The following is a 57,031-nucleotide window of genomic DNA, read 5'->3' as shown; positions in this document are numbered from 1 at the left end:
CCCCCCCCCCCCCCCCCCCCCCCCCCCCCCCCCCCCCCCCCCCCCCCCCCCCCCCCCCCCCCCCCCCCCCCCCCCCCCCCCCCCCCCCCCCCCCCTTCCGCATGATCTCGCCCGAACCCCGAACCCCGAACCCCGGGAGCCGGTAGGCCGGGCCCCTCAGGCCTGCCGTCGTACGGCGATGACCGCCGCACCGAGGACGCACGCGCCGGCGGCGGTGAGGTAGGCGAGGTGGTAGCCGGCGAGCTGGTCCGTGCCGGTCGCGGCGACCAGGACCATCACCGCGACGCCCGCACTGGCGCCGATCTGCTGCGCCACGACGTTCACCGCCCCGGCGACGGCGTGCTGCCGCGCCGGGACTCCGGTGAGCCCGGCGGACGTCATCGAGGGGAAGTTCAGCCCCTGGCCGATGCCGCTGAGCACCAGGCCGGGCAGCACGTACTGCACGTAGCCGCCGTCGTGCGGTGTGCCCAGCCACAGTGCGGCACCCCCGCCGATCAGGACGAGGCCGACCGCCATCAGCGTGCGCGGGGTGAACCGGGCCAGCAGGCGTCCGGTGGCGAAGTTGGCGGTGAGGAACACGGCCAGGGACATCGGCACCAGCGCGAGACCGGACTCGAAGGGGGAGTAGTCCAGCATCCCCTGGAGGTACAGCGGCGCGAAGAACAGCAGCCCGACCGATCCCATGTACTGGAGGAAGGCCGCCAGGCTCGCGGCCCGGACCGACCTGATCCGGAAGAGGGCGAGCGGAAGCACCGGGTCGGCGGTGCGGTGCTCGCGCACGAGGAACAGCGCCAGGAAGGCCACCGCGGCGCCGAGGACGATCCACGCCGTCGCGCCGTCGCTGCTCACGCCGACGACGAGCAGGGTGAGTCCGAGCGTGCCCGTGATCGCGCCGGGCAGGTCCAGTCGGCCGCTGTGCCCGGCGCCACCGGGCAGTCCGGCGCGGGTCGCGGCCAGCACGGCGAGCCCCAGCAGCACCGAGAACCACAGCACCGAACGCCAGCCGAAGAACTGGGTCAGTACGCCGCCCAGCAGCACCCCGCCGCTGAAGCTCGCGGCGCCGACCGCCGCGTACACGCTGAAGGCCCGGTTGCGCGCCGGACCGGCCGGAAACGTCTCGGTGAGCAGGGCCAGCGCGGCCGGCCCGGACAGGGCGGCGCCGATGCCCTGGGCGGCGCGCGCGCCCAGCAGCACCGCGGTGTCCGGGGCCAGCGCCCCGACCAGCGCGGACACGGTGAACAGGGCGACCCCGATCTCGAACACCCGCCGCCGGCCGAGGACGTCGGCCAGTCGGCCGCCCACCAGCAGGAAGCCGGCGAACGTGACGGCGTAGGCGGTCATGACCCACTGGAGCGTGGTCTCGTCCAGGTCGAAGCGCGCTCCGACCGACGGCAGGGCGGCGTTGAGGACTCCGAGACCGCTCACGTCCAGGGCGAGCGCCCCGGCCAGTACGCCGAGTGCCAGTCCCGGCCGGAGCGCCGGCTTGACCGCGGTGTCGGTGCTGTCGGTGGTATCGGTGGCGTCGGTCATGCGGGCCTGCCGTCGACGTCGCGGCCGGTGGGACCGGCTAAGGAACGGTCGGCATCGACTGACGCCGCATCAAGATTCTCAACTGCCATGGGGGTCAGCTTGCATGGGTCACTCAGCCGCTGTCTACCCCAATCGCGTGCCGGTGGAGCGCGCCTTTCGCGGGGTCGTGCGCCTGTCCCGGCCGGGGCGCGGTGACGCGGGGGCGCTGCTGAGTCGAGGCGCCATTTCGGACCGCCGACAGCTCCAACTCGAACCGGACACTTGGAGATCAAATCTCGCCACTGCCTCAACCGGCCCTCGAATGGCGCTTGTCTCACCATTAACAAACTGGCACTCTGCTGTCCGCCGGTCGGATTAGCACTGACGATCCATTTTGCCTCAATCAGCATACTCGTCGCGCTTGACCAAATGGACCTTGGAGCCCATCGACAGTAGCCGTGCAGGTGAAGAATCCGCGTACGTGATCCTGTCGTCGATGCACTCGCGGACCGATGTGACCCAGAGATGCCCGTGATTTCTCCCGCGGTGAGAGCGAGCTGCGCCGCCAGCCGAAACAGCGGTATACGAACGGTAGTTCTCACTCGCTGTGAACGCGGAGGTCGGAAACGCCGACCCCATCCGCACGCCAACCGTCGGCCCCACCCAGGAACGTGATGCGGCGAAGGGGACCCTCCGCGTCATGAGCCGCCCCCGTGTCCGGCTGCCCGGGTGCGGACCGAACCCCCCCGACCGGTCGGCCGTGAAGCTCCACCCGTCCATTCCATCCGCCCTGTTGAGGGAGTCGCCGTGCCCCGAGAGCGCGCAGCGCGAGACATTTCCGCCGTAACGGATTTCCTGCTTTCCCGTGTTGTCGAGCTGTTGGACGTGTCCGCGAGCGCGGTGGACCGCTCGGCGCCGCTGCACCGGTACGGACTGGACTCGCTGAGATCGGTGACGCTCGCGGCCTCGCTGTCCGAGTTCCTCGGCTGGCAGGTCCCGGCCACCTGGATGTGGCAGTACCCGACCGTCGACGGGCTGGCGCGTGCGCTCGTCGACGGTCCGCGTGCCGCGGAGCCCGCCCCGAGTGCCGATCGCCGCCGCCTGCCCTCGCACGAGCCCGTCGCGATCGTGGGCATCGGCTGCCGGTTCCCCGGCGGGCCGGACCCGTCGTCGTTCTGGCAGCTGCTGGTCGAGGGCGGCGACGCCGTCGGGCCGGTACCGGCCGCGCGACGCGAGCTGCTGAACGACAGGGTGCGCTGGGGCGGATTCATCGACGGCATCGACCGGTTCGATCCGCTGTTCTTCGGTATCTCGCCCCGCGAAGCCGTCCAGATGGACCCGCAGCAGCGCCTGATCCTGGAACTGTCCTGGGAGGCGCTGGAGGACGCGGGCATCGCGCCCCACAGCCTGGTCGACAGCGACACCGGCGTGTTCATGGCCTCCTGTTGGGGCGACTACGCCGCCCTGGCGCACTACCGCGGCCCCGACAGCCAGATCACCCCGCACACCGCGACAGGCATGCACGACGGCATCATCGCCAACCGGGTCTCCTACGTCCTCGGCCTCCAGGGCCCGAGCATGGCCATCGACGCCGCCTGCGCCGGATCGCTGGTCTCGGTGCACGTGGGGTGCCAGTCGATCTGGCTGGGCGAGAGCGACCTGGTGCTGGCCGGCGGCGTGAACCTGAGCTTCGTCTCCGACTACTACACCGCCATGGACGCGATGGGCGCGCTCGCCCCGGACGGCCGCTGCAAGTCCTTCGACGCCCGCGCCAACGGCTACGTCCGCGGCGAGGGCGCCGGCGTCGTCGTGCTCGCCCCGCTGAGCGTGGCACTGGAACGCGACCTGCCGGTGTACTGCCTGATCAAGGGCAGCTCCTCCAACAACGACGGTCTGAGCAACGGCATGACGGCGCCGAACCCCCAGGCGCAGGAGAAGATGCTCCGCACCGCGTACCAGCGGGCGGGCATCGCCCCGCACCTCGTGGACTACATCGAGTGCCACGGCTCCGCGACGCCCCTCGGCGACCCGATCGAGGCCAACGCGATCGGCGCGGTGCTGGGCGGCGGCCGTACGGAGCCGCTGCGGCTCGGGTCCGTCAAGTCCAACGTCGGGCACCTGGAGGCGGCCGCCGGCATCGTCGGCCTGGTCAAACTCGCGATGTCGATGCGCAACGGTGTGCTGCCGCCGAGCCTGCACTACAGCGCGCCGAACCCGCAGATCATGTTCGACGAGTACAACCTCACCGTCCAGGACCGGCTGACGCCGTGGCCGCGACGCTCCGACGCCCGCCGGGGCGGCGTCAGCTCGTTCGGGTTCGGCGGCGCGATCTGTCACGTCGCCGTCGAGGAACTGCCGCGCCCCGAGAGCTCGCTGCTCCTGCTGGCCGCGGACTCCCGGGAGGCGCTGGCCGAGCGGGCCCGGGCGCTGCGCGACGAGAGCGACCTGCGCGAGCTCTGCCGCCGGACGCCCGGCGACGGCCCGTTCCGGCTCGCGGCCACCGCCCGCGACATGCCCGAACTCCGCTCCCAGCTGGACGCCTTCGGCAGCGGGGCGACGGCCGCCGGGCTGAGCGTCGGGGAACGGACCGGACGCAGGCCGCGGGTGGCCTTCCTGTTCTCGGGCAACGGCTCGCAGTGGGTGGGCATGGGCCGGCAACTGCTCGCCGGAATGCCCGTGTTCCGCCGGTCCATGATGAAGTCCGACCGGCGGATGCGGGAACTGCTGGGCTTCTCGCTCGTCGAGCAGCTGATGTCCCCGGACGGCCGCATCGACGACATGGACGTCTTCCAGCCGCTGCTGTTCTCCCTCCAGGTCGCGCTGGCCGAAGCCTGGCGCTCGCTGGGGGTGGAGCCGGACGTCGTCGTGGGGCAGAGCGTCGGCGAGTTCGCCGCCTCCCACATCGCCGGCGTGCTCGACTTCGACGACGCCTCCCGCCTGGCCGCCCACCACGGCCGGCTCCTCCAGCAGCTCGCCGTGGGGCGCGGCGAGGGCATCGTGGTGATGACCGCCGCCGACGAGGTCGGGCCGTACCTGACCGGCCGGCTCACCGTCTCCGGCCACAACGGCCTGAACTCCACCCTGGTCACCGGCACACCGCAGGAGATCGACGACCTCGTCCAGCGGCTGACCGCGGCGGGCGTCACCAACCACCGGGTCCGGATGGGCCACGCCCCGCACTCCCCGCTGGTCGACCACGTCCTCGCCCCGCTGAAGGTCGAACTCGACGGCATCAGGCCCCGGACCACCCGCATCCCGATGATCTCGACGGTCACCGGCGAACGCGTCGACGGTGCCGAGCTCGGGCCGGACTACTGGGCGGACAACCTGCGCCGGGAGATCCGGGTGGTCGACGCCCTGACGAAGCTGCGCGACCACGACGTCGACGCGGTGATCGAGATCAGCCCGCACCCCGTCCTGCTCAAGTCGGTGTCGGAGATCCTGACGGCGACCACCCTGCCCTCGCTGCGCCGCGGCGCCGACGAGGCCTCGACCCTGCTCGGCTCGCTCGGCGCCCTGTACACCGCCGGCCTCCCCGTCGCGGCCCACCCCTTCCTCGCGGGCGACCGCGGGCGGCACGTCACGCCCGGCCGGAGCGACGCCGCCGCCGACGAGCAGGTGCACCTCGTCCCCGTCACCGCACGTACGGCCGGCGCGCTGGCCGACACCTGCCGCGAGCTGTCCAACCACGTCGAACGCGACGCGGGCCTGCGGGTCTCCGACCTCGCCTACACGCTCGCCGCCAGGCGCACCCACCACAACCACCGGATCGCCCTGTTCGCCCGCAACCGGCAGGACGTCCTGGACGGCCTCGCCAGGGTCGCCGCCGGCCAGCCGCACCCCGACGTCGTCACGGGCACGGTCTCCGGCAGCGTCGACCGGCGGGTCGCGCTGGTGTTCTCCGGCGGCGGCACCCAGTGGGTCGGCATGGGCCGCGAACTCCTGCGCTCGCACGCCGGCTTCCGCACCTGGATGAACGCCTGCGACGCCGCCGTGCGCGCGGCCGGCGGCTGCTCGGTGCTCGACCGGCTCGCCGCCCCGGCCGACGAGGCCGGGTACGAGGAGATGGACTTCCAGCAGCCGGTGCTGTTCGCCCTCCAGGTCTCGCTGGCGAAGGTCTGGCTCGGACTCGGCATCCAGCCGACCGCCGTCGTCGGGCACAGCCTGGGCGAGGTCGCGGCCGCCTGCGTGGCCGGCGCGCTGTCGCTGGAGGACGCCGCCCGCGTGGTGGTCGCCCGGTCGCACCTGCTGGAGCGCAAGGCCGCCGCGGGTGCCATGATCTCGGTCGACCTGCCGGAGGCGGAGCTGCTGCCGCGGCTGGCCCCCTACGCCGCGCACGCGGCCGTCGCCGTGGTCAACAGCCCCACCAGCGCGGCGGTCTCCGGCTCGCCCGAAGCCGTCGACGCCCTGGAAGCCGACCTCAAGCGGGACGGGATCTCGACCCGGCGGATCCGGGTCGAACGGCCGGTGCACAGCCCCGGCATGGACCCGCTGCTCCAGCCGCTGCGCGCGGGCATCGACGGCATCACCCCGCTGACGCCCGGCATCGACTTCCACTCCACGGCACTGGCCGACACGGTGAACCCGGTCGCCGACGTCGACTACTGGGTGCACAACCTGCGCAACCAGGTCCGGTTCGCCGAGACGATCGGCGCGCTGGTCGACCAGGGCGTCGGCACCTTCATCGAGATCGGCCCGCACGAGACGCTGCGCGGCGCGGTCGAGGAGATCGCGCTGACCCGTGGCGCCCAGGTGCACGCGATCAACTCCCTGCGGCGCGACGAGAGCGACCTCCGCTGCCTGCTGGGTGCCGCCGCGTCGTTGTACGTCAGGGGCCTGCCGCTGACCTTCGACCCGCTGTTCGCCGACGACGTCGAGGTCGTGGAGACGCCGCTCGTCCAGTGGCAGAAGGACCGCTACTGGATCGACACCGAGCCCCGCCCCGCCCACGCGCCGGCCCCGGCCGTCGAAGCCGCGTCCGCGCCCGTGGCCCGTGTGGTGGAGGAGGAGCAGCCGACGGAGATCCGGCCGGTGGCGGAGGTCGTCCTCGCCGAGCTCGCCGACGCGCTGGGCGTGCCGGTGAGCAGGTTCGACGTGAACGCCAGCATGCTCGACTTCGGCCTCGACTCGATGCTGGCGATCCGCCTCGTCAACAGGCTGCAGTCGCTGTTCGGGCACCGGGTGTCGCCGGTGGTGTTCCTGGACGGCCGGTCCATCTCCGAGGTCGTCGGCCACTTCGTCGAGCTCACCGCCGGACCGGCCGCGCCCGCGACGGCACCGCCCGTACCGTCGGCCGCCCCCGCCCCCGCCCCCGCCTCGGCCCCCGAGGCCGAGCCGGACCGGACGTACCTCGACGAGCTGTCCGAACTGGACGCCGAGGAGCTGGTGGACGAACTGGACGCGCGCGGACTGCTGGAGGCCACCGACGCACCGGCCCTGGACCAGTTGCGCGCCGACGGCCTCGGCCTCGCACTGGCACCGGCCTCGCACGGCCAGGCCTCGCTGTGGTTCATGCAGATGGTCGCGCCGGACGCCGTGCCCTACAACTTCATGGTGACCGCCCGGATCCGGACCGCCGTCGACGAGAAGGCCCTGGACCGCGCCGTACGGGCCGTGATGGAGCGCCACCCCGCCCTGCGCACCCTCTTCGTGGAGGCGGGCGGCAGCCCGTACCAGGTCATCCTGGACGAACCGGTGTACGAGTTCGTCGTGGCGGACGGCACCGACCTGGACGACGAACAGGCCCGCGAGGAACTGGCCCGCTACGGGCACGAGCCGCTCGACCTGGACAACGGGCCGCTGGTGCGGATCGTCCTCCTGACGCGCGGTCCGGCGGACCACTACCTGCTGGTGCTCGTCCACCACATCGCGTCGGACGCGGCGTCGGCCGACGTCATGATCCGCGAACTCCAGGAGTTCTACGAGGGCGCCGACCCCGCCGACAGCGCGCCGGTCGCCCCGTACACGGAGTTCGTCGCGTGGGAGCGGCAGTGGCTGGCCGGCCCGGCGGCCGGCGCGGCCCTGGACTGGTGGTCGCAGAAGCTGGCCGACCCGCCCGCCCACCTCGACCTGTCCACCAAGGAGCGGCCGCCGGGCGTCACCTACGAGGGCCGCGACCTCGCCTTCCGCTGGAGCGCCGAAGAGACCCGCCTGCTGCGGGAGTTCGCGGTGCGCGAAGGCGTGTCGATCAGCACCGTCGTGCTGGCCGGGTTCTTCGCCACGCTCAACCGCGCGGTCGGCACCGAGGACGCCGTACTGGCCACCGCCATCGCCCAACGCGCCGAACCCGGCTGGGAATCCGCCATCGGCTACTACCTCAACACCGTGCTGGTGCGGGCGAACCCCGCCGGTGACCGCAGCTTCCGCGAGCTGCTGCGCGAGGTCCACGCCTTCTCGCTCGGCCTCCTGGAGCACATGAACTACCCCCTCGACCTGCTGGCCTCCCAGCTGCGGCCGCCGAGGGCCGAGGGCCGCTCCCCGTGGTTCGACGTGGTCGTCAACTGGCTCTCCTCGGACGCGTTCCCCCGGTCCGTCAAGCTCTTCCACGGCATCGGCGACACCATCACGCCCGACGGCGCGCTGCCGCTCGAACCGCTTCAGGTGCGCAGGCACCTCGCCAAGTTCGACCTCGAGATCTCGATGGCCGACATCGACGGCGAGGTGGCCGGCCACGTCCAGTTCAAACCGAGCTACCTGGAAAGGCAGACCGTGACGGCACTGCTCGCGCTGTACCGCACCGTGCTCTTCGACGCGATCGCCCAACCCGACCGGGCCATCGGCGACTTCGCGCCGACCGGCCTCCCCGAGGAGACGGACCGGTGACCGAAACCCTGCACTCCGCGTTCGTCGAGCAGGCCCTCAAGAACCCCGACGCGACCGCCGTCTACTCCGACGCCGGCGTCCTGACCTACGGCGAACTGAACGAGCGCTCCCGGGAGTTGGCCGAACGGCTGGTCGCCGACGGCGCGGGCCCCGGCGTCCCGGTCGGCATCTGCGTCGAGCGCACCCCCGACCTGCTCGTCGGCATCCTGGCGGCCCTGCGCGCCGGATCCTGCTACCTGCCGCTGGACCCGAACTACCCCGCCGACCGGCTGACCTTCATGGTCCAGGACAGCGGGACCCGTCTGCTGCTCACCACCCCCGCGTCCCGGGCCAGTTGCCCGCCCGGCCCGACCGTGGTCGTGCTCGGGGAGAACGTCACGACCGAGCCCGGCGCGAAGCCCGTCGCGGTCGTGCCCGGCGACACCGCGTACGTCATCTACACCTCGGGCTCCACCGGCAGGCCCAAGGGCGTGGCCGTCCGGCACGGCGGCTGCGTGGCGATGCTCGCCGAGATGGACCGGGTCCTCGACGGCTGCGACCTGAGCGGAGTCTCGGCGGCGAGCTCGGTCTGCTTCGACCTGTCCGTGATGGAGATCTTCAACGCGCTGTGCCGCGGCGGCGCCGTCGTGCTCGTCGAGAGCGCCGTGCACCTGCCGGAGAGCCGGTACGCCGACCGGATCACCCACCTGAACGTCGTCCCCTCGGTCATGAACAGCCTGCTCGACGCCGGAGCCCTGCCGCCGAACGTGCGCACGGTCGTGTTCGGCGGCGAGGCCCTGCGCCGCAAGCTGGTGGACCGCACCTACCGGGAGACCGGCGCCGACCGGGTGTTCAACGCCTACGGCCCCACCGAGGGGACGGTCTTCTGCTCGTTCGGGCCGGTGCCCGAGGACGGGACCGACGAACCGACGATCGGCCCGCCGACGACCAGCGACCGGGTCTACGTGCTCGACGAGCAGCTGAAGCCGCTCCCGGCCGGTGAGCCCGGCGAGCTCTACCTCGGCGGCGCCGGCCTCGCGCACGGCTACGTCAACCGGCCGCGCACCACGGCCGAACGCTTCGTGCCGGACCCGTTCCGCAACGGCGAGCGGATGTACCGCACCGGGGACGTCGTCAAGTTCACCGACGGCGGCGAACTCCGCTTCCTCGGCCGCACCGACCACCAGGTCAAGCTGCGCGGCTACCGCATCGAGCTGGAGGAGGTCGAGGCCCGGCTGACCGGCTGCCCCGAAGTCCGGGAGGCCGCCGCCGTCGTCCGGGGCAACCGGCTCGTCGGCTACGTCGTGCCCGCCGGCGACGACGCGCCGCAAGGCGGCCCCCGGCTGGACGCCGCGCTCCAGAGCGCCGTCACCGGCAGGCTCGCCGTCGAACTGCCCGACTACATGGTGCCCGCGACGCTCGTGGTCCTGGCCGTCCTTCCGCTGGGGCCGGGCGGGAAGCTCGACCGCAACGCGCTGCCCGAGCCGCCGGCCGCCGACAGCGGCGGGCCCCTGACGGCCGCCGGCACGCCGACCGAGGTGGCCCTGTCGGAGATCTGGGGCCAGCTGCTCGACCTCGAACCGTCGAGCATCGACGTGCAGTCCGCCTTCTACGACCTCGGCGGGGACTCCCTGCTGCTCATCCGCCTCGCCCGGCTGATGACCCGGCGCTTCGACCGCCGCGTCCGGGTGCCCGACCTCTTCAGCTTCCGCGACATCTCCTCCCTCGCCCGCTGGCTCGACGACGAGAGCGGCGCCACCCCCGAGGCGGTCCAGTCCGCCCGTGCGCGCGCCAACACCCGTCGGGCCGCGCTGCGCGGCCGCGGCGGCGCCACCGGCCGCTGAGCCGCCGACGTCTGCGTACAGCGGCCGCTGAGTCACCCTCACTCGAAACGAAGCAGGAGCCTCCCCATGACCGACAACCCCGAGCAGGACTACGACCCGGGCGACGTGGCCGTCATCGGCATGTCCCTGCGGGCGCCCGGAGCCCGCACCAAGGAGCAGTTCTGGGACAACCTCGTCCACGGCCGGGAGTCCGTGTCGTTCCTGGCCAAGGACGACATCCACGTCGACGAGACCCTGATCCACAGCCCGTTCTACGTGCGGGCCTGCGGCGTGCTCGACACGTACGACAAGTTCGACCCGTCGGTGTTCGGCATCAGCGACCGGATGGCGGCCGCGATGACCCCGGAGAACCGGCTGTTCCTGGAGAGCGCCTGGGAGACGCTGGAGGACGGCGGCTACGACCCGGACCGGCTCAGGGCCGAGATCGGCATGTACGGCGCCAACAACCCGCAGACCGCCGCGCTCTACAGCTCCCCGCCGGACCGGGTGTCGGTCGGCCCCGAGGCGATCGAGGCCAGCCTGGCGTGGTCGCCGGACACCATGACCTCCAACGCGCTGTACTACATGGGGCTCATCGGTGAGGCCGTCACCGTCGCCGCCGTCTGCGCGGGCTTCCACTACGCGGTCCACCTGGCCTGTCAGTCGTTGCTGCTCGGCCAGACCGACCTGGCGATCGCCGGCGGCGCGATGGTCCGCCTGCCGCACCCGCGCGGCCACCTGTGGGAGGAGAACCGCATCCTGTCGAAGGACGGCCACTGCCGCCCGTTCGACGCCAACGGCACCGGCACCGCGCTGTCCAGCGGGGTCGTCACCGTGCTGCTGAAGCCGCTGGGCCACGCCGTCGCCGACCGCGACCACATCTACGCCGTGGTCAAGGGCTCGGCCGTCAACAACAACGGCGTCAGCGCGATGGCGTACGGCCTGGCCCAGCCCGAGCGGCTGAGCGCCTGCATCGCCAACGCCATGGAGGTCGGCGGCGTCACCCCGGACACGGTGTCCATGTACGAGGCCAACGGCCTCGGCCTGCCGATGACCGACGAGCTCGAAGTGCACGCGGCGACCATGGCGTTCGGGAAGCAGACCGCGACCACCTCGATCGGCGGGGTCAAGGGCAACGTCGGCCACGGCGGCGTGGTCTCGGGCGGCTTCGGCGCGATCAAGGCCGCGCTGGCGCTGCACCACAAGACGCTCCCGGCGACGATCAACCTGACCGAGGTCAACCAGGACCTCGACTTCCCCAGCACCCCCTTCGTGCCGCAGATCGAAGGGGCGCACTGGGAGCCGGAGGCCGGCATCCGCCGCGCGGGCATCACCTCGATCGGTGGCGGCGGCTACAACGCGCACCTGCTGCTGGAGGAGGCCCCGACGGCCGCCGGACGCGCCCCCGAGGACGAGGGCCGGCCGCGGCTGGCCACCCTGTCCGCCCTGGACGACGACGCGCTGGCCCGCCAGCGCGCGCGGCTCAAGGACCGGCTGGAGGCCGACCCCGACCTGCGCCTGGACGACGTCTGCTTCAGCCTCAACCTCGGCCGCAAGGTGATGGCCCGCCGGTGGGCGGCCGTGGTCCGCAGCCGCGCGGAGCTGATCGCGGCGCTGTCCGACGACGCCGTCCGCGGCCCCGCCACCACGACCGCCGCCGCCCCGCAGGCGGACCCGGGCTCCTTCTCCCGCTTCTCCCGCAACGACAACGGGATCGTGCCGTCAGGCCAGGACGCGCGGGCGCTGTCCGAGCTGGCCGCCGCCTGGGTGACCGGCCAGCAGGTGGACTTCGAAGCCCTGCACCTGGGGGAGGCCAGTCGCCGCGTGCCGCTGCCCACCTACCCGTTCCAGCCGCGCCGGTTCTGGCGCACGGACTGGTGACCATGAGCACGCCGGCACTGGACACCGTGGACCTGGGCGACCCGGCCACCTTCGCGGACCACGACCTCGACGGGTTCTGGCGCACCCTGCGGAACACCGCCCCGATGCACTGGAACCCGCCCGTCGACGGCCGCCGGGGGTTCTGGGTGCTCTCCCGCCACGACGACATCATGGCTACCTACCGGGACAACGCGAACTTCACGTCCGAGCGCGGCAACGTGCTCGTCACGCTCCTGGAGGGCGGCGACGCCGGGGCCGGCCGGATGCTGGCCGTCACCGACGGGCCCCGGCACCACGAACTGCGCAAGATCCTCCAGCGGGTGCTCTCGCCGAGGGTGCTCGACGAGGTCGCGCGGACGGTCCGGGTCAACACCCGGCAGTGGATCCGCGAGGCCGTCGAGTCCGGCGGCTGCGAGTTCGCGGAGGAGATCGCCGGCCGGATCCCGATGACCACGATCTCGAACCTGCTCGGCGTGCCCGAGCAGGACCGGGACTACCTGCTCGCCCTGACCAAGACCGCGCTGTCGGCCGAGGACGAGGACGTCGACGAGGTCGACTCCGAGATGGCCCGCAACGAGATCCTGATGTACTTCCTGGACGTCGTCGAGGAGCGGCGCGAGTCCCCGGGCGACGACGTGATCAGCATGCTGATCGGCAGCTCCATCGACGGTGTGCCGCTGTCCGACGAGGACGTCGTGCTCAACTGCTACAGCCTGATCATCGGCGGCGACGAGACCAGCCGGCTGACGATGATCGACTGCGTCCACACGCTCGCCGCCAGGCCCGAGCAGTGGCGGCGGTTCAAGCACGGCGAGGTCGCGGTCGAGACCGCCGTGGACGAGGTGCTGCGCTGGGCCTCTCCCACGATGCACTTCGGGCGCAGCGCCGTACGGGAGACCGAACTGCACGGCGTACGGCTGCGCCCGGGCGACATCGTCACGCTCTGGCACGCCTCCGGCAACCGGGACGAACGGGTCTTCGCGCGGCCCGGGGTGTTCGACCTCGGCCGCACCCCCAACAAGCACCTGGCCTTCGGCTACGGCCCGCACTTCTGCGTCGGCTCGTACCTGGCCAAGGTGGAGATCGCCGAACTGCTCACGGCCCTGCGGGACTTCACCACCGGGTTCGAGCAGACCGAGGAGGCGCTGCGGATCCGGTCCAACTTCCTGACCGGGTTCTCCACGATGCCGGTGCGGTTCGAGCCCGACCACCGCGGACTGAAAGAGGTCGACTGATCCGGATGAACATCTACATGTCAGGACAAGGGGGATTCGCGGTCGCGGTCGCGGAAGCCCTGTCGGACGACGGGCACAAGATCGTCGGCGCAGCCGCCCCCCGGCTGCGCAAGGGGAAGTCCGACGAGGGCGACGCGATGTGCTGGGACCGCCTGCGCTCCTGGGCGTACCACAAGGACGTCCCGTGGACGGACTCGGCCGAACTGCGCGCGCGGCACATCCCGGACGGGGTGGACATCATCGTCGCCGCGCACTCGCACGCCTTCCTCGGCCGCCAGACCCGCGCCCGGGCCGCCGTCGCCACCATCGGGTACCACCCCAGCCTGCTGCCGCTGCACCGCGGCCGGGACGCCATCCGGTGGACGATCCGCGACGGCGACAAGGTGACGGGCGGAAGCGTCTACCACCTCACCGAGCGCACGGACGCGGGCCCGCTCGCCGCCCAGGAGCACCTGTTCGTGCCTCCGGGCTCGACCGCGCAGAGCCTGTGGCGCGACCACCTGGCGCCGCTCGGCGTGCGACTGCTCCTGAAGGTGGTCGCCGACCTCACCGCGGACCGGCGGATCGAGGTTCCGCAGGACGAGAAGCTGGCCACCTGGGAGCCCGCGATGGGCGCGCCACCGCTGTTCAAGCCCGAACTCATCGCGCTGCCCGGAACGGTGCAGGTCGACAGCAGCAAGTGGGCCCTGCACGAAGGGTGACGGCCAAGTGGCCTCTGGAACCGGTGCCCCGCACACCACACGTGTGCGGGGCACCGGGCCGGTGGGTGAACCCGGCACCGGACTGGACGCCGAGTCCGTCGTCGGAACTCGACAGCGTGAACGTGTACACCAGGGACGGCGATTCCGAGCGCCCCCCGCGTACCTCTGCACCTTCACCGCGAAGGAGTCCCGACCATGCGGAAGTTCATCATCGACCTGGCCGAACGCACCGTCGCCACCTACGCCGTGGCGTTCCTCGGCCTGCTGCTGGCGGACGGATTCGACCTGACGTCGATCGGCGCGTTCAAGGCGGCGGCCGTGGCGGCACTGCCGGCCGCGCTGGCCGTGGTCAAGGGAGTGGCCGCGACCTTCGTCGGCGACCCGAACTCGGCCGCCCTGCTGGCCCGCCCCCACGACTGACCGGCCCGGCCCGGGTGCGCCAAGCCGGGAACTCCCCCTGGCGAACGGCCGCGGCAAAGGCGCCCCATACGGCGGCGGGGAAGGCGACAAAGCCTGCCCGCTCCAGGTGCTGGACGTCCTCGCCGCCGAGCGTGACGGTCATGAAATGCGGACTGGGCTGCTCGCTTCCCTGCACGGTCAACGACAGCATCCGCCGCTTGCGCGGGCGCTGGATCCGGGAGGCCACCGCTACCTCCACCGGGGACGGGACTTGAGCGTCACCGTGGTCATGCGACCACTGTCGGCGCGACGCTCTGCGCGAGACCACCGGTAAACTGACGCCCGATGCCGACAACCCGCCATACTTCACCGCTGCCCGCCGATGCAGACGAGGAGATCCTGAAAGGCGGTGCCTGGCTGCCGCACGGCTTTCAGCTCGATCCACACAGCCACGTCCACGGTCAGCTGGTCTACGCCGCCGCCGGCGCCTTGGTCACGGCGACGGAGCGCGGCACGTGGGTCGCCCCGGCGGACCGGATCACCTGGACGCCTCCGCGCTTTGCCCACTCGCACCGCTTCTACGGGCAGACCGACGTACGGCTGGTGTCCGTCCCACTCGACTTGTGCGCCGTGCTCATCGATCACCCCAGCGTCTTCGCGGTAAGCCCGTTGCTGCGCGAGGCCCTTCTGGCGCTCACCGACGAGCCAGAACGGCGGCCTGGCGCCCACCGGCGCCTGCTCGCCGTGATCGTGGACGAGTTGGCCGACGCCGCCGAGACCTCCCTCCACCTTCCCGAAGCGAGCGACGACCGGCTGCGCGCCGCCACCGACCTGCTGCGCGCGGACCCCGCCCGGCCTTGCACCCTGGCCGAGCTCGGCCAGGCGGTGGGAGCCAGCGAGCGCACGCTCAGCCGCCTGTTCCACGCCGAGCTGAGCATGAGCTTCCACCGCTGGCGGACCACGCTGCGCATCCACCACGCCTTGGCGCACCTGACCGACGGGATGACGGTGACGGAGACCACGGTCGCGTGCGGATGGTCCAATCCGTCCACCTTCATCGACGCCTTCACCGAAGTCGTCGGCCAGACCCCCGGCCGCTATCAGGCCGGCCTGCGCTTCCACGCGCGCTAGCCCCCACCCGGGCGGTTCGCGCTGGTCAGGTGCACAGCGCGCGACGCCAGAGCCAGCTTGGCGGGTTTCCGGTATCGGGTGTCGACTTACCAGTGGTTCGCGGCCCGCCGGGTCTTCCATAGTGGACAGCGAGCGAGCGCCGGCCCTCCGACCTCACGGCCGCCGCCGCGACGTACGCGCTCGGCGCGTACCGACCACTGCACGGATCATGAAGGGCTCGCACGCATGACTGAGACACACGACGACACGGCCGTCGTCATCATCGGGGCCGGCGTCGCCGGTCTGACTCTCGGCAACTTCCTGCTGCGCAACGGCGTCGACTGCGTCGTGCTGGAGAAGCACCCTCGCGCCTACGTCGAGAAGCGCCAGCGCGCCGGAACGATCGACACCTTCGGCGTGCGCCTCCTCCGCGAATGGGGCCTGGAGGAGGTCCTCGCAGGCGACCCCATCCCGTACAGCGAGGGCGGCTTCTACATCGACGGCCACGCGATGCCGATCGACGTGGACGAGGACAACAACGAGAGCCTGTACTGCCCGCAGCAGGTCCTGGTGCGCAACCTCACCGAGGTCTTCCTCCGCGAGGGCGGTGACCTGCGCTACGAAGCCGCAGACGTCACCCTGGAAAACCTCACCCAGGGCCACCCCGTGGTGCGCTACCGGGACGCCGACGGTGCGGCGCGAGCCGTCGACTGCGACTTCATCGCCGGCTGCGACGGCTTCCACGGCGTCTCCCGCCGCTCCATCCCCGCCTCCGCGCTGACCGAGTACTCCCACGAGTACGGCTACTCCTGGCTCAGCGTCCTGGCCGCCACCGAGACCAAGCCCTCGGGCATGGCGATCCACGAACTGGGACTGGCCGGGATGATCCCCCGCGGCCCCGAAGCCAGCCGGATCTACTTGCAGTGCGCGGTCGACGACACCCCCGAGCAGTGGCCGGACGAGCGGATCTGGAGCGAGCTGGAGGCCCGCTTCGGCACGCCGCCCTCGCGCGGGCAGATCCTGTCCAAGCAGATCGTTCCGCTGCGCAGTGTGGTGTTCGACCCGATGAGCTACGGCAGCCTCTACCTCCTGGGCGACGCCGCGCACATCGTGCCGCCGATGAGCGCCAAGGGCATCCACCTCGCTCTGCACGACACCGAGGTCTTCGCCCGCGCAGTGATCCGCCACGCCAAGGAGGGCGACTCCGGCCTCCTCGACAGCTACTCGCAGACCTGCCTGCCACACATCTGGAACTACCAGGCGTTCGCCACGTGGATCACCGACACCATGCACAACGCGGGCTTCACCGGCTACGAGGGCGAGTTCAAGAAGCAGATCGCCCGCGCCGAGCTCCAGCGCCAGTTCGCCTCCGAGTTGGCAAACAAACTGTTCAGCGAGCTGACCGCCGGCACCAACTAGGGCGTGAAGGTCCGGGTCGGGGCGCGGGGGAGGAGCCGCGCGCCCGCGACACGCAGGGAACGCTACGTCGACGAACGGGCCCTTCCCGATAATGCAGGGGCCGCGCCCCCGGGCCGCGCACGTCCCCGTTCCCAGGAAGGCGCACGACCATGGAAGGCTCCTCCTCGACCGCGCTGGCCGACATCGCGACCATCCTGCTGATCGGACTCGCCCTGTCGCCGCTGCGCACCCGCCTGCGCCAACCGGTGGTGGTCGGCGAGATCGCGGTCGGGGTGATCCTGGGGCCGAGCGTCCTCGGGCTGCTGCCGGGCGACCTCCCGCACGTCCTCTTCCCGCCCCAGGTCCGTGAGCACCTCTCGGTGATCGCCCAACTGGGCATCGCGCTCTTCATGTTCGCCGTCGGCTGGGAACTCGACCTGAAGCAGCTGAACGGGCGGGTCCGCACCGTGGTGGCGGTCACTGCGGCGTCCGTCGCCGTGCCCTTCGCCCTCGCGGTCGCCCTGGCCGCCGTCCTCGCGGCCAGGTGGCCCCGCCTCATCGGTACGGAGACGTCCCCCGTGCTGCTGGCCGTGTTCCTGGGCATCGCGCTGTCCGCCAGCGCGCTGTCGGTGCTCGCGCGCATCGTGGGGGAGAACCAGCTGCAGGCGACCCGCACCGGGGCCATGGCCACGGCCTGCGGGGCGCTCACCGAGATCACCGCCTGGTGCGGCGTCGCCTGCATCGCCTCCGTGGCCCGGAGTGGCGGCTCGGACCACGTCCTCCTCTCGCTCGCCGAACTCGCCTGCTACGCGGCGGCGATGGCCTTCGTGATCCGCCCGCTGCTGCGGCGCCTGCTGCGCCGGCCGGTCCGCGCCGACGGACATCCCCTGCTCGTCCTGCTGACCCTCGGCAGCGGGATCCTGCTGTCCGCGTGGACCACCTCGTGGCTCGGCATGCACGCCGTGATCGGCGCCTTCGCCTTCGGACTGGCCATGCCGCGCGACGCCGCCGAGGAACTGCGGCACGCCGTCGAGGCGCCGATGCGCCACGCGGGGGCGCTGCTGGTGCCGGTCTTCTTCGCGCTCACCGGGCTGTCCGTGGACATCGGCGGGCTGGGTTCCGGAAGCCTGGTCGCGGTGGTGGTGTTCCTGGTCGTCACGTGGGGCGGCAAGTTCGCCGGCGCCAGACTGGGTGCCCGGCTGATCGGCGTGCCGCGCGGTGAGGCCACGACCGTGGCGGTCCTGCTCAACACCAAGGGCCTCGGCGAGGTCCTCATCCTGACGCTGGGCCGTGACCTCGGCATCATCGGCGACCGGCTGTTCACCGTTCTCCTCGTCACCGCCTTCGCCGCGACCCTGCCCGTCAACCCGCTCGTGCGGCGCCTCATCCGCGCTCCTGACGCCCGTCCCGGGACCGGGCCGGTCGCTCTGCCCCGTCAACAGCAGGACGCCGCCGCGAGATCGGGCATCGAGGAGGCCAGCGGCGCGTGACGCACCGTGAGACCGGAGCACCGGCGGGGTGGAGACTTCCTGCGCCTGTCTGACCGGCATCACCGCTGAGATGACCTCCGGTGTCTCAATGAAGTCTCATTATTAGCTGTTGCCTGGCGGCCGTTCTCGTGTCTCCGGCTGCGTCGGCAGGTGGCGGTAGACCGTCGCCCGGGAGACTCCGAGTGCCGCCGCGATCTGCTCCGCGGTGCGGCCGGCCGCGTGCAGGCGCCGGGCGGTGTCGACCATCGCCGGGCTCATCGCGCTCGGTCGGCCGCGCCGCTCACCGCCGACGCGCCCGGGGCCGGCGGCGGGCGGTTCGGGGCCGTCCAGCAGCCGGTGCACCCCGGCCAGGACGCAGGCGCGCAGGTCCTCGGGCGGGGCGTCGGCGAGCAGGATCACCGGGTCGGAGAGCATGGCGATCGTCTGGGCGGCGCGCACCCGGGCGACGAAGTCCGGGTGGGGCCCCGCCACCAGGACGTTCGCGCGCATCATCCCGTCGCGGAAGCGCGTGAAGCCCGGGCCCGAGAGGCCCGGCGCCGCGTCGTACAGGCTCATCCGCAGCAGGTCGCGGTGGCGCAGCCAGACGTCGAGCAGCCCCTCGATCGCCGCCCAGCGGACTGCGGCCGGATCCGGCGGGCCGGTGGGCGCCAGCGCGGCGTCCAGGTCGTCCAGCATCGGTTCGATCAGCGCGCCGAGGATGTCCGCCTTGCTGGGGAAGTGGTACAGCACCGCGGCCTTCGTCACGTCCACCCGCTCGGCGATCCCGCGTACCGAGGTGGCGTGGTAGCCGTGCGCGGCGAACTCCTCCAGGGCCACCGCAAGGATCCGTGCCCGGGTGTCGGGGTTCTCGGCAGTCATACGGGGAGCCTAGTCGCTGCCCCTTGCCTGACCAGCGGTCAGGGCGTAGCGTCGAATTACTGACCGATGGTCAGTCCGGGAGCGCCGACGCGACCGCTGACCGGCGACGGCTGCCGCGAGTCGGCCTGACCGCGATCAGGCGATGACACGCGATCAGGCGATGACAGAAGGAGCGTCCATGAACGCCTCGACCAAGACGGCCGATCGCACCGTGCTGATCTCCGGGGCCGGCATCGCCGGACCGACGCTCGCCCACTGGCTGGCCCGCCACGGCTTCCAGCCGACCGTGGTCGAGCGGGCTGCGGCCGTGCGCTCCAGCGGCAGCCCGGTCGATGTCGCCGGTCGCGCGATGGAGGTCGCCGAGCGGATGGGGATCAGGGACCGCCTCCGTGCGGCCGCCACCCAGGTGACCGGTGTGGGCTTCTACAACGGCGCGGGCCGCCGGGTGGGCAGGATCGACCTGCGGGGCCTGTCGGGCGCGGCCCGGGCCGACACGGTCGAGCTGCCGCGCGGCGATCTCGCCGCGATCGTCCACGAAGCGAGCCGGGACGACGCCGAGTTCGTGTTCGGCGACTCGATCGCGAGCCTGAGCCAGGACGAGGCGGGTGTCGACGTCACCTTCGAGTACGGCCGCCCCCGCCGCTTCGCCCTGGTGGTCGGCGCCGACGGCCTGCACTCCGCCGTCCGCCGGCTGGCCTTCGGCCCGGAGTCCGGGTTCGTCCGCCACCTGGGGATGTACGTGGCCACCATGCCGTTGGCCGGGGCGGCGGGCGACCTGCGGGAAGTGGCGATCCACAACGCGCCGGGCCGTGCTCTCTGCGTGCATCCCGGATGCGGCAGGCCGTTGGCCGCGTTCATGGTCCGGTCCGCCGCCGTGCCGGACTTCGACCACCGCGACACCGAGCAGCACCGGCGACTGCTGACCGCCGCGTTCGCCGGGATGGGCTGGCGCGCGCCCGAGGTGCTGGCGCAGGTGCGCGAGAGCGAGGAACTGTACTTCGACGCGGTGAGCCAGGTCCGGCTGCCGCAGTGGTCGCGGGGCCGGGTCACGCTGCTCGGCGACGCCGCGTCCTGCGTGTCGCTCTTCGGCGGCGGCTCCAGCCTGGCCATGGCGGGCGCCTACAGCCTGGCCGATGCCCTGGCCGCCGATCCCGCCGACCACCGCGCGGCCCTGGCCCGCTACGAGGCCGCGCACCGGGGGCTGGTGGACCAGGCCCGGCAGTCCGTACGAGCGGCCTTCGCGCTGCTCGTCCCGGCCGGCCGCGGCGGCATCCTGGCCAGGAACCTGGCCACTCGGCTGTCGCCGGTCGTGCTCGCGACAGCCCGGGCCGGGAGTGTGCTCAAGTCCCGTGCCACACGCGGGGATTACTCATGACTGGGCCCGATCTTCCTTCGTTCGGCCGGCTGCGCGCAGGCGGCATCGTACGAGTGGACATCGCAGGCCGCCTGGCCGTCGTCGACCACTTCGAGGACGCCGTCACCACCATGGCGGCAGCCGGTGTGAACCGTTCGTGGGGGACCGGCCGTATCCACCGGTGAGGTGGCGACCGGGCGATGTCGCCCAGTCAGCTCGTGCCTGGTGCGGCCGTGTTGGCGGGGGCGGCGGTGTCACGGCGCGGAACCGTGCGGCACCGCGCGTCATGTCCCGGAAAGCTCGTCACCGGCCCTCGCTGCCCATCGATTTCGGAGAAACTCCTTTGCGCAACAGCAGGTTCACCTCGGTCCTCCTGGCCGGCGTCACGACGCTGGCGGCCCTCGCCGTCGGCGTCGGCCCGGCGGTCGCCGCCCCGTCCGAGCCGGTCGACGTGCCGTCCGACCCGGCCGCCGTCACCGCCTTCCCGGACGCCTTCCCGGGCGCCTTCCCGGGCGACCAGGACGTCGAGGTCTTCGCCGAGGACGGCGCCATCAGCCGGACCAAGGTCCCTTCGGCGTCCCCCTTCGTCGCCGAGCAGTCCATGAGCGTGGACGCCGCCGGGGCCGCTGCCGGGGACGGCGCCGTCACGAAGGTCGTCAACAACGGGAGCACGGACAGCAAGCTGGACGTGGTCATGATCGGCGACGGCTACACGGCCTCGGAGCAGGACAAGTTCCGCAAGGACGCCGCGGCGAAGTGGAAGGACATCAGCGCCGTCGAGCCCTACGCCACCTACCGCAAGCTGTTCAACGTGTGGGCCGTGGGCGCGGTCTCCGCACAGTCGGGGGTCTCCGGGGACCCGAAGCAGAACACCGTCCGCAAGACCGCCCTCGGCTCGCACTTCTGGTGCAACTCCATCGAGCGGCTGCTGTGCGTGGACGTCAAGGCCGTCGATGCCTACGCCGCGAAGGCCCCGCAGGCCGACCTCGTGATCGTCGTCGCCAACACCGCCAAGTACGGCGGCGCCGGCTACGGCAGCACCCAGTCGCCGCTCGGGTACGAGGGCATCGCCACCGTGGCGGGCGGCAACGGCGCGTCCGGGCAGATAGCGGTGCACGAGACCGGCCACTCGCTGGGCAAGCTCGCGGACGAGTACTGGGCCGACGGGGCGGGGCCCTACCAGGGCGCGGAGCCCGGGCAGCCCAACATCACCACCCTGAGCGCCGACCGGATGCGCCAGGACAAGACCAAGTGGTACCGCTGGCTCGGCAAGACCTCGCCCGACGGCGGCAAGGTCGGTGCCTACCAGGGCGCCAGCAACTACCCGTCCGGCCTCAACCGGCCGACCGACAACTCGGTGATGCGCTCGCTCGGCCGTGAGTTCAACCTCCCCGGCCGCGAGGCGATGATCGCCGGCTTCTACCGGCGCGCCTCCACCCTCTCCAGCGCCACGCCCGTCACCACCCGGCTGACCGCGACCGACCGCCTCACCGTCGACCTCCCGGTCTCCGGCACCAAGCTGCGGTGGTACCTCGACGGCAAGGAGGTGACGGCCCTGCGCGACCGCAAGACGATCGCCGTCTCCGACCTCGGCCCCACCGGCCCTAAGCCCGCCGCCCACGAGCTCAAGGCCGTCGCGAACGACCCCACCTCGGCCGTCATCGACCCGGCCCTGACCTCGGCGCTGACCCGCAGCCTGGTCTGGAGCGTCACCCGCTGACCACGGGGCGTGGCCCGTCGTGCCCGGCCCGTCGTGTCCGGCCCCTCCTGCCCGGCCGGGACGGGAGGGGCCGCGCCCACGGCGGAAGCCGCACCGGCCGGAGGTCGCCCCGGCCGGGCCCGCACCGGCAGGGGCCCGCGAGGCCCGGCCGGTGCTCGGCCCGGCCTTCATGCCGACGGCGATCTACCATGGCTGGGAAGGCTTCGTCTCCAAGCCCGCGCCACAGCGGCGGGGAGGTCGGCATGGCGTTCGACACGACGGGGTTCGAGCAGGCGGACAGCGGCCGGTACCTGCCGATCTCTGAGCACGGCCTGATCGGCGACCTCCGGACGACCGCCCTGGTCGGCACGAACGGCACCATCGACTGGTACTGCTGTCCGCGCTTCGACGCGCCCAGCGTGTTCGGGGCCATCCTCGACGCGGACCGGGGCGGATCGTTCGAGCTGGCCGCGGACGTCCCGACCCGCACCCGGCAGTTCTACTTCCCCGACACGAACGTGCTGATCACGCGCTTCTTCGCCGCGGACGGCGTGGCGGAGATCCAGGACTTCATGCCCGTGGCCGACGAGTCGCCCGAGGTCGCCCGGCACCGGCTGATCCGCCGGCTGGTCTGCGTCCGGGGAATCCTCCCGTTCCGGGCGCGGATCGCCCCGCGCTTCGGCTACGGCGCCGAGGCGCACACCGTGTCCCTCGAAGGCCACGTCGCGGTCTTCCGCTCCCCGTCGCTCACCCTCGCGCTGACCGCCACCGCGCCGCTGGAGACCGACGGACTGGACGTGTGGTCGCACTTCAAGCTCCTGGAGGGCGACTCCGTCGTGTTCGCCCTCGACCAGATCGGCGACGACGTCCCGGCCCGGTCGTGTCCGCGCGCCGAGGCGGAGGAGCAGTTCGAGGCGACCGTCCGGTTCTGGCGCCACTGGCTGGCCGGGTCGCGCTACCAGGGGCGGTGGCGGGAGATGGTCCACCGCTCCGCCCTGCTGCTCAAGCTGCTCACCTACGCGCCGACCGGCGCGATCGTCGCCGCACCCACCACCAGCCTGCCCGAGCAGGTCGGCGGCGAGCGCAACTGGGACTACCGGTACATGTGGGTCCGCGACGCCGCCTTCTGCGTCTACGCCATGCTGCGCCTCGGGTTCACCTCGGAGGCCGAGGCGTTCATGGGCTTCCTCTTCGAGCGCATGCGCGACACCGCCGCGAACGGCCCGTTGCAGATCATGTACGGCATCGACGGGCGCACCGAGCTGCCCGAGTACGCGCTGCCGCACCTGGAGGGCCACCTGGGCTCCGCACCCGTCCGGGTCGGCAACGCCGCCACCGGCCAGCTCCAGCTGGACATCTACGGAGCCATGATCGACTCCATCTACCTGTACGACAAGTGGGGGCAGCCGATCAGCAGCGACGGCTGGGAGGACGTCGGCATGGTGGCGGACTGGCTCTGCGACCACTGGGACCAGCCCGACGAGGGCATCTGGGAGACCCGCGGGGGCCGCAGGAACTACGTGTACTCGCGGTTGATGTGCTGGGTGGCGCTGGAGCGGGCGATCCGGATGGCGAACCGCCGCGGCCTGCCGGCCGACCTGCCCCGCTGGCGGCAGACCCGGGACGCGATCTACCACCAGATCATGCGGCGCGGCTGGTCGAGCGAGCTGGGCGCGTTCGTCCAGTCCCTGGACGACGGCGAGCTGGACGCCTCGCTGCTGATGATGCCGATGGCCAAATTCATCTCGCCCACCGACCCCAAGTGGCTCTCCACCCTGGACGCGCTCACCAAGGGCCTGGTCTCCGACTCCCTGGTCTACCGCTACAACCCGGCCACCAGCCCGGACGGCCTGAGCGGCTCGGAGGGCACCTTCTCGATCTGCTCCTTCTGGTACGTGGAGGCACTGGCCCGCGCCGGCCGCCTGGAGGAGGCCCGGCTCGCCTTCGAGAAGATGCTCACCTACGCCAACCACCTCGGGCTGTTCGCCGAGGAGATCGGCCCGACCGGCGAGCAACTCGGCAACTTCCCGCAGGCCTTCACTCACCTGTCGCTGATCAGCGCGGCCTTCAACCTCGACCGCGCGCTGGGCTGAGATTGCGTCAATTCGGCTGGATCCAGCCCCTGTTCGGCTCCCTTTCTGCTGCTGTCCGGCTCCCGTCCGGTTCCCGTTCGGCTCCCGTCCGGTTCCCGTTCGGCGGGAACGAGCAGGTCGCGGATGAGCTGAGGTGAATGGCGACATCTTGTCGGCTCACATCCGTTGACGGCCCCAGGTGGCACTGCAATGCTCATGACCAAACCTGCGCAACATCTGAGCAGTGCCATCACCCTGTCATCACGGAAAGGGTCCAACCCTCATGCGCCGTACCGCTGTTGTCATGATGACCACGCTGCTGGCCTCCGCCGCGGCACTCACCGTCCCCGCCACCGCCCAGGCCGCATCCGCCGCCGCGCGCCAAGCTGCGCCCGCCACCGCCCAGGCGGAGCAGTCGAGTTCGGGCGCGTCGCTGGCCGGCGGGTGTAACGCCATCGCCACCGGCGGCGGCCAGGTCATCGGAACCTGTACGGACATCAGCCCCCTGCAGATCTGGCGCGTGCAGGCGCAGTGCCAGTACTACGTCAACCACACCGGCCCGTACATGCGCATGGCGATCGGCGGAGCCGTCGTCGGCAGCGGGATGAGCACCGCCATGTGCAACTTCGGCGACACCGTCATGTTCCCGCAGGTCGTCTTCCTCGGGACGGTGCCGCCGCCGGTCTCCGGGCCGCAGGGCCAGATCAGCGGCTACGCGAGCAAGTGCATCGACGTCCAGGGCCGCGAGAACAAGAACGGCACCGCGGTCCAGATCTACGACTGCAACGGCACGAACGCCCAGAAGTGGACCGTCGGGGTGGACGGGACGCTGCGCGCCCTGGGCAAGTGCATGGACGTGCAGGGCGGCGGCACCGCCAACCACACCATGATCCAGCTCTACGACTGCAACGGCGGCGGCGCCCAGCAGTGGAAGGCCCAGTCCGACGGCTCGCTGCTCAACCCGCAGTCCGGCCGCTGCCTGGACGACCTGGGCTTCGCCACCAACAACGGCAACCAGCTCGGCATCTGGGACTGCAACGGCGCCGACAACCAGAAGTGGAACCTCCCGCACTGATCCCCCACCCCTCGGCCCGGCCGTGATCTCCCCCACGGCCGGCCCGACGGGGCCCCTCGAATCCCACCTCCGGAGCCACGGGGTCCGGAAGCTGGATTCCCGCTGACAGCTCGGCTGCTGGTGGCCGGTGGTCCCGTTGTGCGGCATACCGCACAACGGGACCACCTCTTGTCGGCCACAAATAGTCTCGCCTATAAGCCAGTTGCCCACGCTGGCGACGGGGGTGTCATACCCCGACCTGGAGGTCGACACCTTTCCGAAGGAGAAAGAAGCACGCGTTCGATTGAGCCCGTGTGGGCACCATGGCGGTTTCCGAAGACCCGGATGTCTCCCCAGAGATCACGCCATGGGCCCGAATCTGGGCCCATGACTGACCGAGCACCAGAACCAGCGGGATACGACGGCATGCCCCAAGGTCAACCGGGCGTTCCCGTCGACCAAGGACCACGCGAACGTGGCACACGGGACGAAGGAGCAGCACCAGAAAGTCCTGGCCTCCACCGACGACGGCATCCCCCCCAACTGCCGGGAGGGCCGGGAGCCGTCGCCCAGGTAGCGAGCCGACCAAGATCCCCCTGATGCCGACAAACCCCACCCGGAGGCGCGAGGCGGAAACGGCCTGCGGGCCGGGGAGCCGGGCCTGGAGCGATCCCCGCGAGCGCGGGGCCGACCTGGTCGAGGAGCTGAGGGTGCCGGTCGAGCTGGAGCGATCCCCGCGAGCGCGGGGCCGACCGGCGCCGTCTCCCCCCGCCGCTTCTTCGGCCGGAGCAATCCCCGCGAGCGCGGGGCCGACGAGCTGGCCGCACTCACCGAGGCCGCCGGCCGCGAGCAATCCCCGCGAGCGCGGGGCCGACGCCGTGCCCTCCGGCAGGTCCGGACGCCACAAGGAGCAATCCCCGCGAGCGCGGGGCCGACTAGACGCGCCGGTCGGTCAGTGCGGTGCCCCAGGAGCAATCCCCGCGAGCGCGGGGCCGACATGTGGGCAACCACCGAGTTCGTTCCCGGCGCGGAGCAATCCCCGCGAGCGCGGGGCCGACACTTCCTGACCTGCGGCGATTCGTGTCAGGGACCGTCAGTTGATTCAGTTCGATTAGGCAGGCGGCGCGTGACGGACTTCATGCCTCTTCCTCTCGACGAGACCAGCTTCCGGTGGTCACCGGTGTGATGGGCTGGTCTCCCGAACCATCCCCGCGAGCGCGGGGCCGAGCTCTCCCAGGCCGTCCCCTTGGCCTTGTTCGGGGAACAATCCCCGCGTGTGCGGGGCCGACACCGCGGCCTTCGCCTTGATGGTGCCGAAGGTGGAGTAATCCCCGCGACAGTGGGGCCGACCCGTGCCACTGAACCGGCACTGATGCTAGCGGAGAGCAACCCCCGCGAGCGCGAGGCCGACTGCTGCTGAACGAGGAGGCGCGCCGCGTCACAGTTCTGCAGATCATCAGCCTCTCCTGACCGGCTGCGCAGCCGTGTCCTGGCCTACGCAGGGAGGGCTTGGGTGGACGCGTCCCCGAAGCAATGACGTGCGGCGTGGTCTGTACCAATGATTGCAGCGGCCATTGCCGATCTGGCTCGCCACTGCGCCTGGCGGCGCCCAATCACCGTGTGGCCGCGATTGCATCTCCACAGGTCAGGGTGCCTGTCGAGGCGTCGCCGTCAGTGCGCGCCGCGCACTCACTCAGGCGGGTGAACCCCAGGTCACAACCTGGTCATGTCGATTGCGAGAATCGCAACGCGACTGTACGGTCGCAGCATGGATGCCGGACTGATTGAACGCGTGCGTCAGGTCATCGGCTCAACGGGTGAGACCCAGGCCGTCATGGCGGAGCGCATCGGAATCTCCCCAGACAAGCTGTCGAAGTCGCTTGGCGGGAAACGCCGCTTCACCTCCCTCGAACTAGCGCTGATCGCCGATTTCGGCGGCAGAACCGTTGACTGGCTGCTGCGCGGCGTCGAGCCGCGCTCGGCGCTCGGCGCCGCCGCGCGGAAGGCGGGCGCCTGCGAGCACACCACCGACGAAGTGCGCACACTCCTGGGCCGGTACGAGCAGGTGATCGACGCCTTGGCGCGGATCGGGAGTGACCTGCCGAGGCGCGCCCACAACCGCCCAGAGGGAATCGACGGCACACAGCTCGCCCAGGCCGCCCTGGAAGCAGTGGGAACCGACCCCTGGACCCTCTCGACCCAGAACCTCGCCTCAAGCTTCGAGCAGGCCTTCGACGTGGAGATCGCGGGCGTCGATCTTCCCGACAAGCTGGACGGCCTGTCCTGGTCGACCGACAGCTTCGACCTCATCCTCGTTGCCAAAACCAATGTGTGGACACGCCAGCGGTTCACCCTTGCCCACGAACTCGGCCATATCCTCGCCGGCGACGCGCATGACGAGGCAGTCGTCGAGAAGGTGCAACCGGGCCGGTCGACCACCGCGATGGAAGTGCAGGCGAACGCGTTCGCCGCAGAGTTCCTCATGCCGCGTACCACTGTTCTGGCCGACGCCCGGGACCGAACGGCCGGCGGTGACCTGGTGGCGGAGCTGGCCTGGAAGTACCGCGTGTCGCCGAGCGCGATGGCAACCCGGTTGAAGGTGTTGGGAGTCCTGACTGCCGATCAGCGCAGGCAGTGGGGAGCGATGTTGACAGCCGACGGCGCCAGGATCGCCGGCGCCGCGGGGGCCCTGGAGCAACACATGGTCAACACCGAGCGCAGCCAACGTGGTTGGCATCCTCGACGACTAACAGAGCTGGCAATCAAGGCTTATGCTTCGGGTGATACGACAGTCCGGCCGCTGGCAGCCCTCCTGGACCTCGACCCGGACGTGCTCCTGGACCTCCTGGAGCCCGCCCAGCTCGAGCCTGAGCAGCAGCAGGCGGCACCGTCCGATCCCGGAACGGAGCTCGCGTTCAGCCCATGATCATCTGCTTTCCCGACAACACGGTCCTGTGCAACTTCGCGTCCGTCTCCAGGCTCGACATCCTGGAAAACGTACTGAGCGGCCGGGGTCGATGGACGGAAGCAGTGGCGTACGAAGCCAAGCGATCATCTCGATTTCTGCCGGCCCTGGACCCACCTGACGTCTCCCGCTGGCTGGGGGATCCGATCGAAGTCGACGACCCCGAGGCCGTGGAGCGGATTCGACAGGGTGTGTTCTTCGGCAGCCCGTCGGATCCGCTCAAGCATCTCGGGGAGTCCGAGACCCTGCACGTCATCAGCACCCGGGTGGAGTTCAAAGAGGCCACGTGGATCAGCGACGACAAGGCGTCGCTGGACCTCGCGCGACACAGAGGGATCCCGACGATGCGGACCAAGGACGTGATGGCGGTGGCGTGCGTCGGGTTCATCGTCTCGAAGCAGGAGGGGTTCGCCCTTCTCCAGCGAATGGTGACGAACGGTCAGTCCATACGGCTGCCCGCCACCGCAGACGATCTGATGCGCTGAACACGCCGCTGCGCCCCACCTCGAGTCTCCGGGGTGGGGCGCAGCGGTGTCCGGCGTCGCCACGCCGAACACCCCGATCGGATCGCACGACAGTGGCTTCTTGAAGCCCTCGCAGGTGCGGGGCCGGTTGGGCCGCCGAGATCACCGGCCGGGGGATGCCAAGGAGCAATCCCCGCGCGCGGGGCCGACCAGGTTGCGATCATGCCCGCCGAGACGACGTCGGAGCAATCCCCGCGTGTGCGGGGCCGATTCGTCCTTGCCGGTCCTCGACGCCGAGTCGCTCGAGCAATCCCCGCGAGCGCGGGGCCGATAACAGGTCTTTCGAGTCGTAGACCGGCCAGGCGGAGCAATCCCCGCGAGCGCGGGGCCGATAGCATCCGCAGTGTCCCGTACCGGACCTCCCGGGAGCAATCCCCGCGAGCGCGGGGCCGATAACCCCCGCCCGGAGCTGGCCTTCCCCGCCGCCGAGCAATCCCCGCGAGCGCGGGGCCGATTTGGCCGTGGCCTCGTTGAGCTTGGTGCGGACGGAGCAATCCCCGCGAGCGCGGGGCCGATAGGAAGGCGAGAGCTTCCTTCTCCTTCTCGAAGGAGCAATCCCCGCGAGCGCGGGGCCGATCCCCGGGCACCACACTGCCGCGCCAGATCGACGGAGCAATCCCCGCGAGCGCGGGGCCGATATCGCCGCAGGGGCGGGCGACCAGCGCGCCGCGGAGCAATCCCCGCGAGCGCGGGGCCGATACTTCCTGACCTGCGGCGATTCGTGTCAGGGGCCGTCAGTAGATTCAGTTCGATTGGACAGGCGGCGTGTGAAGGATTTCATGTCTCTTCCCCTCGACGAGACCAGCTCCCGGTGGTCACCGGTGTGATGGTCTGGTCTCCTGAACCATCCCCGCGAGCACGGGGCCGAGCTCGCCCAAGCCGTCCCCTTGGCCTTGTTCGGGGAGCAACCCCCGCGTGTGCGGCGCCGACACCGCGTCCTTCGCCTTGATGGTGCCGAAGGTGGAGTAATCCCCGCGGGTGCGGGGCCGATGGCCGGGAGTTCGTTCAGCCAGCGGCACGCAGCGAGCGATCCCCGCGGGCGCGGGGCCGGTATGGCGTAGGTGGCGCTCAGAGTGTGCTCCCGGTTGGTCCCTTCGGGCTGCGGTGGGTCAATCCTGTCGAACGGATGCTCTATAAGTGGCGGCATATCGGTACAGACTTTTGATCACGATCCGGTCAGCATCAAGGGGTACCTGCCCCGTACCAACCCGACGAACAGCAGATCCGCGACCGGCGAGACGTCGGGGCCCGGATTCTCTCGCTCAGGCGACAGGCGGACCCCATGCAGGAGCGGCTTGGGGAGCGCGCCGGACTTGACCGGCGCACGATTGGGCGGATCGAGAACGGCCTCGCACCTGCGACGCTCGACCAACTCGGCGCCATCGCGCGGGCAATCGACGTGCCACTCTGGCGCCTGGTCCGCGACGAGTAGCCCTGGCCGGCCATCGGGCCGGTCAGGGCCTTGACCTGCTGCTACTCGTCTCGAAGCGGCTCCATGACGAACCCGAGCCGCGGGGGTACAGGCTCGCCGTCGGGACGTTCGAGCAATGGCCCGAAAGCTTCGAAGTCCTGCTGCCGGTAGCACGCGACCAGGTCTGCGTACCGCGGATCGATCCACTCCATCGGATGCCTCCTACTCGTGTGCCGGCAGCCTACGCGTTCCGAGTCCGCTATTCAGCGGGCTTGGTGCAGGGCTTCTCCGGTTTCTTCATCGGCCTGATTGAACAGCTGGGCGAGTGCTGACAGCTCGCCGCTACGGTCACCAGGCTGTCGTCCGTCGGCGGCCGCCACAGTTCCTGGTCGACCTCGAAGCCCGCCTCCCGGATGGCAGCTTGGGTCTGCTCCATGATGTCCTGGTCGAAGTTGCCCGGGTCGAATCCCGGGCTGTGGTGCACGAACCGGCCCTCGCGCTCGCATAACTCGGCGTACGCCTCGGTGTGGACGAGGAACGCGTGCCAGCCCTCGTCCACGATCCTGGACGGCGCCATGGCCAGGTGCGGGCGGCGGGCGCCCACAACCACGAACGCGATGGCTTCCCGGGTGATCCGGGTGGCCATCGCGACGTCCATGCCCTCGTTGTTGGAGAGCACGGTGGAGATGGCGGAGTCGAACGTCGCCGCGCTCACGAACTGCTCCGGAGCGGTCGGGGGCGGCGCCAGCGCCGGGGTGGGTTCGGGAATGATCATGGTAGTGCTCCTCTCGGTGTGTCGAGTGGTGCAACCTCCTGGGCTGACGTCGTCGTCAGGCCCGGGAGGAGGCGGAGGGTTGATCAGGGCGTTTCGACCTGATCGCGAGGGGCTGGTTCGGGCCACCGGTGGGAGATCCGCTCGGCAGGTTGCGAACGCAGGGGCACCCCGATCGGCCGCAGAGGCATACCAGCACCCGAGCACCGCACTCGTTCCACAGTCCGCCGGGACGCCCGTGGTGGGCGCCGAGTTGGCACTCTGCGCTGACGTAGCGCCGGGCCTGGGCTGTGTCCAGAGTGATGACGATGCCGGACGGGACGTCCGGTCTGGCGATCATTGCGGCTCCTCCAGTTCGGCCCAAACGACCACCGCGCCAGTTGCGTCCGTGGATCCCCATGAGGTGCAGGACTGCACGATGGCCAGAACATCAGCCCAGCGTTCGACTGATTCGTCGACAGGCGCGGGGACGCTCAGGCGCACTACTCCAGCGTTGGGGCGCGTAACGCGTACGTGGGCGCCTGTGGCCTGACCGAGCGCAGCCTTCACGGCTCCTGCGCACATGCCGATCTGCACCGATCCCTCAGTACATGTAAGGATTAGGTCTACACATACAGTAGGGCCTGGCCGCATACTCTGTCACCCACCGAGCACGGAACGTAGGAGGACATGCATGGCAGGCGACGCCGAATCCCCCTACCTCCGCATCGCAGACCACATCCGCGAACGGATCCTCACCGGCCAGCTCGCAGCCGGAGCCCAGTTGCCGTCTCTCGCTGCACTGCGTGAGGAATTCGGCTACTCCCACGGCGTCGGCCAGAACGCCTACCGGCTACTCGAATCCGAGGGCCTGGTCGTCGCCCGCCATGGCCGCGGCTACTACGTCCGCAGCCAGGAACCGCCCACCGTCCTGGTGCGCCGTCAACGCGTACCCCGCGGCGACGGCAGCCCGACGGAGGCCACCCTCGCCAGACAGGGTGTCGCCGGTACTTGGCGGCACGAATCTCAGCCGCGTGCCGCCGAGGCCCGCATCGCGGCCCGGCTGGAAATCCAGCCCGGCGATCCGGTGATGCACACGACCTACGTGTACCTGGCCGACGGAGACCCGGTGCAGCTCGCAGAGAGCTGGGAACCGATGGCCACCACTGGCGGCAGCTTGGTTGTCCTGCCCGAGGCCGGTCCACACGCTGGTATCGGCGTCGCCGACCGCATGGCGATCATCGGCATCGACGTGGGCGTGCCCGTTGAGCGCGTGAGTGCCAGGGCTGCCACGCGACCTGAGGCTCAGACCCTCGGCGTTGCACCCGCTGTCCCGGTGATGGCAATTGAACGGACCTACTACGACCAGGCCACCGGGCGCCCAGTTGAGACCGCAGACATCGTGCTCACCTCGCGCTGGGTTGCTGAGTACGGGCGCGCCCCACGTTCCTGACCTGCATGGTCCGATGCCAGTCGTGTGGTGGCGGCATGGCCGGTACGCCGACGGACGGTCCTGGTATGAGCCGGACGCGGACGGCGTGTGGCAGTGGACGCACGACACCCCGTAACGACGAAGCGCCCCCGCCCGGCCGAAGCCGAGCGGGGGCGGAGCGATCCCCGCGAGCGCGGGGCCGATAAGGAGCGCAAGGCCCGATACCGGCCGGCGGAGGAGCAATCCCCGCGAGCGCGGGGCCGACTGGGCCGTGCTGTTCCCCGGCGAGCCGGTGCTGGAGCAATCCCCGCATGTGCGGGGCCAACCCGTACAAGGTGGAGCAGGACATCGAGCGGCGGGAGCGATCCCCGCGTGTGCGGGGCCGATCGCAGATCGCCGTCGCCATCGCGCGGATCCCAGGAGAGATCCCCGCGAGCGCGGGGCCGATTGCGACGGCCTGGTCCTCGCCTTCAACCCGCAGGAGCGATCCCCGCGAGCGCGGGGCCGATGGAGTTGGAGCCGCCCACCATCGCGACCGATGGGAGCGATCCCCGCGAGCGCGGGGCCGATGCGTGGAAGTCCGCCCACGCGATATCCGAGCGGGAGCAATCCCCGCGGGCGCGGGGCCGATCGACCGTAGCTCCGGGGCGGGGCCGGAGCGCCGGAGCAATCCCCGCGGGCGCGGGGCCGATTCGATCAGCGGCCACATCGCGAACACGGCCGAGGAGCAATCCCCGCGGGCGCGGGGCCGATTGGGGCGTCGCGCAGCAGACAGCCAGCCGCTCGGAGCAATCCCCGCGGGCGCGGGGCCGATCGACCGTCAACGCGGGCCGTGCTCCGGTGGCGAGAGCAATCCCCGCGGGCGCGGGGCCGATCGGCTGCGGCGTTGAAGGCGACGGTGGCGCCGGGAGCAATCCCCGCGGGCGCGGGGCCGATCGCCCGCCAATAGTGGCGGGAATATCAACTCGGGAGCAATCCCCGCGGGCGCGGGGCCGATGTTGCCGGGGACCTGGAAGGCGACGGTGCCGCCGAGCAATCCCCGCGGGCGCGGGGCCGATTCGAGGCGGGCAAAGAAGTCCGCGGCCTGGTAGGAGCAATCCCCGCGGGCGCGGGGCCGATTGGCCTTCGTCAGGTCGTGGCCGGTGCCGGAGAGAGCAATCCCCGCGGGCGCGGGGCCGATGCTTTTTGACCTGGGGTGATTAGCGGTCGAGGGGCCTGATTGGTTCAGTTCGATTGGTGGAGGATCCGTCGAACGGCCGATGTGTTGTTGCCATCTTTCCTTGCCTCAGGGGTGGTTGTCGGTGTCGTGGCCTGAGTTCTCGAAGCGTACTCGCACGTGGAGGTTGAGGACCGTCGGCAGTGATACCCGTCCGAGGTTAGGGGCAGCCTGTTGCTGTCGTAGATGCTGGACGCTGGGGCAGTGGCCGAGATTATTCGGGGCCGCTGCCTGCCGATGGTGACGTGGCGGCGCCTGAATGGTCTTGCGGGGCCAGGTCTGTTCGCCTGGTTGTGCGGGATGCGTGGCTGAGGAGGTTGTCCGCCGGGTGGTGTTCATGTGGGACAGGTATGCGGCGGGTGCTGCCGGGCGGAGCGAAGTGGGGCGGGGCAGCTCGCCGGTTGCCACGGTGAGTGTCGCTGGCCTTGGGGTAGTCGGCCCCGGGCATGGGGAAGGTCGTAGAGCTTCAGCGCCGCCGCAGTGAGGCCTGGAAGTCGGCGCGTGGGAGCACGGCTATCAGGGGGAGTTGCCACTTACCGCGGTGGAGACCGTTCTGGTGTGTGGAGTTGGTCCTCGACGGGGTGCGTCGGATGGGCGGGCCCGGACCGAGCAGGTGATGTGCTCGGCCCCCACCGGCGCTGGGCGGGTGGGGGCCTGCCGGCGTCAGTGCAGCAGCAGCCGCAGGCTGAGCAGCCCGCGGTGTCGTGGGTTCTCCTGCCACTGCGCGGCCTCGGCCGGTTCGGCCAGGCGCAGGGCGGGGAAGCGGCGCAGCAGTTCGGTGAACGCTACCTCGGCCTGGAGGCGGCCGAGTTGTGCGCCGAGGCAGTGGTGGATGCCGTGGCCGAACGCGAGGTGTCGGGTGGCGTCCGGGCGGGTGATGTCGAAGCGGTCGGGGTCGGTGAAGACGGCCGGGTCGCGGTTGGCGGCGAGCAGGGCGATCTGGACGAACTCGCCGGCCGGGATCGTGGTGCCCCCGATGGTCACCGGCTCGGTCGTGCGGCGCAGCGAGGCGATGCTGAACGGGCTCTCGTAGCGCAGGACTTCCTCGATCGCGCCGGGAAGCAGTGCCGGATCCGCGCGCAGCGTTGCGAGTTGCTCGGGGTGGCTGAGCAGAGCGTGGATGCCGTTCGCGATCAGGTTGACGGTGGTCTGGTGGCCGGCGATGGCGAGCAGGAACGCCATCGAGGTGATCTCGGTCTCGGTCAGCCGGTCGCCGTCCGCCTGGGCGGCGAGGAGTTCGGAGATCAGGTCGTCGCCCGGGTGGGTGCGCTTGTGGTCGACCAGGGCGCGCAGGTAGTCCGCCATGCCTTCGGCGGTCTCCACCGAGACTTCGCCGTCCGCTCCGCCGTCCGCCTCGCCGTCCGCCTCCGGGCCGGCATCGACCGCGTTGCCCCGCACTTGGAGGTTCTCCCGTTCGGCCTGCGGCGCGCCGAACAGCTCGAAGACCACCGCGAGTGGCAGCGGCAGCGCGAACTCGCTGATCAGCTCGACCGGGTCGGGCCCGTCGAGCTGGTCCAGCAGTGCGCCGACGTGGCGCTCGACCATCGGTCGCAGGGTCGCCACCTGCCGCGCGGTGTAAGCCTGTTGGACCAGCTTGCGCAGTCGGGTGTGCTCCGGGGGGTCGGAGTTGAGCATGTGCGACATCAGGTCGCGGCCCGGGCCGCCCTCGGAGTTCCCGACGTGTCGGGCGAACGCCTCGGTGACGGCCTTCTTGCTCAGCCGGGGGTCGGTGAGGGCGGCCCGGCACTCGGCGTGGCCGGTGACGACCCAGCCTTCGAGTCCGGCCGCGCCGCCGAACCGGACCTTGCGGGCGCCGCCCTCGCTGCGCCAGCGGCGGTACGCGGCGTGCGGGTCGGCGTAGAACTGGCCGTCGGCGAGCTCCGGTTCGGTGGCGCTGTGTTCGGTGGCGCTGTGTTCGGTGCGTATGTGTTCGGCGTGCATGTGATCAGTGTGTATCGCGTGGCTTCAGGACGCGGACCTCGCTGACGCCGAGCAGGCCGAGCAGTGGCACCTTGGCGGTCCGCTGCTCGGGGTCGACGACCAGGCCGGCCGTACGGATCTGGTCCAGCAGCAGCTCGGCGAGCGGCATCACCATGTGCCGGCCCCAGCAGCGTTCGGAGGAGTGCCCGAACGGCAGGTAGCCGGGAGTGCTGTCCGGGTCGAGGTGGTCCCAGCGCTCCGGGCGGAACTCGTGCGGGTCCTCCCACAGGGCCGGGTCGCGGTGCGAGAGCAGCGGCAGGACGAGGACGTCGTCGCCCGCGCCGATCCGCGGGTCGATCGCGGGGTACTCGGGCGAGGCGCGGCGCAGGATGTTCCAGGACGGCGGCAGCAGGCGCAGCGACTCGAAGATGATGTTCCGGTTCGGCGTGCTGTCGTCGAACGGCGCGCCGAGCCAGAGCGCGTTCGCGACCAGGGTGGAGATGGTGAAGCAGACCGGTGCGGCGGCTCGGCGGTACATGCCGAGCGCGTACCGTCGGTCCTGGTAGTTGGCGGCCTTCGCGGTGAGCTTGCCGAGTTCGGTGAGGTCGTCGCCGGGCTTGGGCCTGCCGGGCAGTGCGGCGCCGGCCGAGATCACCAACCAGGTGAGCAGGGGCGTCAGTTCGAGGTTGCGGCTCATCAGGATCCGCAGCCGGCGCGGGTCCCGGCCGAGGATGAGGTCGCGCAGGAAGAGGTGTCCGGTGAGCGGCCACGGGCCGGACAGGTCGATGTTCGGCGGCAGCGGGGCCTTCAGTGCCTCGCGCACGTCGCTGCCGATCGTCCGCGTCACCGAGGACGCCTCGGTGCGGGTGATCGAACGTCCGTGCAGCGGTTTGAAGGTGGGCCGTTCGATCTCGGTGGCGCGCCGGGCGGCGAGGATCCGGTCGGTGAGCTCGGGCCCGGCGACCCCGATCGTGTCGGGTTCGAGCCGGACGGCGTCCTTGCCCAGATGGTCCCTGAGCAGGGCCTCAAGCCGGGGGGAGAGCACGGTGGTTCGCGAACGGGCGGAGGCGGGGGAGAGTGCCATGTGATGTCTCCGAGACTTTGCCGGGACCGGTCTCCGCCCCCGCCCCGGGCCCGATCTCCCGGCGGAGGCCGCGAGGGGGGCAGGGGCGGGGGCGGATCAGCTGTTCAGGTACCGGAGGTACCGATCAGCCGGCTTAGTACCAGATGTACCAAGCGCTGGCCTTCAGGCTCTTCTTGGCGAAGGACGCGTCACGGATGGCGAACAGGATCTTCATCTTTGGGTCTCCCTTTCGTTACCAGGTGGCTGAGCGAACGTAAGCCGACTCTGCAGTCGCCCTACAGACGTAGACACGCAGCCGGCTCCCCATCAGGTTCACTGTCGGGGGAGGTTCTTGTCGAGAGGCTCGGGGAGGTGGGGGGATTTGCCAGCGGATTTCCTGATTCGCCCCCCCCGGCTTTCCTGGTTCGCCCCCCCCGGCGGCTGACGGTGTCAGTCGCCGGAGCAGTCCGCGCACCGTCGCGGGCGCAGCCCGTCGAGGATGATGCCCAGGTAGCGGCGCCAGTCGGTGACCCCGGCCTGCACGACGTGGCAGAGGCCGATGTAGAGCGGTGACACGTCCGCGACGGTCAGGTCCTCTCGCACCGAACCCTCGGCCTGGGCGCGCTTGAGCACCTTGTCGGTGAGTTCGTTGAGTTCGGCGATCGCCGCTGCGTCGAACGTGCTGCCTCCGACCATCGCGGTGACCGTCTCCGCGTAGCCCCGGTCCTGTTCCTGCATGGTTCCGCAGAACTCCAGGGAGCGGGCGAGGCCGTGCCAGGGGTCGGGGTCGGGGAGCACCTCGTTCCTGAGGAAGTCCAGGGTCTGCTGGAACCGGTGCTCCACGATCGCTTCCGCCAGCGATTCCTTGGTCGGGAAGTGGCGGTACACCGTCCCGACGCCCACCCCGGCCCGGCGGGCGATGTCGCCCATCTGTGCGTCCCGCCCGGACTCGGAGAAGGCGGCTCGGGCGGCGTCGAGCACCTTGAGCCGGTTGCGGGCGGCGTCGGAGCGCAGCTTGCCGCCGGTGGGTGTGCTGGAACGGGAAGGGGGAGGGGAAGGGGTGTTTGACAAGGGGAACCGCGCCTCCGTATCGTCGCCATCCGGAACCGTGAGTCCGATTCCGGTTACCACTTTAACCCACAGGAGCGTATCCCTCCCATGGCCGTGCCTCCCACTTCCTCCTTATCGACCTCGACCTCGACCTCCTCCCCGGATCCTCTCCGCTGGAAGGCGCTCGTCGTCCTGGCCGTCGCCCAGTTGACGGTGGTGCTCGACGCCTCGATCGTGAACGTCGCGCTGCCCTCGATCCAGCGGGACCTGCACTTCGCCGACTCCGACGTCCAGTGGATCGTCAACGCCTACGCACTCGCCTTCGGCGGCTTCCTGCTGCTCGGCGGCCGGACCGCCGATCTGCTCGGACGGCGGCGGGTGTTCATGACCGGACTCGGCCTGTTCGCCGCCACGTCGCTGCTCGGCGGTCTCGCACCGACCGCGGGCCTGCTGATCGCCGCGCGGGTGGGGCAGGGCCTCGGCGCCGCGATCATCGCGCCGGCCGCCCTGTCGATCGTCACCACGACCTTCACCGAAGGCGCCGAACGCAACAAGGCCCTCGGCATCTGGGGCGCGCTCGCCGGAGCGGGCGGTGCCATCGGCGTGCTGCTCGGCGGTGTGCTCACCCAGTGGGCGGGCTGGGAGTGGGTGATGTTCGTCAACGTGCCGATCTGCGTCGTGGCCGCCGTCCTCACGCCGGGGTTCGTCCGCGAGAGCCGCGGCCACGAGCGCACGGGCATCGACTTCGCCGGTGCCGCACTGGTCACCGGCGGTCTCAGCGTGCTGGTCTACGCGCTCGTGGACGCCGAGCGGGCGGGCTGGGGTTCGGCCAGGACCATCGGGCTGCTGGGCCTCGCGGCCGTCCTGCTGCTGGTCTTCGCCCTGGTCGAACTGCGCCTCGTCAAGCACCCGGTGATGCCGTTGCGGATCTTCCGCAACCGCAACCTCTCCAGCGCCAACGCGGTGTCCCTGCTGGTGGGCGCCGCGCTGCTGTCGATGTTCTTCTTCATCTCCCTCTACCTCCAGCAGGTGCTCGGCTTCTCCGCGCTGGAGGCCGGACTGTCCTATCTGCCCTTCTCGGTGGCGAGCATCGTCGCCGCCGGTGCGGCCTCGCAGCTGGTGACCAAGGTCGGGCCCAGGCCCGTCCTCGCCTGCGGTCTGGCGCTCACCGCGGTGGGGCTCCTGCTGTTCACCCGCATCCCCGCCGACGGCACGTTCGCCGGGGACGTGCTCCTGCCCTCGGTGGTCGCGGCACTCGGACTCGGGTTCTCGTTCGTGCCCGTGACCATCGTCGCCGTCTCCGGTGTGACACCGCAGGAGTCGGGTCTCGCCTCCGGCCTCATCAACACCACCCAGCAGATCGGCGGCGCGCTCGGCCTCGCCGTGCTCTCCTCGGTGGCCAACGCCCGTATCAGGGAGCTCCTTGAGGGCAAGCAGGCCGGTGGCCCGGCCACGGCCGACGCGATGACGGAGGGCTTCCGGCTCGCGTTCGCCGTCGGGGCGGGCTTCGCCCTGCTCGGCGTGCTCATCACCCTGCTGGCCGTACCCAGGGGCGAGCGTTCCGTGCGCGAGGACGTGCCGGTCACTCCGGTCTGACGAACGGCGGCCTCCGGACGCGCGACCGAACGGCGGCGACCGAACAACGGCGACCGAACGGCGGCCTCCGGACGCACGAAGGCGCTCACCCTGCCCTCGACGGCTACGGGGTGAGCGCCCTCGCGTGCTCCCTGTACGACGGTGCGCGGCGGTGCGCGGCGTTGTACGGCGGTGCCTCGGTAGGGACGGTGCCTCAGTAGGACAGCCCCGGGCAGTACACCCCCTGCTGCGGCGCCGTGTACGAGCCGCGCACCACCAGCGTCTCCAGCCGCTCCAGGGCGATGCCCCGGGTGCGGAACGCCCAGCTCAGGGTCTCGGGCAGCAGCCGGCCCGGGATCCGCAGCCGGGGCGGCGCGCCGTCGGGGACGGCCCGGCGCATCAGCTCGCCGGCGCCCGTGTACAGCGCCCGTGCCGCGGCCTCCGAGGCCGCGGTCAGATGGCCCATGTCGGACAGGCCCGTGGTGTAGCCGGCGAGCGCGCCGCTCGACCGGTCCACGACCACGTACGGCTGCGACCAGCTGAAGGCCCGCTTGGCCGCCATGTGGATCTCTCCGTCCCGCGCATGGCCGTTGACCGAGCGGTACAGCTCCTGGCACGCGGGCACGTCGTCCTCGGTCATCGCGCGCACCGTGAAGCCCGCCATGTTCGCCGGGGTGGGCGGTGCGTACCCGGCGACCAGGGACAGCTGCTCGTACGGGACGAAGCCGAGCGAGGAGTAGAGCCGGTACGCGCCCAGGTTGTTGGTCACCTGGACGGCCCGGACCGAGTCCCGGTCGTGCCGGGCGGACGCGCCGATCACCTCGTCCATCAGCAGCCGGCCCACACCGCCGCCCTGCGCGCCGGGCGCGACGCTGAGCGGGCCGAAGGCGGCGACGGACTCGCCCAGGACCAGGAAGTTGGAGCCCGTCACGGAGCCCGCGCCGTCGACCGCCACGTAGGCGAGGCAGCCCGGGGCCGCGAGCCGGTCCCGGAACATCTCCGTCACCTCGTCCACCGACGACCACTCCGGAGCGAGACCGAGCGAGGCGTTCAGGGTGTTGAAGGCCTCGAAGCAGATGCCCACCATCGCCGGAAGGTCCTCCCGCGCCGCCTTCCGGACCCGGAAGGCCTGTGCACCGCCGTCCACGGCGTCGCCGCCGGGAAGGTCGCCGGCGCCCGGTTCGGGGAAGTAGCCGGCGCCCGGCTCGGGGAAGCGGCCGACGCCCGGCTCGGGGAAGTAGCCGACGCGGACGAAGAACCCGACGTACTTCTCGAAGAGTTCACGCGTCATCGGCGGGCAGTCGACGCCGGTACCGGCCAGCAGCTCCCGGGTCTGCGAGGTGTCGACGGACAGGTAGTGGTTGCGTCCGCTGTAGATGGTCGATTCGAACGCGTCGATCATCGGGACCATCGCGTTGTCGCGGTCGGCGCGGATGCGCCGCACCCAGGCGTCCCAGCGGAGTTCGTCCAGGTGGTAGCCGAGGGAGCGGAGGGATTCCGTCATCGCGGAGAACGGGAGGTGCGTCCCGTTGGCGAGGTGGTGGTTGCGGCCCGCCGCCCGGTCGTCGCGGGACAGCCGCAGGATCGCCGCGCTGACGTGGTCGACCGGCACCAGGTGGAAGATGCCGGCGGGATCCTGCGGTACGGCGCCGGCCTGCACGATGCCCTTCATGCTCAGCCAGACGAAGTCGTGGGTCTGGCAGAAGCCGCGCTCCGAGTCGCCGGAGATCTCGTCCACCCGGTAGACCGAGACCGGCAGGCCCCGCCCCCTGGCGAGTTCGATGATCTGCTCCGCCACCAGTTTCGTCTGCCGGTAGCCGGACGACAGCGCCTCGGCGGGGCCCGGCGGATCGGTCACCTGGAGGGCCTGCCCGGGGACCGCCTCCGCGGCGAACACGCCGGTGGACGAGACGTGGTGGACGGGCACGGTGCGGTGCCGTGCGGCCAGGCGCAGGATCTCCGCGGTGCCCGTGACGTTCGCGTCCTTCAACGCCGAGTACGGGTAGAGGCCGTTGACGGTCGCGGCGGCGTGGTAGACGCTGTCCACGCTGCGGGCGAGGGCGTCGAAGCGTTCGGGGGCCAGCCCCAGCAGCGGCCGGGCGAGATCGCCGACGACCACGGACAACCGGTTCGGGTCGATGCCGTCCCAGAACTCGTACCACTCCAGGTTCTTGCGCAGCCGCGCCCACGCGTCCGCCTCGTCGGCCCCGCGGACCAGACAGTGCACGGTCGCACGGGTCGTCCGCAGCAGGTCGCGCAGCAGGTACGCGCCCAGGAACCCGGTCGCACCGGTGAGGAGCACCTCCCGCGGGTCGTCCGCGACCCGGATCACCTCGTCGGCGGGGGAGACGTCCGCCGCCAGGACGACCTCGGCGGCGAAGTCCACCGCGTCCTCGTCGACGCCCGGCGTGGCGGACACCGCGGCCAGCACCTTCGCGAGCAGGTGGTCGGCGAGCACCGCCGGGGTCGGGTGCTCGAAGACGAGCGTCGGGCGCAGGCTCACCCCGCAGAAGTCGCTGAACTGGTTGCGCATCTCCACGGCCATGAGGGAGTCGACGCCGAGTTCGAGGAACGGCACGTCGGGGTCGATGGCGTCCGCGCTGTCATGGCCGAGCACCGCCGCGACCCGAGTGGCGATCCGGTCCACCATGTGGAGGAGCTGCTTCTCCTCGTCCAGTCCGGCGAGCACGCCGGCCAGACGGGCGGCGACCTCCGGGCGCTCACCCGGCTTGAGCACCCGCCCGGACGGGGTCGTCTTCTCGGCGGTCTCCCCGGCGGTCTCCCCGGCGGTCTCCCCGGCCGCCTCCCCGGCCGCCTCCCCGGCCGTATCCGCGGCCGTCTCCCCGGCCGCCTCCCCGGCCGCCGACTCCACGGCCACGGTCGGTACCGGTGACGCGGCGGGGGCGGCGAGTGCGGGCAGCCAGTAACGCTTGCGCTGGAAGGCGTAGGTCGGCAGCGTGACGTGGCGGGCGGCGGTGCCGTCGAAGAACGCCGCCCAGTCGACCGGGACGCCGGCGGTGTGGAGCGCGGCGGCGACACCGACGGCGGTCGCGGCACCGGGCCGGTCACGCCGGGAAACCGGCAGCGCACGGTGGCCGCCCGTGCGGCCACCCCCGTCACCCCCGTCACCCCTGTCGGCGTCGTCGGCGATCTGACGCACCAGGGCCGTCAGGGACGCGTCCGGGCCCAGTTCGACGAAGGTGTCGGTGCCCCGCTCCCGCAGGGTCCCCACCGCGGCGGCGAACCGGACGGCCGAGCGCAGCTGCCCGGTCCAGTACGCGGGTGTCAGCAGTTCCGCACCGGCGACGGCACCGGTGACCGTGGAGACGATCGGCACGTCCGGCGTACGGTAGACGACGGTCCGGGCCACGGCCTCGAACTCCTCCAGCACCGCGTCCATCCGGGGCGAATGGAAAGCGTGACTCACCGTCAGACGCTTGGTCCTGCCGCCCCGTTCGGACACCGCCCGGGCGACCTCCGCCACGGCGTCCTCGTCGCCCGAGACCACGACGGACCGGGGCGCGTTCACGGCGGCGATCGCCAGCCGGGACTCCCGGCCGGCGAGCAGCGGCAGGACCTCGTCCTCCGTGGCCTCCAGCGCGATCATGGCACCGCCTTCGGGCAGCGCCTGCATCAGCTCGCCCCGGGCGGTGACCAGCCTGGCCGCGTCCGCCGGCGAGAACACCCCGGCGACGTGCGCGGCGGTCAGCTCGCCGAGGGAGTGGCCGACGAGCGCGTCGGGACGCACCCCCCAGGACCGCAGCAGCGCGAACTGCGCGACCTCCAGTGCGAACAGGGCGGGTTGGGCGATACCGGTGCGATGGATGCGTCCGCCGTCCGCCGCGTCGCCGGCGGTGAGGAGCAACTGCCTTACCTGCGGTGCCAGATGGTCGCACACCGTGTCCAGTGCTTCGGCGAACACCGGGAACGCCTCGTACAGTTCACGGGCCATGCCGGCCCACTGGGAGCCCTGGCCCGTGAAGAGGAACGCCGTGGTCCGGGCGGCACCGGCGTGATCCGTGGTCAGCCCGGCCGCGGGCTCGCCCTCCGCGAGCGCGCCGAGGGCGCGCAGCATGCCCTCCGCGCTGCCCGCTCCGTCCGCGCCGCGACCGAGGTCCGCGACGACGGCGGCCCGGTGTTCGAGCCCGGCCCGGGACAGTGCCAGGGTGCGCCCCACGTCCACGGCATCCCGCTCGGGCGCCGCGCGCAGGAACGACTCCAGCCGGCGGGCCTGGTCGCGCAGCGCGGCCGGGGACTTCGCGGACAGCAGCCACGGTACGGCGGTGAGCGCCCGGACCGGGGCCGGGGTCTCCTCGGCCGAGGGGGAGCGCGGGGCCTCCTCCAGGACGACATGGGCGTTGGTGCCGCTGATGGCGAAGGAGGACACCCCGGCGCGCCGGGGCCGTCCGTCGGCCGCCGTCCACGGCCGCGCCTCGTCGAGCAGCCGTACGTTCCCCGACGACCAGTCGACGTGCGGTGACGGCCGGTCCACGTGCAGGGTCGCCGGGAGTACGGCGTGCCGCATCGCCTCCACCAGCTTGATGACACCGGCCATGCCCGCGGCGGCCTGGGTGTGGGCGATGTTGGACTTCACCGAGCCGATCCACAGCGGCCGTTGAGGGTCCCGGCCGCGCCCGTACGCGGCGAGGATCGCCTCGGCCTCGATCGGGTCGCCGAGCATGGTCCCCGTGCCGTGGGCCTCGACCAGGTCGACCTCGTGCGCGGCCACCCGGGCGTTGTCGAGCGCCCGGCGGATCACCCGCTGCTGCGCCCGGCCGTTGGGCGCGGTGAGCCCGTTGGACGCGCCGTCCTGGTTCACGGCGCTGCCCCGGATCACGGCGAGCACCCGGTGGCCCGCCCGCTGCGCGTCCGAGAGCCGTTCGAGCAGCAGCACCCCCGCGCCCTCGCCGAAGGCGGTGCCGTCCGCCGCGCCGGCGAAGGCCTTCACCCGGCCGTCCGGGGCGAGGCCCCGGTGCCTGCTGAAGGTGATCATGTCGTCCGGGGTGGACATCACCGTGACCCCGCCCGCGAGCGCGAGCCGCGACTCACCGGAGCGCAGGGATCCGCAGGCCAGGTGGAGGGCCACCAGGGACGCGGAGCAGGCCGTGTCGACGGTGACGGCGGGGCCGTGCAGACCGAGGGTGTAGGCCACCCGGCCGGACATCACGCTGCCCGAGGTGGCGAAGCCGAGATGGCCCTCGTACTCGGATCCGGGCGCGGCGAGCGTGCTGTACGTCTGTCCCTTGGTGCCGACGAAGACGCCGGTCTCCGAGCCGGCCAGGCCGGTCGGATCGAGGCCCGCCCGTTCGAAGACCTCCCACGCGACCTCCAGCATCAACCGCTGCTGCGGGTCCATCGCGGTCGCCTCGCGCGGGGCTATGCCGAAGAATCCGGCGTCGAACGCGGACGGGTCGGTCAGGAAGCCGCCGCGTGAGACGTAGCTGGTGCCGTGGTGGTCGGGGTCGGGGTCGAACAGCGTGTCCAGCGCCCAGCCCCGGTCGGCGGGGAAGTCCGAGGTGGCGTCCCGGCCTGCGGCGACGAGGTCCCACAGCTGCTCGGGCGACTCCACCCCGCCGGGGAAGCGACAGGCCATGCCGATGATGGCGATCGGCTCGGCGCCGTCCGGGTCGGGCCCCGCGGGGGTCGTGCGCTCGGCCGGGAACGCTTCGGCGGCCGTGCGGGTGCCCGTCGGCTCCGTCAGCTCCGACGGTTCTGTCGGCTCCGATGGCTCCGTCAGCTCGGAGACCAGCCGGTCCGCGAAGGCGGCTGGCGTCGGGTGGTCGAACACGGCGGTCGCCGGGAGCCGCAGCCCGACCAGCGCGCACAGTTGCCGCCCGACCGCCACGACGGCGAGGGAGCCGAGGCCGAGGTCCACGAACGGCCTTGTGGGCATGACCCGTTCGGCTTCGACGCCGAGCGCGAGCGCCACCTCGGCGCGGACCAGGTCCAGCACCGTCCGGGCCCGCTCGGCCGCCGTCAGCGCCGCGAGACGGCCCGCCCACTCGCCCCGGTCGGGCTCGGCCCCGCGCTCCCCGGGCGCGCCGGTGGACGCCGTACCGAGCAACCGGGCATCCGCGTCCGCCAGCAGATGCCGGGTGACCTTCCCGGACGCGGTGCGCGGAACGCGCTCGACGGCGTACACCTTCTCCGGCACCTTGAAGAAGGACAGCCGCGTCCGGCAGTGCTCGAACAGCGCCTGGACGTCGACGCCTTCGGGACCGGGCACCACGTACGCGACGGGCACCTCGCCGAGCACCTTGTGGGGCTCCCCGCCCACCGCCGCGTCGGCCACGCCCGGCGCCGTGCGCACCACGTCCTCGATCTCCACGGGGTGGATGTTCTCGCCGCCCCGGATGATCAGCTCCTTGAGACGGCCGGTCAGGGTCACCTGCCCGAGGGCGTCCCGGCGGGCCAGATCGCCCGTGCGGTACCAGCCGTCCCGCAGCACCTCCGCCGTGGCGTCGGGCTGCCCGTGGTAGCCCAGCATCAGGTTGGGGCCGCTGACCCAGACCTCGCCCTGCTCGCCGTCGGGCACCTCGGCACCGGAACCGCCGTCCACCAGGCGGATGTCCACCCCCGGAACGGGCGGCCCGGCCGCCCCGGCGACCCGGTCGCCCGTCGGCCGGTTCGAGGTGATCGCGCCGGTCTCGGTCGATCCGTACTGGTCCACCAGCGGGACCCCGAACGCCTCCTCGAAACGGCTGCCGAGGGAGGCGCCGCCGGCCGAACCGGCGACGAACCCCAGCCGCAGCGAAGGCAGCCGGGTGTGCTCCTGGCGGGCGCGGTCCAGCAGGTAGTGGTACGTCGTCGGTACCCCGGCGAGGAAGGTCACCCCGTCGTCGCGCAGGGCGTCCAGCACCTCGGAAGGGGCGAAGCCGCTCATCAGCCGGGCGCCGGCGCCCACGGCCACGACCGCCATGACGCACAGGTTCTGGCCCAGGCCGTGGAACAGCGGCATCGGCCACAGCAGCCGGTCGTCCTGCGTCATCCCGAGCACACCCACGTGGCAGGCCTCCACCAGCCACAGCGAGCTGCGCAGGGAGTAGAGCACCCCCTTGGGACGGCCGGTGGTGCCCGAGGTGTAGAGCATCCAGGCCGGAGCGTCGAGCGGGTTCTCCTCGGGCACCGGCCCGTCGTACGGGGTGGCCGCGAGCGTCTCGTACGTGGTGATGTCGTACCCGGCGGTGTCCGCGGTGTCCGCGCTATCGGAAGCGGCAGCGCCGGGGGAGTCGCCGGTGAGCACGATCGAGGGCCGGGACGGGCCGGACGCGGCCACCGCGCGCAGCAGCACGTCGAGCCGTGCCGGGTCGCACAGCACCACCGACGCCCCGGAGTCCCGCAGGAAGTGGACCAGTTCGGCCTCGGACGCCTGCGGATTCATCGGCACGGTGATGCCGCCCGCCCGGATGACGGCGAGGCAGCTCTCCACCATCTCCACGCTGTTGCCCATGAGGACGGCGGCGCGGCCGCCGTTCTCCAGTCCCAGCGCGGCAAGCCGGCCGGCGAGCCGAGAGGTCCGCAGATCCAGTTCCCGGTAGCCGACGCCCCGCCGGGCGTCGGTGAAGGCCACCTTGTCCCCGATCCGGGCGGCGTGTCCGCCGAGCAGTTCGGACAGCGGACGGATCAGCGAAGGGGTCGTGTCAGGAGCCATGTCATCGCACCTCTCGGCTCTGTGTTCAGCGCTTGGTAGACGGTTGCGGTCGTGCCGTCAGCGAACGGCCAGCACGGTCCTGGTCGGGCAGGAGAACTCCAGGGAGCCGTCCGGCCCCGCGAGCACCCGCAGCGCCTCGCGCGCCTCGTCGGTCGCTTCGGCCACCCGCTCCGCGGGCACCAGGTCCCACTGCACGCGGGTGGTCACGGTCTTGGTCCACGCCAGGTAGTCGTCGATGGTCTCGAAGCGGGAGTCCGCCGGGACGTGGCGGATCCGCACATCGCTGAAGCCGGCGGTGAGGAAGGCGGCGGCCGTGGACTCCTCACCGGCCAGCGGGCCGCCGAGGCCCAGGACCACCTGCCACGGGTCGTCCACACCCTCGGGGAGGTGCTTGGCGAGCACTCCGGCGAGGATCTCGGCGGACTCCCAGCCGGCGGCCAGCCTGCCGTTCTCGGTGGGGAAGGTGGTCGCGGCGAACCTGCCCCCGGGGCGCAGCGCCGCGACGGCGCAGGACAGGGCCTTCTCCGCCTCCGGCAGCAGGAACAGGACCATCCCGGCGCTCGCCGCGTCGAACGGCTCGGCGAAGGCGAAGTCCTGGGCGTTGCCCAGCTCCGCGCGGGCCCAGCCGGACACCCCGCGGGCCGTGATGTCGGCCGTGCAGGCGTCGACCATGCCCTGGGCCTGGTCGATGCCGAGCACGAAGCCCTCCGGGCCCACCGCGTGGGCGATCGGGAACAGGCAGGCGCCGCGCCCGCAACCGATGTCGAGCACCCGCTCGCCCGGCGAGAGCTCCAGGGTGTCGGCGATCATCTTCCCCAGCGGGTGGAAGATCATCTGACCGGCGGACTCGTACTGCTCGGCGGCCTTGTCGTAAGCGTCCCTCACCAGTGAGGTGATGCGGAGGTCCTCGGTCATGACGCGCTCTCTTCCTGTTGTTCCGGGGTCAGCGGATTGTCGGACGTCACCGGCCGCACGATGCAGCCGAGACGGAATTCGGCACAATGCGTTTCGTCCGCCACGCGCCACCACAACTGATCCGGGGTGGGCAGCATCTCGGACACGACGACTTCCCCTCCGGGAAGTCGCGCGATATCGATCACCGACAGCGGATCGGCGAAATCGACGTACAGCGGCTTGGGCTCGGCCGGATGCTTCACGTAGACGTGGCGCGGCATTCCCCGGGCGGCCCGCAGCCGCTGTACGGACAACCACTGGGTGACGGTGTCCGCGCTCTTCTCCGGAGCCCTTTCCGGAATGCTCAGCCGCCAGCGGGCCCGCTGGACCACGACACCGTCCACCACGATCCTGGGGGTGTACGCCCCGAGGTCGACCGGCACCGGGACCAGCGCGGGCCGGGACACCGCGCGGTGCAGCGTCGACGACAGGTCACCGGGGTAGAGCAGCCGCCGCCGGCCGTCCACCACCACCGCGTCGGCCGAAGCGGGCACGACGGCATCCGCGATCGGCACCACGTCGGCCCGGTCCTTGCCGGAGAGGCCGCTCAGTTCGATGGCGGTACCGGGGAGTTCGGGGGTCACGTGGGCGCTGCGCCGGCGCGAGACGATGGTCGCGGCGGTCCCGGACGGCACGGCTCGCGCCACCCGCTCGGTGAAGCCGGCCCACAGCCCGTCCGGGTCGCTGTGCAGCGGACGCTCCAGCCCCCCGAAGATCGAGCTGCAGTCGTCGTGCAGCTCCGAGAGCACCCAGTCGGCGGTGGCCGGGTCGGGGCCCGCCACCATCAGGTCGGGGCTCGGCAGGCACGCGTCGTCGGGGCCGTACGTCACGGTGTCCCACAGCGGAGCCAACGCCTCGGCCAGTTCGCTACGGCTCAGCTCCACGACCGGGGGGCGGCCGTCGGTCGTTCCCGCGGCCTCCACGGCCCGCCCGACCAGCCGGCGCAGCACCGCGTCCAGCCGGTCCCGGCGCGGTGAACGAGCGGGTATCTCCCGTGCGGCCAGTGCGGCGAGCGGCGCCGGGGCGCCCGCCAGCTCGGCGCGCAGGGCGTCGCGGGCGTCCTCCCTGGCCAGCAGCGCCGCGAGGAACACCAGCGGGAACACCGCCTCGGTGACCTCCCGGATGCGCTCCACGACCGGCGCCCCGAAGCCGACCCGCTCGCTCAGCGGACTCGACCTGTCCTCGTGGAACAGCTCGCGGTCGGCGTAGTGCCGTCCGCTGTCCTGCGAGACCCGCCCGCCGTCCGCCGCGCGGGCCGCCCGCACGGCGAGGAGGTGCGCCGCCCGCTCGGGCCAGGGCGCCTGCGCGTACGTGTCGCGGACCTCCGCCAGGTCCACCACCGTGTCCGCGGGGTGCTCGGCCGCCAGCCTGGTCAGCGCGTGCAGCTCGGTCGCCGGCAGCCGCCAGGGGGAGACGACCAGCGCCGGTCCGAGTGCCTTCACCAGCCCGGCGGCGTACGCGTCGTCCGCCCCCGCCCGATGCGGGGCCGGCACGGGGCCGGCGGCGCCGACGAGCGAGTCGAGCCGGCTCCCCGGCGCCGCGGCGGCGGCACTCCACAGGGCCAGCGCGGGCGCCGCGACCCTGAACCTGCGCCCGTCCACGGCCCGTTCCAGCACCGGGGACGAGTCCGGCCGGCGGAACAGCGGGCTGGGCCACACGCGCTGCCGCGTCAGCGGCACCTCGCGGACGGCCTGCTCCCGCAGCTCCTCCACCAGCCAGGCACTCGCCTCCACCACGACCTTCTCGCGGCCGGGCGCGCAGACCAGCAGGGTCTCCTCCTGCCCCGGCACCAGACGGCCGAACAGCACCGGGCCGAAGAACGAGACGGTCTCGCACTTGGTGGCGAACCGGCGCAGATAGCGGTGCAGGGTGTCGACCCGGCGGCGCAGGGTCTGCGGCAGGGCGCCGCCCTCGTCCCGCGCCTGCGCCCAGCCCGGGTGCGTCAGCGGCGGGGTCTCCAGGGCCGTGTGGTGGAACGAGGGGTTCGACACGAACACGGCGTGCCCGAAGTCGTCGCGGCCGGCGGCCCGTGCGGTGTGCAGCCGGGCCCGCAGCAGGGCCGCCTCCAGCTCGGTCCCGGCCGCCGCCAGCCGCTCGTCGAGCGCGGCGACCAGGGCGTTCCAGCGGGGCGCCCAGTCCGGCGCGCCGGTCGCCGCGAGGACCGCTGCGCACCGCTCGTCCAGGGGCGCGCCCCCGTCCACCAGCCGGCGGCAGCTCTGGAGGGCGCGCAGCGACCGCTGGCGCGGTTCGACCGTCCGTACGGCCTTGCGCAGCCCCGGCCACAGCAGGTCCAGGAAGTGCGCACGCTCGGCGGCGACCGCCTGCTCCGCCGCGAGCACCCCGGCGGCGGTGCCGAGCAGTTCCTCGGACGCGAGCCCGTCCAGGAGCCCGGCGGGGAAGCCGGTCGCGCGCAGCAGCGACCAGGGCATCATCTCGACCGAGAGCTCCCCGTCGCCCGCCCGCACGTTCCATGTCAGTGGCGCTGTCAGTGACGTTGCCAGTGACGTTTTCAGTGACGTCATGTCAATTCTCCAGACTGGTCTCGCTTTTCGTCGGAGACTCCGGTAGGAAGGAAAAGGCCAGGGAATTGTCCGGCCATCCGGCCGGCGGCGATCCAGGCCATTCGGAGGGGAAAGAGAAGATGCGAATCTCGTCTCGGATCATGCGTGGTTGTCGCGAAAGCGTCGAACGCGCCGAACACGAACTGATCGCGCTGTCGAGGAGTATTCACGCCGAGCCGGAGACCGCGTTCGAGGAGCACCGCAGCGCCGCCAAGGTGAGCGGCCTGCTGCGGGACGAGGGGTTCGAGGTGGTGCCCGGCGCCGGCGGCCTGGACACCGCGTTCACCGCCCGCTACGGCAGCGGCCCGCTCACGGTCGGGCTGTGCGCGGAGTACGACGCGCTGCCGGGCCTCGGCCACGCCTGCGGCCACAACATCATCGCCGCCTCGTCGGTGGGCGCGGCCCTGGCGCTGAGGGACGTGGCCGACGACCTCGGCATCACCGTCATGGTGCTGGGCACCCCGGCCGAGGAGGAGGGCGGCGGCAAGATCGCCATGCTGGAGGCCGGTGTCTTCGACGAGGTGTCGATGGCGATGCTCGTCCACCCGGCCCCCGAGGACAACTGCGCTCCCCGCCCCCTCGCCCTGGTCGAGCTCGAAGTCCGTTACACCGGACGCGAGTCGCACTCCGCCCTCGCCCCGCACCTGGGCGTCAACGCCGCCGACGCCCTGACCGTGGCGGAGGTCGCCGTCGGCGTGGGCCGCCAGCACTTCGAGCCGCGGCAGCAGGTGCACGGCATCGTGACCAGGGGCGGCGAGGTGCCCAACGTGGTCCCCGCGCACACCAGCGCGCTGTACAACCTGCGGGCCGCCGACATGGAGTCCCTGGGGCGCCTGGAAGCGCGCGTCAGGGCCTGCTTCGAGGGCGGCGCCGTCGCCACCGGCTGCACTCACGAGGTCCGCTCGACACCCGCGTACGCCGAACTGGCCCACGACCCGTTCCTGGTGGCGGCCTACCGGGCGGCGGCGACCGAACTGGGCCGCCCCCTGGTGTCCCCGGAGGAGGAGCGCGCGATGCCCACCGGCAGCACCGACATGGGCAACGTCAGCCGGGTCCTGCCCAGCGTGCACCCCAGCATCGGCATCGACAGCGGCGGCGCGGTCAACCACCAGCCGGAGTTCGCCCGGGCCTGCGTGACCCCGGCCGCCGACCGGGCGCTGCTCCAGGCATCCGTCGCACTGGCCTGGACGGCGGTGCGGGCCGCCGAGGACGACCAGGCCCGGGAGCGGCTGCTCACGGCCCACGCGGCTCGTCGTGACGCGGGCCGCACGGCCGGCTGACCGCCGCCGTCCGGACCCGCCCGGCCGGGCGGGTCCGGACGCCCCGGCCGCGGCGGTGCTGCGGCGGAGGCCGCCCGGTGCCCCCGCGGGTGCGGGGCGTGCGGGGGTCACGGAAGCCGCACCACCGTCTCGCCCTCGGCGGTGTCGATGTGCACCGCCGAGATGCGGGGGCCCGCCGCGGGGTCGACGAGGACGTCGAGCGCGGCGAGTCCGGGCCACCGGTCCGCCCAGTCCCGCTCCGGCGCCGGGCCTGTCTCCAGGAGCCGCAGCGACGTCGGGCACACCCGGTGCCCGGCCGCTTTGAGATCGCCCGGCACCCGTGCCGCGCGCGCCTGCGGGTCGCCGTAGCTCAGGAAGAACGGCAGTACCCGGCTGCGCCACGACAGGTCGAACGCCGCCTCCGCCCACGGCACGCTCAGGCCGTCGGCCCGGACCGACTCGCCGCGGAAGAGGTCCGGATCCGCTCCGGTGACCGTCTCCACCTCGCGCGCGGTGGACTCGATGTCGTCGGTCAGTGCCGCCCAGTTGAGGAAGTCCGGCCCGTCCGCGGTCCGTTCCAGGAACAGCCGGCCGAAGTCCTCGCCCGCCAGCCGCCGTTCGTCGTGGGTGACGAGCAGTTCCAGGTACTGCACGTCGGGCGTGTCGAAGGGCACCACCCAGCTCGCCGTGCCGTCCGGGTTGGGACTGCCGTCGGTGATGCCGAACCCGTACTGGTCCCACAGCAGTTCGCGCAGCGGCTCGATGGTCCGCGCGCCGAGGATCACGTGGTCGATGCGCATCAGGAGGCACCGCCCAGGGCGTGCGAGGGGCACATGCTGTACGGCAGGGCCTCCCAGTCGTCGCCGACCAGGCCGGCGGCCATGCCCTTGCCGGTGGCGCGCGCCGAGAGCAGCCCGTGCCCGGCGTGGCCGGCCGACAGGAAGATCCGCTCGTGGCCGGGCAGTGCGCCCGCCAGCGGCCGTCCGGTGCCGGACACCGGGCGCAGTCCGGCACGGAGCTCCACGGGCACCGAGTCCGCGAGCCCCGGCATGACGGTCGTGGCGAACCGCAGCAGGTGCGCGATGCCCTGGGTGGTCACGTGCTCGGCGAACCCCGTGTCCTCCTCCGTCGCACCGACGATCACGTCGTCACCGACCCCGGGCGCGAGGTAGTAGGCGGAGGACAGGATGCAGTTCAGCTCCTCGTCGGTCCGCAGCACCGCCATCTGCCCGCGCTGCGGCCGGACTCCGGTCGCCTCGGCCAGGCCCTTGCCCGAGCTCCAGGCGCCGGCCGTGATCACCACCCGGTCCGCGCGGAGCGTCCCGTCGGAGGTCACCACCGAGACGGCCGCGCCCTCCTCTCGCACCTCCCGGACCGTGACGCCCTGCCGCCAGTCGACGCCCCGGGCCAGGCACCGGCGCCGTACGGCGTCCAGGTAGCGGCTGCCGTCGATCATCAGCCCGTCCGGGTCGAGGAGGTAGCGCCTGCTGGTCGGCAGCTTGAGCCCGGGTGCGGCCTGCGCGAGGGCGCCGCCCTCCACCCAGTCGCCGACGCCGAGCCCGCTCAGCACGTCGCCGTGGGCCTCCACGTCCGTCTCGCGCAGGGCGCGCAGGATGGGCCTGGCCACGCTGAACGCGCCGTACTCCGGCTCCAGCCGGGCGACGTCGGCGTCCAGGTCCCGCTTGGCGGTCCGCAGCCAGTCGTAGAACTCCCGGTCGGTGAGGTAGCGCAGCGAGGGAACCGCCACCCCCGCCGCGCGGTTGGTCGCGTGCCCGGGTTCGGCACCGGAGTCGAGCACCCGGACCGACGCCCCGCTGTCGCTCAACTCCTCGGCGAGGCAGGCGCCGACGATCCCTCCGCCGATGAGCGTGAAGTCAGGGGGTGATGACGGTGACGACGGCATGTCCTGCACCTTCCATTTCGGCCGCGCCGGCGAGTACCAGCGAGCGGGTGGTCACGTCGCTGTCGCTGTGGACAGCCATGGGCGGGCCGGCCAGGCCGCGGGCCTGGCGCAGCAGGTGGACGGGCTTGCCCCGCAGGGCGAGGCGGAACCAGCCGCCGGGCCGGTCCGCGACCCTGGCCAGGCACTGGAGCCGGACGGTGCCGTCGCCGTGGTAGCGCTGGAGGCCCTCCACGCACCAGACGAGTTCCACCGCGTCCGGGGGCACCTCGGCCCGGGGCCCGCCGAGTTCGAGCCGGGCCAGCGGCGGCGGGCCGAACCCGCCGGTGTCGTGGTCCCACACGGCCCGGCCGAGCGCGATGCCCTCGGCGAGCGGGGGCGGCGGGCAGATCCGGCCGCCGTCGACCAGGACGGTGGCCGCCGCCGGGTCGCCCCGGTCGTCCAGCCCCGACTCGGGCGGCGCCGACGGCAGATCGGTCAGGGTCAGCTGCGGCAGTATGCGCCGCCCCGCCAGCCGGGCAGCGGTCGCGCGACCCCCGCGCGAGGTCAGCGAGAAGGCCGCACCGGCCACCAGCACCGCCGCCGCGGAGGGCCGCAGCAGCAGTGGCCGCTCGCGCCAGTCGTCCGGCGGGTCGGCCGGCACGAACGGCTCCGAGAGCGCCCCGAGTTCGCCCCAGGGCAGCGCCTCCACGAGCCCGGCCGGATCCCCCTGGCCGCTGGTGCCGAGCAGCACCGGACCGCCGGGGGTCTCGACGCGGGCCAGCAGCTCGGCCCGCCTCGACACCGGCAGGCCGTCGCCGTCACGCCACTCGTGGACCTGCGCCACCGCGCTCTGGAGTCCGGCGACGGCCGACGCCGTCCGTTCGGCCGCCTCGGTGAGCAGCAGCCCGGTCTCCTTGCCCGCGTCCTGGTCCGGCGACCCGGCGACCCGGCGGGAGCCGGTGACCCGGCCCTTCGCGTCCCGTTCGAGGCGCAGGGTGTCGAGCGAGACGGTCAGCCGCGCCGCGCCGCGGGTGGGCGTGACGATTCCGGAGGCACGTGTCCTGGTCTCAGCCACGGGCCACCGCCCGCAGCCCGACGAGTCCGGCCGGCAGCCGGAATCCGGCGTTGGCGAACGACACCGGCACCGGGTACTGCCCCAGCTTCCCGCAGCCTCCGGTGGCCCGCAGGTAGGCGGCGACCCGGTGCTCGTAGGGCCGCAGGCCCGCGAGCACCCGCGCTCCGTCACCGGTCACCGTCAGCGGGCCCAGCCGGGCGGTGCTGCCGTCGGCGCGGTGCAGCAGGGAGAACGGGGCGTGGAAGACGAAGGCGCCCGAGGCGATGTTCATCATGTCCAGCCGCAGCCCGTACGGGGCGATCCAGTCGCCCGAGGGCGGCTCCGGCTCGGCCGCGGGCTCGATCAGGGCCACGGTGTGGGTCATCCGGGGGATCGCCGGATGCCGGTAGCTCTGTTTGCGCCCGTGGCCCGTGCCGGGGCCGCCGCCGAGCAGGGCGGCGAGCGCCCGGTCGGTCATCGGCCGCCCCACCGTGCCCCGGTCGATCAGCCGCAGTGTGCGGCACGGGGTGCCCTCGTCGTCGAACGGACTGCGGTAGCCCGGCCCGTCGTGCGCACCGCCGTCGACCACCGACAGCCACGCGGGTGCGACCCGCCGCCCGGCGCGTGCCCCGAGGTAGCTCGTTCCGGACGCGACCACGTCGGCTTCCATCGGGTGCCCGACGATCTCGTGGAAGAACGCCCCGGCGAGACCGGGCAGCAGCACGAGGTCGGCGCCGTCCGGGAGTTCGGTGGCGAGCGGCAGTGCGAGGCGTTCGCGCACCGCGTCGGCCGTCCGCACGGCCGCGTCCCTCAGCCCGTCCGGGGCGGAGCCCGCGGGGGCGCACAGCAGCGACCGGGAGTGGACGGTGCCGTCGTCGCCGGTCAGCCTGGTCTCCAGGGTCGTGACGATCCGCTCCGTGGTGGCGACGCGGTCCGCGCTGCCGGCGGCGACGTGCTGCTGGGCCACACCCAGGGTCAGCTCCGCGCCGGTCTCGGCGGCGATCCCGGCGAGCTCGGCGCGCAGCTCGGGGGTCAGTTCGAACAGCGGCCGTTCCTGCACCTCGCGCAGCGCGTCGGCGGCCTCCGGGCCCGCTCCGGCGGCGCCCGAGGCCAGCAGGTCGTCGCCGTCGGCGAAGCGGTGCTCGGTGACGCCCCGGTCGAGGTGCCGTTCGACGCTCATTCCGCGCACCGAGGTCCGCTCGGTGGAGACGGCGCCGTCCGGGAGCACGTCGGCCCGCATCCGCAGCGAGTGCTCGGCGAAGAGCGTGGTGTGCGTCATCGCGTGCTGCTCCCGTCGCTGTTGGTGCTGCCGTCGCTGTTCCTGCTGTTCCTGCTGCCGCTGCTGCCGATGATCTGCATCCGCAGCTCGCTGGTGTAGCGCCGGCCCTCGCCGTCGCGCAGCCACAGCTCGTCCGGCCCCGGCGCCATCCGCTCCACGCCCAACTGCTCGGCGCCGCACGCCACATGGCTGACCAGGTCGGCCGCGAGCGGTGAGGCCAGGTCGATCAGGTACGGCTTGCGCTCATGGGCGCTGCGGCAGAAGACGAACCGCGTTCCGGTCTCCCGGGCCAGCCTGCGCAGCGCGAGGAACCGCGCTTCGGGTTCCGGTGCCGCGAGCGCCGCGGTGGGCACCTGCCACCGGGACCGCTGCAGGACGACCGACCCCAGGGTCACTTCGGGCTGCGCGTCCTCGGTGGTGAAGGTGGGGTGGAGCACCTGCGGATGCGAGAGGGCGGCGATCGGGGCGTACTTGACGAAGTCGCTCAGCGGGACGTACGCGCTGACCGCCTTGCCGTCCGGATCGTGCAGGGTGACGTCGTGCGGCCCGATGCGGACGGTGAGGTCCTCCGGCTTCAGCAGCTCCGGCTGATCGTGGTCGGTCCAGGTCAGCGGGCGCATCGCGACCTCACGGCCGGGGAAGCGGTAGTAGCCCTTGTTGCGGCGCCCGAAGTCGAGGCCGACGACCGCGCCGTCCTGCGCCGCCGTCCAGGCGGCGGCGTCCGCGCCGAGCCGGTCCGGATCCGGGTGCATCGTGCTCAGCCAGCTGCGCACCAGCAGGTGGTGGTGGGCGCGGGAGAGGACGAGCGGGGCGGCGGCGCCGAGCCCGGAGGTGTCCGGCGCCGCGGGGCACAGGTCGATGACCGCGTACCGGTCGCCGTCCAGCGCCCCGGCCTCCTCGGTCAGCCGCTCGACCTCGGCCCGCCAGTCGGCGCCGGGGTAGACGGGTGCGTGGGCCGCCTGGAAGGTGCTGGTCGAGTCGGACCGGCTCGCGGCCGCTCGGGTCGCGTACGTGAGGAGGTCCAACTCCGTGGCCGGCGCCCCGACCGGGACCACCGCTCCCGCGGTGCCGTCCGTGAAGGCGTCGCGCACCGCGGCCGC

35 protein-coding genes and 1 CRISPR repeat array (1 of these 36 running past the window's edge) are annotated in these 57,031 nt (G+C 72.1%); of the genes, 20 read left to right on the top strand and 15 right to left on the bottom strand.

The window, feature by feature from the left end; genetic code table 11:
- Nucleotides 1-156: 156 nt before the first annotated feature.
- Entirely contained in the window at nt 157-1,530 is a 1,374-nt protein-coding gene (locus tag AC07BF_RS09715; RefSeq protein WP_363588798.1) for an MFS transporter, read from the bottom strand.
- A gap of 864 nt (nt 1,531-2,394) precedes the next feature.
- Between AC07BF_RS09715 and AC07BF_RS09710 the strand changes: the two genes are divergently transcribed.
- The 9 genes from AC07BF_RS09710 (at nt 2,395) to AC07BF_RS09670 (ending at nt 18,347) form a co-directional block, all read left to right on the top strand.
- Nucleotides 2,395-8,331 (top strand): acyltransferase domain-containing protein, encoded by a 5,937-nt coding sequence (locus AC07BF_RS09710; protein ID WP_478333174.1) that lies wholly within the window; start codon nt 2,395-2,397, stop codon nt 8,329-8,331.
- Nucleotides 8,328-10,154 carry a non-ribosomal peptide synthetase gene (locus tag AC07BF_RS09705; protein WP_478333169.1) on the top strand — a complete coding sequence of 609 codons (1,827 nt, stop codon included), beginning with the start codon at nt 8,328-8,330 and terminating at the stop codon, nt 10,152-10,154. Before AC07BF_RS09710 ends, AC07BF_RS09705 begins: the two co-directional genes overlap by 4 nt.
- 66 nt (nt 10,155-10,220) lie before the next feature.
- Entirely contained in the window at nt 10,221-12,014 is a 1,794-nt protein-coding gene (locus AC07BF_RS09700; RefSeq protein ID WP_363633456.1) for a type I polyketide synthase, read from the top strand.
- A complete protein-coding gene (locus AC07BF_RS09695) occupies nt 12,011-13,249 on the top strand; it encodes a cytochrome P450 (RefSeq protein ID WP_478333168.1) in 1,239 nt (412 codons plus the stop codon). Before AC07BF_RS09700 ends, AC07BF_RS09695 begins: the two co-directional genes overlap by 4 nt.
- Nucleotides 13,250-13,254: 5 nt before the next feature.
- Nucleotides 13,255-13,950: a formyltransferase family protein gene (locus AC07BF_RS09690; RefSeq protein WP_400802987.1), complete on the top strand. Its 696-nt coding sequence runs from the start codon at nt 13,255-13,257 to the stop codon at nt 13,948-13,950.
- A gap of 195 nt (nt 13,951-14,145) precedes the next feature.
- The gene (locus AC07BF_RS09685; RefSeq protein ID WP_350880880.1) at nt 14,146-14,370 is read left to right on the top strand and encodes a holin; all 225 of its coding nucleotides are present in this window, start codon (nt 14,146-14,148) and stop codon (nt 14,368-14,370) included.
- 324 nt (nt 14,371-14,694) lie between these two features.
- Entirely contained in the window at nt 14,695-15,480 is a 786-nt protein-coding gene (locus AC07BF_RS09680) for an AraC family transcriptional regulator (RefSeq protein ID WP_363588785.1), read from the top strand.
- 225 nt (nt 15,481-15,705) lie between these two features.
- Nucleotides 15,706-16,878, top strand: a complete 1,173-nt coding sequence (locus AC07BF_RS09675; RefSeq protein WP_478333167.1) for a 4-hydroxybenzoate 3-monooxygenase — start codon at nt 15,706-15,708, stop codon at nt 16,876-16,878.
- Between the two features lie 149 nt (nt 16,879-17,027).
- The gene (locus AC07BF_RS09670; RefSeq protein WP_363588781.1) at nt 17,028-18,347 is read left to right on the top strand and encodes a cation:proton antiporter; all 1,320 of its coding nucleotides are present in this window, start codon (nt 17,028-17,030) and stop codon (nt 18,345-18,347) included.
- Between the two features lie 102 nt (nt 18,348-18,449).
- Here AC07BF_RS09670 and AC07BF_RS09665 read toward each other — a convergent pair whose 3' ends face one another.
- Entirely contained in the window at nt 18,450-19,205 is a 756-nt protein-coding gene (locus AC07BF_RS09665; protein WP_478333166.1) for a TetR family transcriptional regulator, read from the bottom strand.
- Nucleotides 19,206-19,383: 178 nt separating this feature from the next.
- On the opposite strand from AC07BF_RS09665, the gene AC07BF_RS09660 reads away from it, so the two are divergent.
- The 8 genes from AC07BF_RS09660 (at nt 19,384) to AC07BF_RS09625 (ending at nt 30,305) form a co-directional block, all read left to right on the top strand.
- Entirely contained in the window at nt 19,384-20,580 is a 1,197-nt protein-coding gene (locus AC07BF_RS09660) for an FAD-dependent monooxygenase (RefSeq protein ID WP_363633463.1), read from the top strand.
- Nucleotides 20,577-20,744: a hypothetical protein gene (locus tag AC07BF_RS09655; protein WP_363633465.1), complete on the top strand. Its 168-nt coding sequence runs from the start codon at nt 20,577-20,579 to the stop codon at nt 20,742-20,744. Before AC07BF_RS09660 ends, AC07BF_RS09655 begins: the two co-directional genes overlap by 4 nt.
- 158 nt (nt 20,745-20,902) lie before the next feature.
- Complete coding sequence (locus tag AC07BF_RS09650; protein WP_478333165.1) at nt 20,903-22,279, top strand: M64 family metallopeptidase; 1,377 nt, start codon at nt 20,903-20,905, stop codon at nt 22,277-22,279.
- A 242-nt stretch (nt 22,280-22,521) separates the two neighbouring features.
- The gene (locus AC07BF_RS09645) at nt 22,522-24,351 is read left to right on the top strand and encodes a glycoside hydrolase family 15 protein (protein ID WP_363588771.1); all 1,830 of its coding nucleotides are present in this window, start codon (nt 22,522-22,524) and stop codon (nt 24,349-24,351) included.
- Between the two features lie 283 nt (nt 24,352-24,634).
- Nucleotides 24,635-25,405, top strand: coding sequence for a ricin-type beta-trefoil lectin domain protein (locus AC07BF_RS09640; RefSeq protein WP_478333164.1), 771 nt, complete (start codon nt 24,635-24,637; stop codon nt 25,403-25,405).
- 1,747 nt (nt 25,406-27,152) lie between these two features.
- Nucleotides 27,153-28,310, top strand: coding sequence for a helix-turn-helix domain-containing protein (locus AC07BF_RS09635; protein WP_478333163.1), 1,158 nt, complete (start codon nt 27,153-27,155; stop codon nt 28,308-28,310).
- Nucleotides 28,307-28,834 carry a hypothetical protein gene (locus AC07BF_RS09630; RefSeq protein WP_478333162.1) on the top strand — a complete coding sequence of 176 codons (528 nt, stop codon included), beginning with the start codon at nt 28,307-28,309 and terminating at the stop codon, nt 28,832-28,834. Before AC07BF_RS09635 ends, AC07BF_RS09630 begins: the two co-directional genes overlap by 4 nt.
- A gap of 222 nt (nt 28,835-29,056) precedes the next feature.
- A CRISPR array of direct repeats spans nt 29,057-29,572; the repeat unit is 28 nt; unit sequence GAGCAATCCCCGCGAGCGCGGGGCCGAT.
- A gap of 523 nt (nt 29,573-30,095) precedes the next feature.
- The gene (locus AC07BF_RS09625) at nt 30,096-30,305 is read left to right on the top strand and encodes a helix-turn-helix domain-containing protein (RefSeq protein WP_478333173.1); all 210 of its coding nucleotides are present in this window, start codon (nt 30,096-30,098) and stop codon (nt 30,303-30,305) included.
- Nucleotides 30,306-30,543: 238 nt separating this feature from the next.
- Here the strand turns inward: AC07BF_RS09625 and AC07BF_RS09620 are convergent, their stop codons facing one another.
- Nucleotides 30,544-31,059, bottom strand: coding sequence for a glycine-rich domain-containing protein (locus tag AC07BF_RS09620; RefSeq protein WP_363631027.1), 516 nt, complete (start codon nt 31,057-31,059; stop codon nt 30,544-30,546).
- Nucleotides 31,060-31,729: 670 nt separating this feature from the next.
- On the opposite strand from AC07BF_RS09620, the gene AC07BF_RS09615 reads away from it, so the two are divergent.
- On the top strand, nt 31,730-32,488 hold the full coding sequence (locus AC07BF_RS09615; RefSeq protein WP_363621546.1) for a GntR family transcriptional regulator: 759 nt from the start codon (nt 31,730-31,732) through the stop codon (nt 32,486-32,488).
- Nucleotides 32,489-34,346: 1,858 nt separating this feature from the next.
- On the opposite strand, the gene AC07BF_RS09610 is transcribed toward AC07BF_RS09615, so the two are convergent.
- From AC07BF_RS09610 to AC07BF_RS09595, 4 genes are all read right to left on the bottom strand, one after another.
- Nucleotides 34,347-35,624 carry a cytochrome P450 family protein gene (locus AC07BF_RS09610; RefSeq protein ID WP_363588664.1) on the bottom strand — a complete coding sequence of 426 codons (1,278 nt, stop codon included), beginning with the start codon at nt 35,622-35,624 and terminating at the stop codon, nt 34,347-34,349.
- Nucleotides 35,625-35,628: 4 nt separating this feature from the next.
- The gene (locus AC07BF_RS09605) at nt 35,629-36,687 is read right to left on the bottom strand and encodes a cytochrome P450 (RefSeq protein ID WP_363588662.1); all 1,059 of its coding nucleotides are present in this window, start codon (nt 36,685-36,687) and stop codon (nt 35,629-35,631) included.
- A gap of 133 nt (nt 36,688-36,820) precedes the next feature.
- Nucleotides 36,821-36,901: a tryptorubin family RiPP precursor gene (locus tag AC07BF_RS09600; RefSeq protein WP_224285092.1), complete on the bottom strand. Its 81-nt coding sequence runs from the start codon at nt 36,899-36,901 to the stop codon at nt 36,821-36,823.
- A 215-nt stretch (nt 36,902-37,116) separates the two neighbouring features.
- Entirely contained in the window at nt 37,117-37,737 is a 621-nt protein-coding gene (locus tag AC07BF_RS09595) for a TetR/AcrR family transcriptional regulator (RefSeq protein ID WP_363588660.1), read from the bottom strand.
- Between the two features lie 87 nt (nt 37,738-37,824).
- On the opposite strand from AC07BF_RS09595, the gene AC07BF_RS09590 reads away from it, so the two are divergent.
- Nucleotides 37,825-39,312 (top strand): MFS transporter, encoded by a 1,488-nt coding sequence (locus tag AC07BF_RS09590; RefSeq protein WP_478317453.1) that lies wholly within the window; start codon nt 37,825-37,827, stop codon nt 39,310-39,312.
- A 193-nt stretch (nt 39,313-39,505) separates the two neighbouring features.
- On the opposite strand, the gene AC07BF_RS09585 is transcribed toward AC07BF_RS09590, so the two are convergent.
- The 3 genes from AC07BF_RS09585 to AC07BF_RS09575 are packed head-to-tail and all read right to left on the bottom strand — an operon-like array spanning nt 39,506 to nt 50,361.
- Nucleotides 39,506-46,942, bottom strand: coding sequence for a thioester reductase domain-containing protein (locus AC07BF_RS09585; protein WP_478333161.1), 7,437 nt, complete (start codon nt 46,940-46,942; stop codon nt 39,506-39,508).
- 57 nt (nt 46,943-46,999) lie between these two features.
- Entirely contained in the window at nt 47,000-47,857 is an 858-nt protein-coding gene (locus AC07BF_RS09580) for a class I SAM-dependent methyltransferase (RefSeq protein WP_363588654.1), read from the bottom strand.
- On the bottom strand, nt 47,854-50,361 hold the full coding sequence (locus AC07BF_RS09575; protein ID WP_478333160.1) for a lantibiotic dehydratase: 2,508 nt from the start codon (nt 50,359-50,361) through the stop codon (nt 47,854-47,856). Before AC07BF_RS09575 ends, AC07BF_RS09580 begins: the two co-directional genes overlap by 4 nt.
- A 176-nt stretch (nt 50,362-50,537) precedes the next feature.
- On the opposite strand from AC07BF_RS09575, the gene AC07BF_RS09570 reads away from it, so the two are divergent.
- On the top strand, nt 50,538-51,737 hold the full coding sequence (locus AC07BF_RS09570; protein ID WP_478333159.1) for a M20 family metallopeptidase: 1,200 nt from the start codon (nt 50,538-50,540) through the stop codon (nt 51,735-51,737).
- 107 nt (nt 51,738-51,844) lie between these two features.
- Here the strand turns inward: AC07BF_RS09570 and AC07BF_RS09565 are convergent, their stop codons facing one another.
- The 5 genes in view from AC07BF_RS09565 to AC07BF_RS09545 are tightly spaced (each overlapping or abutting the next) and all read right to left on the bottom strand, a layout consistent with a single transcriptional unit that may run on beyond the window.
- The gene (locus AC07BF_RS09565) at nt 51,845-52,516 is read right to left on the bottom strand and encodes a VOC family protein (RefSeq protein WP_478333158.1); all 672 of its coding nucleotides are present in this window, start codon (nt 52,514-52,516) and stop codon (nt 51,845-51,847) included.
- Nucleotides 52,516-53,619 carry an NAD(P)/FAD-dependent oxidoreductase gene (locus tag AC07BF_RS09560; protein WP_478333157.1) on the bottom strand — a complete coding sequence of 368 codons (1,104 nt, stop codon included), beginning with the start codon at nt 53,617-53,619 and terminating at the stop codon, nt 52,516-52,518. The genes AC07BF_RS09565 and AC07BF_RS09560 overlap by 1 nt, the downstream gene beginning before the upstream one ends.
- The gene (locus AC07BF_RS09555) at nt 53,591-54,673 is read right to left on the bottom strand and encodes a hypothetical protein (RefSeq protein ID WP_363586669.1); all 1,083 of its coding nucleotides are present in this window, start codon (nt 54,671-54,673) and stop codon (nt 53,591-53,593) included. Before AC07BF_RS09555 ends, AC07BF_RS09560 begins: the two co-directional genes overlap by 29 nt.
- The gene (locus tag AC07BF_RS09550) at nt 54,666-55,931 is read right to left on the bottom strand and encodes a metallopeptidase TldD-related protein (RefSeq protein ID WP_478333156.1); all 1,266 of its coding nucleotides are present in this window, start codon (nt 55,929-55,931) and stop codon (nt 54,666-54,668) included. Before AC07BF_RS09550 ends, AC07BF_RS09555 begins: the two co-directional genes overlap by 8 nt.
- Nucleotides 55,928-57,031 carry the 3' end of a lantibiotic dehydratase family protein gene (locus AC07BF_RS09545; RefSeq protein WP_478333155.1) on the bottom strand. 1,221 nt of this gene lie beyond the right edge of the window, so 1,104 of the gene's 2,325 nt are visible here — the last part of the coding sequence; its start codon lies off the right edge, out of view — the gene reads right to left on this strand; the stop codon is at nt 55,928-55,930. Before AC07BF_RS09545 ends, AC07BF_RS09550 begins: the two co-directional genes overlap by 4 nt.

Source organism: Kitasatospora sp. NPDC043950 (assembly GCF_056435345.1).
This window is presented reverse-complemented; position numbering and strand designations above follow the sequence as displayed.

Excerpts from the sequence above, each read along its gene's own strand:
- AC07BF_RS09565 (WP_478333158.1), bottom strand. The coding sequence starts at position 52,516 with ATGCGCATCGACCACGTGATCCTCGGCGCGCGGACCATCGAGCCGCTG.
- AC07BF_RS09665 (WP_478333166.1), bottom strand. The coding sequence starts at position 19,205 with ATGACTGCCGAGAACCCCGACACCCGGGCACGGATCCTTGCGGTGGCC.
- AC07BF_RS09600 (WP_224285092.1), bottom strand. The coding sequence starts at position 36,901 with ATGAAGATCCTGTTCGCCATCCGTGACGCGTCCTTCGCCAAGAAGAGC.
- AC07BF_RS09715 (WP_363588798.1), bottom strand. The coding sequence starts at position 1,530 with ATGACCGACGCCACCGATACCACCGACAGCACCGACACCGCGGTCAAG.
- AC07BF_RS09585 (WP_478333161.1), bottom strand. The coding sequence starts at position 46,942 with ATGGCTCCTGACACGACCCCTTCGCTGATCCGTCCGCTGTCCGAACTG.
- AC07BF_RS09645 (WP_363588771.1), top strand. The coding sequence starts at position 22,522 with ATGGCGTTCGACACGACGGGGTTCGAGCAGGCGGACAGCGGCCGGTAC.
- AC07BF_RS09630 (WP_478333162.1), top strand. The coding sequence starts at position 28,307 with ATGATCATCTGCTTTCCCGACAACACGGTCCTGTGCAACTTCGCGTCC.
- AC07BF_RS09655 (WP_363633465.1), top strand. The coding sequence starts at position 20,577 with ATGACTGGGCCCGATCTTCCTTCGTTCGGCCGGCTGCGCGCAGGCGGC.
- AC07BF_RS09580 (WP_363588654.1), bottom strand. The coding sequence starts at position 47,857 with ATGACCGAGGACCTCCGCATCACCTCACTGGTGAGGGACGCTTACGAC.
- AC07BF_RS09680 (WP_363588785.1), top strand. The coding sequence starts at position 14,695 with ATGCCGACAACCCGCCATACTTCACCGCTGCCCGCCGATGCAGACGAG.
- AC07BF_RS09675 (WP_478333167.1), top strand. The coding sequence starts at position 15,706 with ATGACTGAGACACACGACGACACGGCCGTCGTCATCATCGGGGCCGGC.
- AC07BF_RS09635 (WP_478333163.1), top strand. The coding sequence starts at position 27,153 with ATGGATGCCGGACTGATTGAACGCGTGCGTCAGGTCATCGGCTCAACG.
- AC07BF_RS09615 (WP_363621546.1), top strand. The coding sequence starts at position 31,730 with ATGGCAGGCGACGCCGAATCCCCCTACCTCCGCATCGCAGACCACATC.
- AC07BF_RS09610 (WP_363588664.1), bottom strand. The coding sequence starts at position 35,624 with ATGCACGCCGAACACATACGCACCGAACACAGCGCCACCGAACACAGC.
- AC07BF_RS09660 (WP_363633463.1), top strand. The coding sequence starts at position 19,384 with ATGAACGCCTCGACCAAGACGGCCGATCGCACCGTGCTGATCTCCGGG.
- AC07BF_RS09560 (WP_478333157.1), bottom strand. The coding sequence starts at position 53,619 with ATGCCGTCGTCACCGTCATCACCCCCTGACTTCACGCTCATCGGCGGA.
- AC07BF_RS09550 (WP_478333156.1), bottom strand. The coding sequence starts at position 55,931 with ATGACGCACACCACGCTCTTCGCCGAGCACTCGCTGCGGATGCGGGCC.
- AC07BF_RS09690 (WP_400802987.1), top strand. The coding sequence starts at position 13,255 with ATGAACATCTACATGTCAGGACAAGGGGGATTCGCGGTCGCGGTCGCG.
- AC07BF_RS09570 (WP_478333159.1), top strand. The coding sequence starts at position 50,538 with ATGCGAATCTCGTCTCGGATCATGCGTGGTTGTCGCGAAAGCGTCGAA.
- AC07BF_RS09700 (WP_363633456.1), top strand. The coding sequence starts at position 10,221 with ATGACCGACAACCCCGAGCAGGACTACGACCCGGGCGACGTGGCCGTC.
- AC07BF_RS09620 (WP_363631027.1), bottom strand. The coding sequence starts at position 31,059 with ATGATCATTCCCGAACCCACCCCGGCGCTGGCGCCGCCCCCGACCGCT.
- AC07BF_RS09685 (WP_350880880.1), top strand. The coding sequence starts at position 14,146 with ATGCGGAAGTTCATCATCGACCTGGCCGAACGCACCGTCGCCACCTAC.
- AC07BF_RS09605 (WP_363588662.1), bottom strand. The coding sequence starts at position 36,687 with ATGGCACTCTCCCCCGCCTCCGCCCGTTCGCGAACCACCGTGCTCTCC.
- AC07BF_RS09640 (WP_478333164.1), top strand. The coding sequence starts at position 24,635 with ATGATGACCACGCTGCTGGCCTCCGCCGCGGCACTCACCGTCCCCGCC.
- AC07BF_RS09590 (WP_478317453.1), top strand. The coding sequence starts at position 37,825 with ATGGCCGTGCCTCCCACTTCCTCCTTATCGACCTCGACCTCGACCTCC.
- AC07BF_RS09670 (WP_363588781.1), top strand. The coding sequence starts at position 17,028 with ATGGAAGGCTCCTCCTCGACCGCGCTGGCCGACATCGCGACCATCCTG.